Annotated in this window: 40 protein-coding genes (2 of these 40 cut by a window edge); 21 read left to right on the top strand and 19 right to left on the bottom strand. The window is 70.9% G+C overall.

Annotated elements, in window-relative coordinates; genetic code table 11:
- The 3 genes in view from WMF14_RS48945 to WMF14_RS48935 are tightly spaced (at most 34 nt apart) and all read right to left on the bottom strand, a layout consistent with a single transcriptional unit that may run on beyond the window.
- On the bottom strand, nucleotides 1-1,399 hold the 5' portion of the coding sequence (locus tag WMF14_RS48945; RefSeq protein WP_437797870.1) for an aminotransferase class III-fold pyridoxal phosphate-dependent enzyme. The gene continues 8 nt to the left of window position 1, outside the view; only the first 1,399 of its 1,407 coding nucleotides appear in the window; it begins with the start codon at nucleotides 1,397-1,399; the stop codon falls past the left edge of the window.
- 34 nt (nucleotides 1,400-1,433) lie between these two features.
- A complete protein-coding gene (locus tag WMF14_RS48940; protein WP_437797868.1) occupies nucleotides 1,434-3,758 on the bottom strand; it encodes an FdhF/YdeP family oxidoreductase in 2,325 nt (774 codons plus the stop codon).
- Nucleotides 3,755-4,624 carry a formate dehydrogenase accessory sulfurtransferase FdhD gene (locus tag WMF14_RS48935; protein WP_437797866.1) on the bottom strand — a complete coding sequence of 290 codons (870 nt, stop codon included), beginning with the start codon at nucleotides 4,622-4,624 and terminating at the stop codon, nucleotides 3,755-3,757. Before WMF14_RS48935 ends, WMF14_RS48940 begins: the two co-directional genes overlap by 4 nt.
- Before the next feature lie 169 nt (nucleotides 4,625-4,793).
- Here WMF14_RS48935 and WMF14_RS48930 point away from each other — a divergent pair, with 169 nt between their 5' ends.
- Nucleotides 4,794-4,997, top strand: coding sequence for a DUF433 domain-containing protein (locus WMF14_RS48930; protein ID WP_437797864.1), 204 nt, complete (start codon nucleotides 4,794-4,796; stop codon nucleotides 4,995-4,997).
- A 55-nt stretch (nucleotides 4,998-5,052) separates the two neighbouring features.
- Here WMF14_RS48930 and WMF14_RS48925 read toward each other — a convergent pair whose 3' ends face one another.
- The gene (locus WMF14_RS48925) at nucleotides 5,053-6,039 is read right to left on the bottom strand and encodes a hypothetical protein (protein ID WP_437797862.1); all 987 of its coding nucleotides are present in this window, start codon (nucleotides 6,037-6,039) and stop codon (nucleotides 5,053-5,055) included.
- Nucleotides 6,036-7,457, bottom strand: coding sequence for an aminotransferase class III-fold pyridoxal phosphate-dependent enzyme (locus WMF14_RS48920; RefSeq protein ID WP_272096897.1), 1,422 nt, complete (start codon nucleotides 7,455-7,457; stop codon nucleotides 6,036-6,038). The genes WMF14_RS48925 and WMF14_RS48920 overlap by 4 nt, the downstream gene beginning before the upstream one ends.
- Before the next feature lie 81 nt (nucleotides 7,458-7,538).
- On the opposite strand from WMF14_RS48920, the gene WMF14_RS48915 reads away from it, so the two are divergent.
- Nucleotides 7,539-8,981 carry an aldehyde dehydrogenase family protein gene (locus tag WMF14_RS48915; protein WP_437797860.1) on the top strand — a complete coding sequence of 481 codons (1,443 nt, stop codon included), beginning with the start codon at nucleotides 7,539-7,541 and terminating at the stop codon, nucleotides 8,979-8,981.
- A gap of 68 nt (nucleotides 8,982-9,049) precedes the next feature.
- Here WMF14_RS48915 and WMF14_RS48910 read toward each other — a convergent pair whose 3' ends face one another.
- From WMF14_RS48910 to WMF14_RS48895, 4 genes are all read right to left on the bottom strand, one after another.
- A complete protein-coding gene (locus tag WMF14_RS48910) occupies nucleotides 9,050-9,820 on the bottom strand; it encodes a DUF4142 domain-containing protein (protein ID WP_272096895.1) in 771 nt (256 codons plus the stop codon).
- A gap of 180 nt (nucleotides 9,821-10,000) precedes the next feature.
- On the bottom strand, nucleotides 10,001-11,464 hold the full coding sequence (locus WMF14_RS48905) for a ferritin-like domain-containing protein (protein WP_437797858.1): 1,464 nt from the start codon (nucleotides 11,462-11,464) through the stop codon (nucleotides 10,001-10,003).
- A 432-nt stretch (nucleotides 11,465-11,896) separates the two neighbouring features.
- Nucleotides 11,897-12,490 carry a hypothetical protein gene (locus tag WMF14_RS48900; protein ID WP_437797856.1) on the bottom strand — a complete coding sequence of 198 codons (594 nt, stop codon included), beginning with the start codon at nucleotides 12,488-12,490 and terminating at the stop codon, nucleotides 11,897-11,899.
- Nucleotides 12,491-12,550: 60 nt separating this feature from the next.
- Complete coding sequence (locus WMF14_RS48895) at nucleotides 12,551-14,035, bottom strand: serine/threonine-protein kinase (protein ID WP_437797854.1); 1,485 nt, start codon at nucleotides 14,033-14,035, stop codon at nucleotides 12,551-12,553.
- A gap of 475 nt (nucleotides 14,036-14,510) precedes the next feature.
- Between WMF14_RS48895 and hemL the strand changes: the two genes are divergently transcribed.
- Nucleotides 14,511-15,824, top strand: coding sequence for a glutamate-1-semialdehyde 2,1-aminomutase (gene hemL / locus WMF14_RS48890; protein WP_437797852.1), 1,314 nt, complete (start codon nucleotides 14,511-14,513; stop codon nucleotides 15,822-15,824).
- Nucleotides 15,825-15,941: 117 nt separating this feature from the next.
- Here the strand turns inward: hemL and WMF14_RS48885 are convergent, their stop codons facing one another.
- A complete protein-coding gene (locus WMF14_RS48885) occupies nucleotides 15,942-17,678 on the bottom strand; it encodes an FG-GAP repeat domain-containing protein (protein WP_437797851.1) in 1,737 nt (578 codons plus the stop codon).
- A gap of 276 nt (nucleotides 17,679-17,954) precedes the next feature.
- On the opposite strand from WMF14_RS48885, the gene WMF14_RS48880 reads away from it, so the two are divergent.
- From WMF14_RS48880 to WMF14_RS48870, 3 genes are all read left to right on the top strand, one after another.
- The gene (locus WMF14_RS48880) at nucleotides 17,955-18,557 is read left to right on the top strand and encodes a hypothetical protein (protein WP_272096888.1); all 603 of its coding nucleotides are present in this window, start codon (nucleotides 17,955-17,957) and stop codon (nucleotides 18,555-18,557) included.
- A gap of 14 nt (nucleotides 18,558-18,571) precedes the next feature.
- Nucleotides 18,572-20,065: an aminomethyl-transferring glycine dehydrogenase subunit GcvPB gene (gcvPB, locus tag WMF14_RS48875; RefSeq protein WP_012241772.1), complete on the top strand. Its 1,494-nt coding sequence runs from the start codon at nucleotides 18,572-18,574 to the stop codon at nucleotides 20,063-20,065.
- Nucleotides 20,066-20,212: 147 nt separating this feature from the next.
- Nucleotides 20,213-20,521, top strand: coding sequence for a hypothetical protein (locus WMF14_RS48870; RefSeq protein ID WP_012241771.1), 309 nt, complete (start codon nucleotides 20,213-20,215; stop codon nucleotides 20,519-20,521).
- A gap of 159 nt (nucleotides 20,522-20,680) precedes the next feature.
- Here the strand turns inward: WMF14_RS48870 and WMF14_RS48865 are convergent, their stop codons facing one another.
- Nucleotides 20,681-24,511, bottom strand: a complete 3,831-nt coding sequence (locus WMF14_RS48865) for a serine/threonine-protein kinase (protein WP_437797848.1) — start codon at nucleotides 24,509-24,511, stop codon at nucleotides 20,681-20,683.
- A gap of 431 nt (nucleotides 24,512-24,942) precedes the next feature.
- Between WMF14_RS48865 and WMF14_RS48860 the strand changes: the two genes are divergently transcribed.
- From WMF14_RS48860 to WMF14_RS48830, 7 genes are all read left to right on the top strand, one after another.
- Entirely contained in the window at nucleotides 24,943-26,058 is a 1,116-nt protein-coding gene (locus WMF14_RS48860; RefSeq protein WP_437797846.1) for an ABC transporter ATP-binding protein, read from the top strand.
- Nucleotides 26,051-26,944 (top strand): ABC transporter permease, encoded by an 894-nt coding sequence (locus tag WMF14_RS48855; RefSeq protein WP_437797844.1) that lies wholly within the window; start codon nucleotides 26,051-26,053, stop codon nucleotides 26,942-26,944. Before WMF14_RS48860 ends, WMF14_RS48855 begins: the two co-directional genes overlap by 8 nt.
- The gene (locus WMF14_RS48850; RefSeq protein WP_272096882.1) at nucleotides 26,941-27,771 is read left to right on the top strand and encodes an ABC transporter permease; all 831 of its coding nucleotides are present in this window, start codon (nucleotides 26,941-26,943) and stop codon (nucleotides 27,769-27,771) included. The genes WMF14_RS48855 and WMF14_RS48850 overlap by 4 nt, the downstream gene beginning before the upstream one ends.
- 686 nt (nucleotides 27,772-28,457) lie before the next feature.
- The gene (locus tag WMF14_RS48845; RefSeq protein ID WP_437797842.1) at nucleotides 28,458-31,280 is read left to right on the top strand and encodes a TonB-dependent receptor domain-containing protein; all 2,823 of its coding nucleotides are present in this window, start codon (nucleotides 28,458-28,460) and stop codon (nucleotides 31,278-31,280) included.
- An 879-nt stretch (nucleotides 31,281-32,159) separates the two neighbouring features.
- Nucleotides 32,160-33,671 (top strand): flavin monoamine oxidase family protein, encoded by a 1,512-nt coding sequence (locus WMF14_RS48840; protein ID WP_437326716.1) that lies wholly within the window; start codon nucleotides 32,160-32,162, stop codon nucleotides 33,669-33,671.
- A gap of 149 nt (nucleotides 33,672-33,820) precedes the next feature.
- Entirely contained in the window at nucleotides 33,821-33,958 is a 138-nt protein-coding gene (locus WMF14_RS48835; RefSeq protein WP_437797840.1) for a hypothetical protein, read from the top strand.
- Between the two features lie 84 nt (nucleotides 33,959-34,042).
- On the top strand, nucleotides 34,043-34,903 hold the full coding sequence (locus WMF14_RS48830) for a carbon-nitrogen hydrolase family protein (protein WP_437797838.1): 861 nt from the start codon (nucleotides 34,043-34,045) through the stop codon (nucleotides 34,901-34,903).
- A 144-nt stretch (nucleotides 34,904-35,047) separates the two neighbouring features.
- On the opposite strand, the gene speB is transcribed toward WMF14_RS48830, so the two are convergent.
- The 5 genes from speB to WMF14_RS48805 form a co-directional block, all read right to left on the bottom strand.
- Complete coding sequence (gene speB / locus WMF14_RS48825) at nucleotides 35,048-36,049, bottom strand: agmatinase (RefSeq protein WP_437797836.1); 1,002 nt, start codon at nucleotides 36,047-36,049, stop codon at nucleotides 35,048-35,050.
- 166 nt (nucleotides 36,050-36,215) lie between these two features.
- Complete coding sequence (locus WMF14_RS48820) at nucleotides 36,216-37,307, bottom strand: polyamine ABC transporter substrate-binding protein (protein WP_272096875.1); 1,092 nt, start codon at nucleotides 37,305-37,307, stop codon at nucleotides 36,216-36,218.
- Nucleotides 37,308-38,001: 694 nt separating this feature from the next.
- Entirely contained in the window at nucleotides 38,002-40,215 is a 2,214-nt protein-coding gene (locus WMF14_RS48815) for a SulP family inorganic anion transporter (RefSeq protein ID WP_272096874.1), read from the bottom strand.
- A gap of 216 nt (nucleotides 40,216-40,431) precedes the next feature.
- A complete protein-coding gene (locus tag WMF14_RS48810; protein ID WP_272096873.1) occupies nucleotides 40,432-43,518 on the bottom strand; it encodes an AAA family ATPase in 3,087 nt (1,028 codons plus the stop codon).
- A gap of 442 nt (nucleotides 43,519-43,960) precedes the next feature.
- On the bottom strand, nucleotides 43,961-45,631 hold the full coding sequence (locus WMF14_RS48805) for a serine/threonine-protein kinase (protein WP_437797833.1): 1,671 nt from the start codon (nucleotides 45,629-45,631) through the stop codon (nucleotides 43,961-43,963).
- 449 nt (nucleotides 45,632-46,080) lie between these two features.
- Here WMF14_RS48805 and WMF14_RS48800 point away from each other — a divergent pair, with 449 nt between their 5' ends.
- Together WMF14_RS48800 and WMF14_RS48795 are read left to right on the top strand one after the other, a co-directional pair.
- Nucleotides 46,081-47,319 carry a serine/threonine-protein kinase gene (locus tag WMF14_RS48800; RefSeq protein WP_437797831.1) on the top strand — a complete coding sequence of 413 codons (1,239 nt, stop codon included), beginning with the start codon at nucleotides 46,081-46,083 and terminating at the stop codon, nucleotides 47,317-47,319.
- A gap of 32 nt (nucleotides 47,320-47,351) precedes the next feature.
- Nucleotides 47,352-48,338 (top strand): NAD(P)H-quinone oxidoreductase, encoded by a 987-nt coding sequence (locus WMF14_RS48795; RefSeq protein ID WP_272097944.1) that lies wholly within the window; start codon nucleotides 47,352-47,354, stop codon nucleotides 48,336-48,338.
- Nucleotides 48,339-48,351: 13 nt separating this feature from the next.
- Here the strand turns inward: WMF14_RS48795 and WMF14_RS48790 are convergent, their stop codons facing one another.
- Nucleotides 48,352-48,903: a DUF2452 domain-containing protein gene (locus WMF14_RS48790; RefSeq protein WP_437797829.1), complete on the bottom strand. Its 552-nt coding sequence runs from the start codon at nucleotides 48,901-48,903 to the stop codon at nucleotides 48,352-48,354.
- Nucleotides 48,878-50,062 (bottom strand): hypothetical protein, encoded by a 1,185-nt coding sequence (locus WMF14_RS48785; RefSeq protein ID WP_437797827.1) that lies wholly within the window; start codon nucleotides 50,060-50,062, stop codon nucleotides 48,878-48,880. Before WMF14_RS48785 ends, WMF14_RS48790 begins: the two co-directional genes overlap by 26 nt.
- 203 nt (nucleotides 50,063-50,265) lie before the next feature.
- On the opposite strand from WMF14_RS48785, the gene murA reads away from it, so the two are divergent.
- The 5 genes from murA (at nucleotide 50,266) to sucD (ending at nucleotide 55,742) form a co-directional block, all read left to right on the top strand.
- Nucleotides 50,266-51,534 carry a UDP-N-acetylglucosamine 1-carboxyvinyltransferase gene (gene murA, locus WMF14_RS48780; RefSeq protein ID WP_272096867.1) on the top strand — a complete coding sequence of 423 codons (1,269 nt, stop codon included), beginning with the start codon at nucleotides 50,266-50,268 and terminating at the stop codon, nucleotides 51,532-51,534.
- Nucleotides 51,531-52,166 carry an ATP phosphoribosyltransferase gene (gene hisG, locus WMF14_RS48775; RefSeq protein ID WP_272096866.1) on the top strand — a complete coding sequence of 212 codons (636 nt, stop codon included), beginning with the start codon at nucleotides 51,531-51,533 and terminating at the stop codon, nucleotides 52,164-52,166. The genes murA and hisG overlap by 4 nt, the downstream gene beginning before the upstream one ends.
- A 121-nt stretch (nucleotides 52,167-52,287) precedes the next feature.
- On the top strand, nucleotides 52,288-53,238 hold the full coding sequence (locus WMF14_RS48770) for a hypothetical protein (protein ID WP_437326703.1): 951 nt from the start codon (nucleotides 52,288-52,290) through the stop codon (nucleotides 53,236-53,238).
- Nucleotides 53,239-53,568: 330 nt separating this feature from the next.
- Nucleotides 53,569-54,765 carry an ADP-forming succinate--CoA ligase subunit beta gene (gene sucC, locus WMF14_RS48765; RefSeq protein ID WP_437797824.1) on the top strand — a complete coding sequence of 399 codons (1,197 nt, stop codon included), beginning with the start codon at nucleotides 53,569-53,571 and terminating at the stop codon, nucleotides 54,763-54,765.
- Between the two features lie 95 nt (nucleotides 54,766-54,860).
- Nucleotides 54,861-55,742 carry a succinate--CoA ligase subunit alpha gene (gene sucD, locus WMF14_RS48760; RefSeq protein WP_272096863.1) on the top strand — a complete coding sequence of 294 codons (882 nt, stop codon included), beginning with the start codon at nucleotides 54,861-54,863 and terminating at the stop codon, nucleotides 55,740-55,742.
- A 355-nt stretch (nucleotides 55,743-56,097) separates the two neighbouring features.
- On the opposite strand, the gene WMF14_RS48755 is transcribed toward sucD, so the two are convergent.
- Entirely contained in the window at nucleotides 56,098-57,138 is a 1,041-nt protein-coding gene (locus WMF14_RS48755; protein ID WP_437797822.1) for an oxidoreductase, read from the bottom strand.
- 434 nt (nucleotides 57,139-57,572) lie between these two features.
- Between WMF14_RS48755 and WMF14_RS48750 the strand changes: the two genes are divergently transcribed.
- Nucleotides 57,573-57,671, top strand: partial view of a hypothetical protein gene (locus WMF14_RS48750; RefSeq protein WP_437797821.1) — the 5' portion only. It continues 912 nt past the right edge of the window; the window shows 99 of its 1,011 coding nt (coding positions 1-99); it begins with the start codon at nucleotides 57,573-57,575; its stop codon lies off the right edge, out of view.

The following is a 57,671-nucleotide window of genomic DNA, read 5'->3' as shown; positions in this document are numbered from 1 at the left end:
AGACCGACTCGAGGTGGTCGAGCGCCTCGCCGACGTGGCGCGATGCGAAGATCAGCGCCGGCCGGAAGCGGAGCGTGCGATCGCCCGAGCCGCCCACCTCGAGGCCGCGGTTGCGGAGCGCGGTGAGCGCCGCGTCGCGGCGGGCGGCATGGGGAAAGTCGACAGCGGCGAAGGTGCCGCTGCCCCGGGCGCCCGAGAGCACCCCGGGGTAGCGCCGGCAGAGGTCCTCGAGGCCGGCGACCAGGCGCTCGCCGGTCGCCCGCGTGTTCTCGAGGAGCCGGTCGCGCTCGATGACCTCGAGGATCACCTCGAGCTGCGCGCCGCGGAGCGGGTCGCCGAGCCAGGTGTTGAAGACGCGCAGCGGCTCGATCGGCGCGAGCTCCTCGCGGCAGTAGAAGCCGCCGAGCTGCATCTTCTTGGAGAACGTGACCATGTCCGGCGGCTCGGGCAGGTCCCACGCCTCGTGCGCCCAGAGCGCGCCGGTCCCGCCGCCGCAGGTCTGCACCTCGTCGATGATGAGCGCGACGCCGCGCTCCGCGGTGAGGCGGCGGAGCGCCTGGAAGAAGGCCGGGCTAGCGTGGCGGTCGCCGCCCTCGCCCTGGATCGGCTCGACGATGACCGCGGCGACCTCGTCCGGGTGCGCGTCGAGCGCCGCCTCGACCGCCTCGAGCGAGCGCGCCTCGGCGGCGCGGTTCTGCTCGGCGTGCGCGGCGAGGGGGAAATGGCTCGCGGGGAACGGCGCGACGGGCCAGTCGAACGCGGGGATGTCGAGCTTGTGGATCGGCTTGCTCCGCGTCGCCGAGAGGGCGCCCATGCTGCGGCCGTGGAAGCCGCCCTCGAAGGAGAGCACCTTGAAGGCGTTCACGCCGGGCTGCCGGTTGAGCATGGTCGCGGCGAGGTCGCCGTCGCTCGGCTGCGCGCCGCCGCGCCGGCGCCGGGCGAGCCGGATGAACGCGGCCTTGAGCGCGTTCTCGACCGCCTCCGCGCCGGTCGTGAACGTGAAGACGCGCGTGTGCCCCTTCGGCGCGACGCGCATCAGCGTCTTCTCGACGAGGTCGACCCACTCGGGCGCGGGCGCGACGCCGAGCGCGGAGCGGTAGCCCGCGCACCAGTCGAAGCGGCCGTCGCGCCACGCGGCGAGCAGATCCGGGTGGTTGTAGCCGATGGGCACGGCGGCGATGTGCCCGTACACGTCGAGCAGCACGTTGCCGTCCACGTCGACCATGTAGTTGCCCAGGCTCTTGCGCGCGTCCTGATAGAAGTGGATCGGGCGCGCGTCCTGGTAGCGATGGTGGCGGGCGCGGAGCGCCTCGGACGCAGGCCCCGGGATGGCGGTGCGCATCGAGGCGCGCTCGGGCTCGCCGGGGATGGGCGGAGGGGAGTGGGTCTGGGCGTTCATGGTCGGACTCCAATGCAACGGCAGCGGCGGAGCGTCACGCAGATCCGTCGGCCGCGGCGGCCGGCTTGACGCGCACAACGATCGATTTCGACGCGGGCGTGTGGCTCTTCTCGGCGATGCTGCCGAGCGGCACGAGCACGTTCGCCTCGGGGAAGTAGGCAGCGACGTTGCCGCGGGGGATCGTGTACAGCACGACGCGGAACGCGCGCGCGACGCGCTCCCCGTCGGAGAAGCGGCTCATGACGTCGACGAGGTCCCCCTGGGCGAGCCCGCGCTCGGCCGCGTCCTCGGCGTTCATGAACACGACGCGGCGCCCGCCCCGGACGCCGCGGTAGCGGTCGTCGAGGCCGTAGATGGTCGTGTTGTACTGGTCGTGGCTGCGGATCGTCATCATCAGGAGCTCGCCCGGCTCGAGATCGTGCCGCGGGAGCGGGTGGATCACGAAGTTCGCCTTGCCCGTCGCCGTGCGGAACTCGCGCCGCGCCGCGGCGTTCGGCAGGGCGAAGCCGCGCGGGTCCCGGACGCGCGCGTTGAAGTCGTCGAACCCGTCGATCGTGCGCTCGATGAGATCGCGGATCCTGTCGTAATCGGCGGTGAGCTCCTCCCACGGCACGCGCGAGCGCGCGCCCAGGGCCGCGCGGGCGAGGCCCGCCACGATGGCCACCTCGCTCCGCAGCAGCTCCGAGGCCGGCGGGAGGCCGCCGCGCGAGCTCGAGACGACGCCCATCGAGTTCTCGACGGTCACGAACTGCGGGCCTCCAGCCTGCACGTCGCGCTCGGTGCGGCCCAGGCAAGGCAGGATGAGCGCGCGCCTGCCCGTCACGAGGTGGGCCCGGTTCAGCTTGGTCGAGACGTGCGCGGTGAGGTCGCACCGCGCGAGGGCGCGGGCGGTCAGGGCCGTGTCCGGCGTGGCCGAGAGGAAGTTGCCGCCGAGCGCGAAGAAGACGCGGGCGCGCCCCTCGGCCATCGCCGCGATCGCGGCGACGGTGTCGAGCCCGTGGCGGCGCGGCGGGGCGAAGCCGAAGTTCTGCTCGATCCGATCGAGGAGCTCCGCGGGCGGGCGCTCCCAGATGCCCATCGTCCGGTCGCCCTGCACGTTGCTGTGCCCGCGCACCGGGCACGCGCCCGCGCCGGGCCGCCCGATGTTGCCGCGAAGGAGCAGGAAGCTCATCACCTGCTGCACGTTGGCCACGCCGTTCTGGTGCTGCGTGAGGCCCATGGCCCAGCACGCGATCGTGCGCTCGGAGCGCATCGCGATCTCGGCCGCCGCCCGGATCCGGTCGCGCGGGACCCCGCTCTGCGCGACGATGTCGTCCCAGGGCGCGCCGCGCACGGCGCCCGCGAACGCCTCGAAGCCGTGGGTGTGGCTCGCGATGAACGCGCGATCGAGCACGGCGCCCGGCCTCCGCTCCTCCTCTTCGAGCATCTCCTTGATGATCCCGGTGAAGAGCGCGACGTCGCCGTTGATGCGCACCTGGAGGAAGAGCGTCGAGAGCGGCACGCCGGAGCCGACGAGATCGAGCGGGTGCTGCGGGTGCTGGAAGCGCTCGTTGCCGGCCTCGGGGAGCGGGTTCACCGTCACGATCTCGCACCCGCGCAGCCGCGCCTCGCGCAGCGCCGAGAGCATGCGCGGGTGGTTCGTCCCCGGGTTCTGCCCGACGACGAAGATCGCGTCGGCCAGCTCGAAATCGTGGAGGGATACGGTCCCTTTGCCCACGCCGATGGCCTCGCGCAGGCCGACGCCGCTCGACTCGTGGCACATGTTCGAGCAGTCGGGCAGGTTGTTCGTCCCGAGCTCGCGCACGAACAGCTGGTAGAGGAACGCCGCCTCGTTGCTCGTGCGCCCCGACGTGTAGAAGAGGGCCTCGTCCGGCGAGCCGAGGGCGCGCAGCGACGAGGCGACGACGTCGAGCGCCTCGTCCCACGGCACCGGGCGGTAATGCGACGCGCCCTCGTCGAGCAGCATCGGGTGGACGAGCCGCCCCTGCTTGCCGAGCCAGTGGTCGGACTGCCGCGAGAGCGCCTCGACGCTGTGCTCCCGGAAGAACTCGGGCGTGACGCGGCGGAGCGTCGCCTCCTCGGCGACCGCCTTGGCGCCGTTCTCGCAGAACTCCGCGAGCGAGCGCTTCTCCTCGGGCTCGGGCCACGCGCAGCCGGGGCAGTCGAAGCCCTCGCCCTGGTTCACGCGGAGGAGCGTGCGCACGGCGCGCGCGACCCCCATCTCGCCGACCGCGTGCCGGAGCGTCGCGCCGACCGCCGGGAGCCCGCCGGCCGCCGCGCTGCGCTCGCCGATGCTGGGCGCCTCGGGCTCCAGAGGAGGCTCCGCCTGCACGTCGCGCGGCACGTCGCGGGCCGTCACGACGCGGCCTCCGCCGGGACCACGACCGGGACCTCGATGCGCTCCCGGCCCGCGTACACATTGAATCGCCCGTCGCGCGCGAAGCCCACGAGCGTCATCCCGTGCGCCGCGGCGAGCTCTGCGGCCAGGCTCGATGGCGCGCCCACCGCGACCATCACCGGGATCGAGGCCCGGAGCGCCTTCTGCACGAGCTCGAACCCGGCGCGCCCGCTGACCATGAGCACCGCGCCCGGGTCGGGCAGCCGCCCCGCGAGCAGCGCGGCGCCGATCAGCTTGTCGACGGCGTTGTGGCGCCCGACGTCCTCGCGCAGGTCGGCGAGCGCGCCGCCCGCGTCGAAGAGGGCCGCCGCGTGCAGCCCCCCGGTCCGCCCGAACACCGCCTGTGCGCCGCGGAGCCGCGCGGCGAGCCCGTGCACGACGCCCGGCGCGAGCCGGGGGACGCCCCGCACGAGCGGCGAGGGCGGCGCGAGCGCCGCGACGTCGATCGACGCCTTGCCGCAGACGCCGCAGCTCGCGCTCGCGACCGCGAGGGCGCGCTCGGTGCGCCCGAGATCGACGGCCACGTCATCGCCGAGCGTGACGCGCACGAGGTCGCCCGAGGGGCCGAGGGCCTCCTCGACGGCGACCACGTCGGCCGCGCGGGAGATGACGCCCTCGGCGAACAGCAAGCCGACCGCGAGCTCGCGGTCGTTGCCGGGCGTGCGCATCGTGATGCCGAGGCGGCGTTCGGCGCGGCGCGCATCCCCGGGGGCGCGCGCGACGACCATGATCGCGAGCGGCTCCTCGACGGCGAGCAGATCTTCGGCGTCTGAGGCGGCATCGCCGGTGATCGTGCGTATCGAGACGTTGGCTGTGCTGGACGGCATGGCGGGGTGGTTCCGGGCTCCGTCATCCTAGCCTGCTGCGCCCAGTGGAGCAGGCCGCTCGGGAGGATGGGTTCGATGGTCTGCCAGCGCAGGCCGATGAGGCAGCATCGAGAGGGCGACGGTGCTGCTATCCTCCGACCGACGGGACGAATGACAGGAGGAGAGCCGGATGGAAGATCGGATCGTCGCGCGCCCGGGCCTGCTCGGGGGTAAGCCCTGCATCAAGGGCACCCGCATCAGCGTCGAACTCATCCTCGATCTGCTGGCGAGCGAGGCGACACGGGAGCAAATTCTGGACGCCTACCCGCAGCTTCCTGCTGAAGGGCTCTCGGCGGCGCTGCGGTACGACGAGCGCAGCTTTCAGATACCTTGATGCAACCAGAGGTTCCTGGCGTCGGGCGCCATTGTTGCCCGAGCCGCCCGCCCCTTTAATCTCCCCATGCCGCGCAGAGCCGCTCGAGCTCCCGCTCGGGTACGTCGAGCGGCGCCTTGCCGCGCCACGCCGGCGGGAACAGCGGCATCACCGCGCTCCGGAGCACCGGCGCGAACCCCGCGACCTCCGCCGGCCCCCGCGGGATCCGGATCAGGGGCACGCACTCGCCCGGGAACGCCGCCAGGCGCGCGAGCGCGTTCTCGCGGATCGGCGCGAGCTCGCTCTGGCTCACCTCGCGCGCGTGGACGGCCTGGTAATGGCGCAGGAACGACTCGGCCCGGCCGCGCGGGATCTCGTCGCGCTCCTCCTCGCCGACCTGGCGCACCACCGCGAGCAGCGGCAGCGGCACCGGCGTGACGCCGAGCGCCGCGATGTCGCGGAAGTCGGGCTGCGCGTACGGGAGCACGTCTGGCGGGACGATCGCGAACCCAGCGCGCCCGTACGCGATGAGCCGCACCACCGTGTCGCGGTCGTCCGGATCGACGGCCTCCATCTCGGCGGCGAGCATCACCTCCGCGCCGCCGCCGCCGGCCCCGTGGCCCCCTGCGAGCCCCGCGTCGCCGAGCGCGCGGCGCGCGAGCGCGACGGGCGCCGCGCGCAGCAAGGCGGCGAGCCCGGTGCGGCGGAAGGCCGGCAGGACGAGCGCGTGCGACAGGAGCGCCACGCAGCGCCGCGCCGCGCGGTCCAGCGTGACGTAGCAATCGCGCACGCCGGCGAGGTGCCCCTCCGCGTCGCGCGCGAGCAGCAGGTGGTACGTCGCGGAGATCGGCGCCCCCGCGTCCGTGTGCGCCCCGGTGAGCCACGCCCAGAGCACCTCGCGGCGCTCGAGCTCGCCCTTCGGCCCGAAGACCGCGTCGAGCGCCCGGTAGCCCTCGTCGAACGCCGCGCCGTCCTGCGCCTCGTCCACGGAGAACTGCGCGAGCGCCCGCGCGACCTTCTCCGGCCCCTCCCCCGGGCAGACGTCGCGCGGATCGACGATCATCCGGCCATCTCGCGCAGCACCGCGTCGAAGACGCCGATCGCCTCGTCGACGTCCGAGACCGTCGTGATGAGGTGCGGCCGCAGCCGCACCGAGCGCGTCCCCGTGTAGCTCGCGAACACGCCGCGACGGAGCGCGCGCGCCAGGAAATCGTCGCGCGCCGCGGTCGTCGGCAGGTCGAACGCGAGCAGGAAGCCGCGGCCGCGCGGCTCGCTCGCGAGCGCGGGGTAGCGCTCGCAGAGCTCCTCGAGCCGCGAGAGGAAATGGCGGCCCGTGGCGCGCACGTTGCCGAGCAGGTCCTCGGACTCGATCGCGCGGAGCGTCGCCAGCGCGATCGCGGACCGCGCGCGGTCGCCGTTGCGCGTCTGGTACATGCGCCCGAACTGCGCGACGTCGTACGCCGACGTCGCGAAGAACCCGCCCATCTGCATCTTCTTCCCGAAGCACATGAGATCGGGCGGGCGCGGCAGATCGAGCTGCTCGTGCGCCCACAGCGTGCCGGTGATCCCCATCCCGGTCTGCACCTCGTCCAGGATGAGCGCCGCCCCCGCCTTCCCGGCGAGCTCCTGCGCGCGGCGGAAGAAGGCCGGGCTCGCGTGCCGGTCGCCCCCCTCGGACTGCACGGGCTCGACGATCACGGCGGCCACCCGGCCGTCGTGCGCGTCGAGGATCCGCTCGAGCGCGGCGAGGGCCTCCGCCTCGGCGCGGTCGTTCTCGTCGGCGAAGCGCGCCAGCGGGAAGCGGCTCGCGGGGAAGGGCGCCGTCGGCCAGGGGAACGCAGGCAGGTCGGCCTTGTGGATCACCTTCGAGTGCGTGGCGGACATCGGCCCGAGGCCCCGGCCGTGGAACGCCCCGGCGAACGACACGACCACCGCGTCGGTGCCCGCGTTGTCGAGGATGCTCTTCTGCAGATCCTCCGGCAGATCGAGCGGGTTCCTCGGCAGCCCGGCGGCCTCCCGCCGGCGCTCGCCGTGCCGGATGAACGCCGCCTTGATCGCGGACTCGACGCCCTCGCCCCCCGCGTCCACGCAGAAGACGCGCGCCATGCCGCGCGGCGCGAACCGCTGCTCGAGCGCCTCCACGAACTCGAACCAGGCCGGCGTCGTCACGAACGGCGTCGACGTCGGGTTCGCGACGGCGCGGATGAAGCCCTCGCGGTGCGCCACCTCGACCAGCGCGGGGTGGTTGTAGCCGAGCGCCCCGAGCGCGAAGTTCGCGAACAGGTCCAGGAACACGTTGCCGTCCACGTCGACGAGCGAGCACCCGCGGCTCGCCACGTCGTCCATCACGACCGCGCGGTACCTCGACTGCATGTCGAAGCCGCCGCGCGCCATCCAGGCCCGCGCCTTCGGTCCGGGCAGCTCGGTGACGACTCTTCGCGGAGGGACGGACGGGAGCGTGGGGCGATCGGAGAAATCCATAGGCAGCACGAGTATCCCGCACACCGGGGCAGGTGTCATCGCCGCTTGCCGCCCCCGGGTGCGCGGGTTTACGACGGGGGCATGGGTGACACGCGCGAGACGGTGAAGGGGCTTTGGATCGACAACGCCGAGAGGGAGGCGCTCTCCGGCGAGACGTTCGAGACCGCGAACCCCGCGACGGGCGGGGCGCTCGCGCGGCTCGCCCGCGGCCGCCGCGAGGACGTGGACGCCGCCGTGGCGTCCGCGCGCGCCGCGTTTCCGCGCTGGGCGGCGATGGATCCCAACGAGCGCGCGCGCATCCTGTGGAAGGCGGGGGAGCTGATCCTCGCGCGCTGCGAGGAGCTGGCGCGGCTCGAGGCGCTCGACACGGGCAAGCCGATCACGGCCGCGCGGACGATCGACGTGCCGCGCACGGCGGACACGTTCTTCTACTTCTCCGGGTGGGCGACGAAGCTCGGCGGCGAGACGATCCCGGTCCGGGGTCCGTTCCTGAACTACACCGTGCGCGAGCCGCTCGGCGTCATCGGCGCGATCATCCCCTGGAACTTCCCGCTCCTGCTCGCGGCGCGGAAGGTGGCGCCCGCGCTCGCGGTGGGCAATGTGGTGGTCGTCAAACCGCCGGAGGAGGCGAGCCTCACGACGCTGGAGCTGGCGCGCATCCTCGCGGAGGCGGGGGTGCCGCCGGGGGTCGTCAACGTCGTCACGGGGCACGGCGAGGAGGCCGGGGCTGCGCTCGTCGAGCACCCGGGCGTCGCGAAGATCTCGTTCACGGGCGGCACGGAGACGGGCAGGACGATCATGCGCGCGGCGGCCGGCACGCTGAAGAAGCTGTCGCTGGAGCTGGGCGGCAAGAGCCCCAACATCGTCTTCGCGGACGCGGACGTGGAGAGCGCCGCGAAGGCGGCGGTGACGGCCATCTTCTACAACCAGGGCGAGCTCTGCACGGCGGGGAGCCGGCTCCTCGTGGAGCGGGCGGTGCACGACCGCGTGCTGGAGGTGGTCACGAGCGGCGCGCGCCGGCTGGTCTCTGGCGATCCGCTCGATCCGTCGACGCAGATGGGCCCCCTCGTCTCGGAGGCGCACTTCACGAAGGTGCTCGGCTACATCGACCGTGGCACGGCCGAGGGGGCCCGCCGCGAGACCGGCGGGCGCCGCGAGGGCCCGGGGTTCTTCGTCGAGCCGACGGTGTTCTCGGCGGTCTCCCCGTCGATGAGCCTCGCCCGCGAGGAGATCTTCGGCCCCGTGCTGGCGGTCCTCCCCTTCGACGACGTGGAGGAGGCCGCGCGCGTCGCGAACGCGACCGAGTTCGGCCTCGCGGCGGGCATCTGGACGCGCGACGTCGGCAAGGCGCACGCGCTGGCCGCGCGCCTCTCGGCGGGCACGGTCTGGATCAACACGTACAACCGCTTCGACGCGGCGAGCCCGTATGGCGGAACCAAGCAGTCCGGCTTCGGACGGGAGAACGGCCGCGCGGTGCTGGACGAGCTGACGCAGCTCAAATCGGTCTGGGTCTCGCTCGGCTGAACGGGACGCATCGGCGTTGACGACGCGCCCCGCTCTCGTCTCACTCTCCCGTCCTCGCCTCCGGCCGACTACTTCGGCGGAGGCGCGGCCTCCTTCGTGCCAGCGCCCGGCGGCTGCGCGCCGCCCTGGGTCCCTGTCGCGCCCGCGCCCGCCGTACCGAGCTTCTGCGAGAGCGCCTCCGCGTCCTTCAGGTGCTTCTCGATCGTCGGCCGGAGGTCCTTCTCGACCAGCGCCTTCAGATCGGCGTTCTTCGCGTCCGGCAGCGCCTTCCTGTCGAGGAAGTCGAGCGTGTTCTGGTGATCCTTGATCATGGTGGCCACGAACTGCTGATCGAAATCGGCCCCTTGCAGCGCCTTCAGCTGCTCGAGCGCGTGTTGCGTCTCGTCGGTGAGCTGCTTGCTCTTGTCCGAGTCCGCGGCCGTGATACCGAGCTTCTTGGCCAGCTTGGCCTGCTTCGCCTTGGCCTCGGTGTGGTGCTGGGTGATGACCTTGGCATAGGCCTTCACGTCCTTGCTCTTGGCCTTCGTCTGCGCGAGCTGGGCCTCGTCGATCTCCTTCTTGTTCGAGGCGTCGAGGACGGCGAGGATCTGCTCGTCGGTCAGCGGGGCCTCGACGGGCGCGCTCGGCGTCGTGGTCGCCCCCGCCTGCGGCTCGGTGCCGGGCTGTGGAGCCGGCGGCGCCGCGGGAGGCGCCGCCTCCGGCAGCGGCGGGGCGGCGGTCGGGGCCGGCTGCGGCGGTGCTTCGTTCGTGCTCGGGCTGCTCGCCGGAGGCGGGTTGGAGCAGCCGACGCCGACAGCGAGACCGATCGTCAGGACGAGAGCGTTACGCGATGCGACCATGGGTAAAGACCTCCTCACGTGGATTCGAGTGCCGGGCCCCCGTGCAAGATCCGGTGCACGGCACGGGTGCACCCTTTTCTCCCGAATCCGCGCGACTGCTCCTCTCCCCCGCTGTGGCAAGTTGCTACAGGAGTGGGCGAATCTGCCTCATCAGTCCGCTTGCGGTCAGGCCGCTTGCGGTCAGGAGGATGCCTGTGGCGGACTCGACGGTTGCGCAGCAGCGCTGTCGCCCGACAGCCCCGGTAAGGCCGCGCGGCATGGCGCGATGACCTCGGCGATCACCTCGCGGCGCAGCGCCCCGAGCGCGCGCGCCGGGAGCAGGCCGAGCGCCTCGTGCACGGCGGGCCCGGGGGCCGGGTCGGCGGCGTAGCGGGCGGCGGCGCGGGAGAACGCCCGCTCCGCCGCGGAGCGCGCCGGCTCGCCGAAGGTCGCGAGCATCCACGAGAGCGCCTTCCACGAGAGCGCCGCGTGCCGCTCCTCGTCGGCGGCGATGCGCGCGAGCGTGGCCGCGAGCGCCGGATCCCCCGCGCGCTGCGAGAGCTCACGGCCCTCCGCGGCGCCCAGCGCCTCGCCAACGCAGCCCTCCTCGACGAGCGCCTCCACCACCTCGGCGACGCTGGCGCCGAGCGGCGCCGTGGCCGCCTCGAGCAGCGGCCCGGGGCCGATCGCCCGGCCGGCGAGGCGGGAGGCGACGCCGTAGGCGAGGCGCGCGTGCTCCATCTCGTCGAGCGCGGCGCGGTGCGCCTCGCCGACGAGGGCGGACGGCGCGCCGAGCGCGAGGAGCTGGAGGGAGAAGCGGGCGAAGCTCGCGATGGACGCGTGCTCGAGCGCGGCCATCGCGGCGTAGTGCGCCGCGGCGAGCTCACGCACCTCGGGCGAGAGCGACGCGACGTCGAGCTCGGCGGGAGCGCGCCAGTCGTCGCGCGCGGCGCCCTGCGCGGCGCGCGGCTGGCCGTCGACGACGAGCGGGCGGCCGATGGCGCAGGAGATCCCGGCGCACTCCCAGCGCACGCTCTCGGCCTCCGGGTCGGTGACGACGCAGGCGGCGCCGCGGTTCTCCTCGGATCGGCAGTCCGCGTCGCTCCGACAGGCATCATCCTTCGTGCGACAGGCGAGCGTGACCTGCTCCCAGCAGCCATTGAAGTACGCCGACAGGCCGCAGGCGCTGCCCGGGCAATCGGCGTCGACCGAGCAGAGGGCCTTTGCGCAGACCGAGTGCTGCTCTCGGAGGGCCCCAGTCCCCTTGCACACGCAGGCCTCGGACGCGCCGCACTCCGCGTCGCTCTCGCAGGCGTACTCGCAGCCGCAATACGCGCCGATCTGACCGAACGAACTCACGCACTTTCCGCGGGGTCCCTCGTTGCAATCGGCGTCCGTCCTGCACTGGAACGTCCGCTCCGTGCCGCTGCACGCGCGCTGGTCGATGGTCGCGTCGCACCGGACCCGCGTGGCGCGGTGCACGGTGCCGTCCCGCTCCGTCACCCAGCCCACGCCACGCGGCGGCCGGGGCCCGGGCGCGGCTTGTTCGTCCGGGACGCCCGCGTCGCGGGGCGCGGCCTGCGGCTCGCCGAGCGTGACGACCGCGATCTCGGGGCTCTTCGCGTTGGAGCAGCCGGCGGCGCCAGCGGCGAGGAGGAGGGTCATGCGGAGCGAGCGATGGCGTTCCATTCGCGGAAGGGTAGCAGAGGGGCGCGCGACGCCGGACCGGCCGACTCGCGGCCACGCCGTCGCGGTGCGAGCGCGCTTCAACCGAGTCGAACGGTTCGGGCCTGGGCATCGATGCTCGCCGGACCTGCCGAGAAGCGCGCCCTCGGCGGGGAACGGCCCTTTCCGGTATTCGACACCAGAGCGAGCCGCATCGGCGACTCGTGCCAGGTTTTCGGAGGGATCCTGTCCACTATTCCTCGGAACACCTGCTCGGAGCCGAGCGACTCTCCATGATCCATCTTCGGCGGAGCTGCCCTGCGCGCTCGTCCCTCACTTCGTCCGGAGCCGAGCAGCGAGATGAGCTGTTTTGCGGAGACATGATCGCGAAGCACGGCGCGAGGCCGCGCGCTGCTGCACACGGCGCGGCGGCTACCTCCTCGCCCTGCGCCCGATCCCGCGCGCGTCGCGCCCGATCGGCTCGCCCAGCTCGAACGCCGGCTCGCCGGTCCTCGTCGTCCGCGCTTGCGGCTCGCCCGCCTCGAGCGGGCCGTGCGCGCGCTCGGCGTCGGCGATGGATGGATAGCGCTCCACGTCGCCGTCGACCCGGAAGCCCCCCTCGCAATCCGGACGCACCACGCGGCCGAGGACGAGCGCCTCGTCCCAGATGCCGCGGTGCTCGACCGCGATCGCAGCGCCCACGGCCACCTCGGAGAGCCGCGCGAGGGCGCCATCGGGCCGCTTCGGCGTGGGTCGCCACCGCAGGATCACGTCCTCGTGAAGAACCACAACGGCACGATCGCCGGGCAGCTCGGAGACCCCGAGGGCAAAACGGACGCGACATCCAGGAACGCTGGATCCAGCCGCAAGCTCGCCACCGGCAATGCCCTCCAGGTCGCCGGCCGCGCCCTCGAAGTCGCCGCGCGCAGCGCCCTCCAGGCCGCCGCGCGCAGCGCCCTCCCCCTCATCGCCCACCTCATGGATCGCAGCGATCTGCCCCGAACGCAGATCCTCGAGCACCGTCATGCGAGGTCCTCCCCCCGGAGATGTCGGCCACGGTCACGGCTCCGTCAAGCCGGCCGCTCGCTACTTCGGCGCCGGCGCGCCCCTGCTGCCCGGCGGCGCCGCGGTCCCGGCCTCGCCCTTGCGCGCCAGGTTCAGCTGGATCCGCGCGGGGGACTCCGACGTGATCTCCACCGTCTGCGAGACGCCGTCGCTCGATCGCACGTCCACCGAGAGCGCCACCCCCGGCATCGGCCGCGCGATGACCTGGCTGCCCACGCCGAGCACCACGCCGTTCAGCCGCACCACCGCGGCGCTCGGCTCGATCTGCACCGCGATCGGATCCACGAGCGACCGCTGATCCCTCGGCCGGCTGAGCGCGACGAACATGAGCGACGCCACCGCGACCCCCGTGGACACCGCGGCCACGAGCCAGGGCAGCGCCACCGGGCGCAGCGCGTCGCCGCCGGCGCGCATCAGCCCGCCGAGCCCCCGCCGCGGCGCAGGCCACGCGCTCCGCCGGCCCTCGGAGGACGGCCCCGCGGACAGCGTCGCGCCCGGCTTCGGCCGCCACCCCGCGCGCTGCTGCGGGGCGACGGCGGCCGCGATGCGCTGCCGCTCCTCCTCCATGCTCTCCCCGCAGCGCTCCAGGAGGAGCTCCGCCACGTGCGCGGGCGTCACGACGCCCGACCTGCGCATGAGGAAGTCCTCCAGCACGCTCGCCATCTCGCCCGCCGTCTGGAAGCGCTTCCGCGGATCGCGAGCGAGCGCCTTCACGATGATCTCCTCCAGATCACGCGGGCAATGCGGCGCGATCAACGTGGGCCGCGGCGGCTCCGGCACCCCTGTCTGCGGCAGCACGAGGTCGTGCAGCACCTGGAACGGGAGCGCGCCCGTCACCGCCTCGAAGAGCACCACTCCGAGCGAGAAGATGTCCGAGCGGCGATCGACCGGCTGGCCCTGCGCCTGCTCCGGCGACATGTACTCGCCCTTGCCCTTGATCTCGCCCGTCTGCGTCGTGTCGCCCAGGCGCTCGAACGCCTTCACGATCCCGAAATCGGCCACCTTCACCGTGCCGTCGCGATCGATGAGGATGTTCTGCGGGCAGACGTCGCGGTGCACGATGCCGAGCGGCTCCCCGCGGTCGTCGTGGAGCTCGTGCGCCGCGTGCAGCCCGTGCGCCGCGTCGGCCACGATGCGCGAGGCGATCGCCGGGGAGAGCGGCATCGGACGCAGGCCCGGGCGGAGCAGCTGCTGCATCGTCTGCCCGTCGATCCACTCCATCACGAGGAAGAGCACGCCGTCCGTGTCGCCGAGGTCGAGGATCTCGACCACGTTGCGGTGGTGGATCTTCGAGGCGAGGTTCGCCTCGTCGAGGAACATGCGCTGGAACTGCGGATCGCGCGCGAGCGCCGGGATGAGCGTCTTCAGCGCGACGACCTTGTGAAAGCCGCGGGAGCCCTCCATGCGCGCAGCCCAGACCTGGGCCATCCCGCCCTCGCCGATGAGGCGCAGAAGCTCATATCGCCCGAGACGTTGCCCCGGACCGGGGTCCTCGGAGATCCGCATGGCTCGCCAGATGCTGGTGCTCGGGGAGCCGCGCCCGCGGTCCCCAGGAGCAGCCCGGCCGCGGGTCGCGGCCCCTCTCTCCAGACGATCACCATAGCCAAGCGCGACCGCGCCGGAAAGGCTCGTGTGGCTCGCCAGCGCCCGCGACACCTCGATCGCGACGTCCGCAACGCCGGGATCCCCCGCGCCCGGCATCGGCGATACGACGCCCCGCGTCCTCCACGCCCCGCACACCGCGACGCGCCGCGCACCGCACCCGCGACGACCCGCGCACCGCACCCGCGACGACCCGCGCACCGCACCCGCGACGACCCGCGCACCGCACCCGCGACGACCCGCGCACCGCACCCGCGACGACCCGCGCACCGCACCCGCGGCGCCCCGCGCACCGCACCCGCGACGCCCCGCGCGCCCTTCTCCCTCGCCCGCGATCCGCGTCGCTCCCCCGCCTCTCCCCTGCTATGGCCGGAGCACGATGACGAACGCGACAAGCGCTCCGCCCGCCCGCGCGGACCGGGCCCCCGCCTCCAAAGCCCTGTTCGACCGCGCCGCCGCCGTCCTGCCGGGCGGCGTGAACAGCCCCGTGCGCGCCTTCCGCGCCGTCGGCGGCGACCCCCTGTTCATCGCCCGCGCAAAGGGCGCGCGGCTGTTCGACGCCGACGGGGCCGAGTACATCGACTACGTCGGCTCCTGGGGGCCGGCCATCCTCGGCCACGCACACCCCGCCGTCATCGAGGCCGTCCGCGAGGCCGCGCTGGGCGGCCTCTCCTTCGGCGCGCCGACCGAGCTCGAGGTCCGCTTCGCCGAGAAGATCCGCGAGCTCTACCCGAGCATCGACATGCTCCGCTGCGTCTCGAGCGGCACCGAGGCCACGATGAGCGCCATCCGCGTCGCGCGCGGCTTCACGCGCCGCGACGCCATCATCAAGTTCGAGGGCTGCTACCACGGCCACGCCGATCACCTGCTCGTCAAGGCGGGCAGCGGGCTCGCCACCTTCGGCGCCCCCGACTCCGCCGGCGTCCCCGAGAGCATCGCCCGCACCACGCTGTCCCTGCCCTACAACGACCCGGCCGCCCTCGAGGCCGCCTTCGCCGCGCGCGGCGGCGACATCGCCGCGGTCATCCTCGAGCCCGTGGTCGGCAACATGGGCTGCGTCCCGCCGGAGCCCGGGTTCCTCGCCCTCGTGATCGACCTCTGCCGCAAGCACGGCGCGCTCTCGATCTTCGACGAGGTGATGACCGGCTGCCGCCTCGCCCGCGGCGGCGCGCAGGAGCGCTTCGGCCTCCGGCCGGACCTGACGACGCTCGGCAAGATCGTGGGCGGCGGCATGCCCCTCGCGGCCTACGGCGGCCGCGCCGACGTGATGCGCGTCGTCTCGCCGCTCGGCCCCGTGTACCAGGCGGGCACGCTCAGCGGCAACCCGCTCGCGGTCACGGCGGGGCTCGCGACGCTCGAGCGCCTCACGCCCGCTCTCTACGAGCGGCTCGAGAAGCTCGGCGCGTCCCTCGAGGCGGGCCTCCGGGCCGCCGCCGAGGGCGCCGGCGCGGCCGCGTGCGTCCAGCGGGTCGGCTCGATGATCACGCTGTTCTTCACGAAGGGCCCGGTCCGCTCCTGGACCGACGCCGCCACGTCGGACACGAAGCGCTTCAGCGCCTTCCACGCGGCGATGCTCGCGCGAGGCATCTACTGGCCTCCGTCGCAGTACGAGGCGGCGTTCCTGAGCGGAGCGCACTCGGAAGAGGACATCGAGCGGACGATCGCCGCCTGCCGCGAGGCGCTCGCGGCCTGAGGACCACGCCGGCCCCTGCCGGGAGGACCCCGCGAGGGCGGGCCAGGACGGCGAAGGGCCGACCGCCGCGGCGATCGGCCCTCCCCGCGCCGGCGCGCGGACGGGTGTCGGAGCGTGTCAGTCCGCCGCGCGGACCCAGCCGTTTCTGTAGTAGTTCCCGCGGGCGGTCGGCCAGAGCAGGCAGTTCGTCGCCGATCCCGGCACCGTGTACACGTACGTGTTCGGCTCCGGGTCCGCCCCGTCCCACCCGATCTCGCGGAGCGACACGACGATCTCGATCGTCCCGTCGCCGTTCACGTCGGCCAGCGTCGGCACCGGCATCGCGCCGAGCCGCGGCAGCGGGATCTTGTGGAGGAGCTTGCCGCCGGCGTCGAGGACGAAGAGGTGGCTCCTGTTCTCCTCGGTCGAGTAGGTGTTGAACACGATCTCGGGGATGCCGTCGCCCGACAGATCCCCGACCACGACGCCGCCCGTGAGCACCTGCGTGTCGTCGGTGTAGGTGACGGCCCAGAACTCGGTCTTGTCGGCGTAGACCGCGTGGATCTGCCCGTCCAGGCCCGCGAAGATCATCTCGGGCCCCGCGTGCGTCGCGTCGAGATCGGCCACGGTCACCTGCTGCGTCATGGCCACGATGTTGCCGTCGAAATCCTCGCCGCCGGACAGGTAGTCCGGCGCGTAGAACGGGCTCTCCCAGCCCTCGATGCGGCTCGCGTCGTTGCGGACCACCCACAGGCCGACGCCCTGGGACTGGTCATTCATGGCGACGTCCTCGGCCGCCCCGAGCATGATGACCTCCGGCGTGCCGTCGCCGTCGACGTCCGCGATCGCAGGGGCCGAGTTCTTGAAATAGGCCTGCAGGTCGCTGCTGTCGCCGAAGCCCTGCTGCGCGAGCTCGAGATCGTGCATGTACCGCACGCCCGGCGTCTTCGGGCGGCCCTCGAACATGGGATTCGCGTCGAAGGCCTCTCCCGTGCCGTGATAGAACCCGGCATAGGAGTTATCCATCGGCGAGACGATGTCCTGCGACCCATCGCCGTCGAGATCGCCGATGGCCAGGTTCTGGTCGTAGGCGCCCACGATCCAGCACTCGGCGTCGTCGCTGCGGCGCGCGTCGCAGCCGATCGTCTGGCTCTCGATCGGGGGGAAGCCCTGGACCGGCGACCCGCTCGCGTGGAAGGCCATCAGGATGTCGGAGTAGTCGGGGGACCTGTCGGTGCTCGCGGCGACGACGTCGAGCTGACCGTCGCCGTCGATGTCGCCCGCGGCGAGGGAGCGGATCTCGTCGTTCCAGGTGACGGGCCAGCCGCTCACCAGCCGGCCGCTCGCGTCGAGCATGTAGATCGTGGTGCGCGCCGCGAAGACCACCTCGAGCTGCCCGTCGCCGCGGAAGTCGGCGACGATCGGGCTCGCCCAGATGCGGCCGTTCTGACGCGACTCGATGTACCGCCACTTCTGCTCGCCGTCGGGGCCCCAGACGACGACGTTGCCGTTGTGCGTCACAAGGATCTCCTGCTCGCCGTCGCCGTCGAGATCGGCGACCACCGGCGACCCGAGCCACGCGCTCTCGTCGTCGTCGGAGAGCTGGAGGAGGAGCTGAGGCTCCGCGACGGCGGAGGAGCCGCTCGACCCCGGAGCGCACGACGCGGCGGCCGGCAGCGGCTTGGAGCCTCCACCGACGGGGGGGCGGTAGCCACCGGAGCCAGAGGACCCGGAGGAGCCGCTGCCGCTGGTGGGAGAGGTGCCGTCAAGGTTGCCGAGCTGCCCTTCGCAGGCCGCGAGGGCGAGGACGCTGGTGAAGAGAGCGATTCTACCGGGAATTACAAAACCTCGGTTGCAGACAAAGGACTTCATCATGCCAGGAAGCTTACCAGCGCTCCGGGCCCCACAAAGAGGTGGAAGCGGAAAATTGACGCAGTCGCGCACGCGCCGAACGGTACGTTACGCTCCTCCTTCTAGCGCGCAGGTGGCACACCTCATTGCAGGAGGGAGGCAAGTCCACGTCCGTGACGTAGCGCGCACGCTTTCACCCCCCGTTCCCCGCTCCCCGCCTCCGCTCGCGCCCCCGCGCGACGTCGGAGGCGCATGGCGGGGGTATGGGTGCGGGTAGGTGCTGTGCTAGGCTCCGCCGCCATGAACGTATCGCGACGGCTTTGGATTGCCGGCGCCGCATGTGCCCTCCTGATGGGGACGACGGCGCTCGGCTGCAGCTCGAATCCCGCGCCCAAGACGGCCAAGGTGCAAGCCGGTGACATGCCCGAAGGCGGCGACTGGACGGGGGTCTATTACAGCGAGCTCTACGGCTACCTGCACCTCGTGCAGGACAACGACGCCATCGAGGGACGCTGGATCCGTCCCGTCAAGGATCGCTGGGGCGTGCTGCACGGGACGGTGACAGGCGACCTCATCAAGTTCACGTGGACCGAGCACACCATCGGCGCGATCGGGCAGAGCGCGACCAAGGAAGGCCGGGGGTACTTCAAGTACACGCGGCCGGAGGGCGAGAACGTCGACGACCGGCTGACGGGCGAGATCGGCCGCAACAAGGACGAGGTCGGCGAGCCCTGGGAAGCGGTCAAGCAGCGCAACATGCTCCCGGACCTGAAGTCGATCGGGGGCTCCGGCGCCACGGACATGGGCGGCGGCGACTGGGACAGCGCGAACCAGGAGGAAGGCGCGCCCGAGCCGCCCGCCTCTCCGTCCGACGAAGCACCTGCCGAGCCCCCCGGCCTCTGACATAACAGCCCCCGATGACCCAACCGCAGCCTCGAGGCATCCAGTTCCGTGAACCCCCCATCTTCGAGCGTGGCACGCCGGGCAGGACCGGCGCGTCGCTCCCCCCGCTCGACGTGCCCGAGGTCGAGCCCGCCGCCCACTACGGCGCGCTCGCCCGCAAGGAGCCAGCCGGCCTGCCGGAGGTGAGCGAGCCGGAGGCCTTCCGGCACTTCATCCGGCTCTCGCAGTGGAACTTCTGCATCGACGGGCAGATGTACCCGCTCGGGTCGTGCACGATGAAGTACAACCCGAAGATCAACGAGTGGGCCGCGCGCATCCCCGGATTCGCGAAGCTGCACCCGATGACGCCCGACGAGCTCAGCCAGGGCTCGCTCGAGGTGATGTGGCGCCTGCAGGAGGCGCTCTGCGAGGTCAGCGGGATGGACGGCTGCTCGCTGCAGCCGTCGGCCGGCGCGCAGGGCGAGCTCGCCGGGCTGATGATGATGCGGGCGTTCCACGAGTCGAAGGGGCGCTCGCCGAGGAAGGTGTTCATCCCGGAGAGCGCCCACGGCACGAACCCGGCGAGCTGCGCGCTCAACGGGCTCGTGGCCGTCCGGATCGAGAAGACCGCCGACGGCATCACCCACCCCGAGCAGGTCCTCGCCGCGATCGAGCGCGAGGGGTCGGACGGCGACGTCTGCGGGCTGATGATCACGAACCCGAACACCCTCGGGGCCTACGAGACGCACCTGCCGGCGATCATCAAGCTCATCCACGACAAGGGCGGGCTCGTGTACGGGGACGGCGCGAACACGAACGCGATCATGGGGCACGCGCGCCCGGGCGACGTCGGCATGGACGTCATCCACATCAACCTGCACAAGACGTTCACGACCCCGCACGGCGGCGGCGGCCCCGGCTCCGGGCCGGTCTGCTTCAAGAAGCACCTGGAGCCGTTCCAGCCCTCGCCCGTCCTCGTGCGGCGCGGCGACGCGTTCGCGTGGGACCGCGATCGGCCCCAGAGCGTCGGGCGGCTCCGGGCCTTCACGGGCAACTTCGGCATGTTCATCCGGGCGTACACGTACATCCGCGAGATGGGCGGCGACGGCCTCACGGCGGCGAGCAGCCTCGCCGTGCTCAACGCGCGCTACCTGTGGGCCAAGCTGAAGGACCACTACCTCGCGCCGGTGCCGCAGCCGTGCATGCACGAGGTGGTGCTCTCCGACAGCCAGCTGGAGAAGGAAACCGGGGTCAAGACGCTCGACGTGGCCAAGCGGCTGCTCGACTACGGCTTCCACGCGCCCACGGTCTACTTCCCGCTGGTCGTGCCCGGCGCCCTGATGATCGAGCCGACGGAGACGGAGACCCGCGAGACGCTCGACGAGTTCGTGGCCGCGATGCTCAGCATCCTCAAGGAGGCGCAGGAGACGCCGGAGGTCGTGAAGCAAGCGCCTCACGGCACGGTGGTCGGCCGCCTCGACGAGGCCCGCGCCGCGCGCCAGCCGCGCCTGCGATGGTCGAAGGCCTGAGCTTCCCGGAGGAGGCGGCCCGCGGTCGGCCTCCTCCGGCGGGCGGCGCCAGCCGGCCGTGCGCTCCAAATTCGCGAATCTCCGCCGGACGCGACTACAATGAGCGCCGAGGGACCGCGGTGAGGCACCTCACGGGACGAGCGACGCGTGGCCGATACCGTTGAGAACGAAGGGGACATCGAGACGATCAGCCAGACCACCCCGGTCTCGGTTGGAGACACCGTGCGCCTCGTGTTCCGCGCCTACGACGAGGCGACCCCGCCGTTCAACATCAAGATCCGCTCCCCCTCCGGGAAGATCATCATCGAGCGCGTGCTGCGCGATCTGCCCACCGGCAAGCCGCAGAGCGCCTCCCCCGTCGAGTTCAGCGCGTCGTCCCCCGGCGAGTACAAGATCGAGATCAAGCAGCTCTACGGCAAGGCGAAGGGCACGGCCGTCCTGCGCGTGAAGCCCTGAGGCGCGCCCGCCGGCCCCCCTCCCCTTCCCCCTACCGTCGCCGGAGCTCACCCGCACAGGAGACGGGTCCAGCTCGGTGTTTTCGGCGCGGAAGCGTACTCTTGTACGCTGAGCACCGAAAACGCCGAGATGGGCCCGTATCCGAAGCGGGTGAGCCCGCTAGAAGCCAGGGAGGAGCATGGCGGTCATGCGGTCCGGGCTGACGATGCCCTGCTCGTGCATCCAGCCGTTCGCCGCCTCGACGGCGGCGCGGCCCTCGTCGCCCTTCACCAGCTCGCCGTGGCGGCGCCGCGCCGCCGCTGCGTAGAGGGCCATGCCGGCGGCCTCGAAGCCGCGCGCCGCTTCGGCGAGCTGCTGGACGGCCACCTCCGCCTCGCCGCGGGCCGCGGCGATCGCGGCGCGCACCGCGGCCGCGAGCGGGTCGGCCCAGGGCATGTGCTCCGCGTCGATCTTGCGGGCGGCGCGCGTCGCCTCCTCGTACAGCGGCTCCGCGTCGGCCGGCGTGGACGCGGCGGCGGCGGCCAGCGCGGCGCAGGCCCGGAGGTGGGTGATGATGATGCGCACGGCCTGGATGCGCAGGACGAGCGAGCTCTCGAGGCCCGCCCGCTGCTCCGCGAAGAGGCGGTAGGTGGCCTCGCCCTCGCCCCGGTAAAGGCCGATGTGCGCGCGGGCGACGAGATCGAAGTAGCTCTGCAGCTGGAAGCCCGCCTTGGACCAGCTCCGGATGGCGTCCTGCGCCTGGCGCAGCGCGGAGTCGGGGTCGTCGCCGACGAGCCAGTAGGCGTTGCTCTGCGAGGAGCGGAGGCTCGTGGCGAGGTAGCGGTCGCCGCGCTCGTCGGCCGCCTGCAGGTACATCGGGACCCGGCGCATGAACTCGCGCGTCTCGCCGCCGTACCAGAGCGCCCAGACCGAGAAGGTGTGCGCCCAGCTCCGCTCCCACGTGACGCCGGTGCAGCGCTCGCGAAAGATGGTGTCCGCCCGATCGAGATCGGCCACGCCCTGCTGCCAGCGGCCGAACAGCGTCGCCGTGACGCCGCCGACGAACCCGACGAGGCCGAGCGCGTGAGGCCTGCCGATGCGCGCCGCGATCGCGCTCGCGGTCGAGAGCAGATCGGCGACGCGGGACGCGGACGGGCCGCCGTCGATCGCGAGGTAGGTCGCCTCGAAGGCGAGCGCGCGCGTCACGCGGTACGGCTCGCCCGCCTTGAGCGACAGGAGGAGGTTGCGCGCCTGGAAGTCGGCGCCGCGCGTGGGGTCGACGATGGCGAGCCCCATCGCCGCCGACCAGCACACGTCGATGCGCATGAGGTCCTCGGGCGAGACCTCGTCGGCGGGGCGCTCGACGAAGTTGAGCCCGCGCAGGCGCACCTGCGCGCGCCGCAGCATCAGCGACGCGACAGCGAGCTCCGGCGTCTTCGGCACCTGCATGCCGACCGCGCCGAGCACCGAGCGCAGGCCCGCCATGCCGGCGTCGACGTAGCCGGCGCGGAGCAGGTTCTCCGCGGCCCGGCGGCCGAGATCGATCGCCTCGGACTCCGGTGCGCCGTCGCTCGCGGCCATGTAGGCCTCCGCCGCCTTGGCGCCGCGGCCCGCGCTGCTCAGGGCGTCGCCGAGCTTGGCGAGCACGACCCGCCGCTCCGCCCCGCCGGGCAGGTGGAGGTCGATCGCCATGCGGTAGAGGCGCGCGGCGTGGTCGAACGCGAACGCGGCCTCGGCATGCTCGCCGGCGCGCACGGCGTAGCCGGCGGCGCGCTCGGGGTCCCCGGCGGCGCGCCAGTGCTCGGCCAGCGCCTCGAGCTCCGCGCGCCCCGAGGCCTCCAGCGCCAGCGCGAGTCGGCCGTGCCAGCTGCGCGCCGCTTGCTCGTCGAGCCGGCTCGCCACCGTCTCCCGGATGCGGTTGTGGAACGGCTCGAGGAACTCGTCCTGACCCGAGCCGCCGGTCCGCACGAGGTTCGCCGCGCGCAGGGCCGAGAGCACCCGCGTGAGCTCCCCGAAGTCCGCCGCCATGGCGTGCGCGGCCACCGACGTCAGCACCGGCGCGCCGGCGCACACGACGAGCTCGAGCAGCTGGCGCGCCCGCGGGTCGAGCCGGCTGATCCGCGCCCAGAGGACGTCGTCGAGGCGCACCGGGCCGCCGTCGGTGTCCGGGGACATCATCCGGTGGCGCAGGAGCGCGTCGATGAACAGCGGGTGGCCTCCGGCCTCCTGCGCGATCGCCTCGATGCTGAGCGGGCGGCCGACCGGGGCGCCCCGGAGGAGGAGCGCGCAGAGCTCCTGCGCCTCCGCGAGCGACAGGCGGTGGACGATGATGTGCCCGAGCGAGTCGATCGGCACCCCGAGCTGCCGCGAGACGGGCGGCGCGGTCTCCGAGGCGGTCCGCACCGTGGCCACGAGCATCACCGCGCGCGGGCGCGAGGGGTCCACAAGCGCGCCCGACGACACCGGCCCATCGAGGCCGGCGAACGAGCCGGGCCTGCTCGCGGCGATGAAATCGGCCTCGGTCCACGGGCGCATCACCTCCGAGAGCAGCGCGACGCTGTCGGCGTCCGCCCACTGGAGATCGTCGATCGCGAGCACGAGCGGCCGCTCGGCCGCGAGCCGGCCGAGCAGCTCCCGCAGCGCGGCGAAGACGAGCGCGCGGATCTCGGGCGGGTCGATCGCCTTGCGCCGCGCGCGCGCCTCCGTGATCGCCGGGACGGTGCGGAGCACCGGGAACACGGTGCCAAGCAGGCCCGCGTTGGGCGGCAGGAGGGCCTTGACCTGCTCGGAGGGGCGGCGCACGAGGTGCCGGCTCAGCCCGTCGATGAGCTCGTCCACCGCCTTGTAGGGGACCGCCTCCCGCTCGTAGCAGCGCCCCGCGAGCACGAGCGCCTCCTTGTCGATGCGCTCCAGGAACCGGCGCAGGAGCGCGCTCTTGCCGACGCCCGACTCGCCCTCGATGAACCGCGTGACCGCGCGCCCGAGCTTCGCCTCCGCGAACGCGCCCTCGAGCGCGGCGAGCTCGCTGCGCCGGCCGACGAAGCCGATGCGCTGCGAGAGGACGGGCGGCTCCTCGATGAGCTCCTGCACCTGCAGCCGGCGCAGCACGTCGCGCGCCGTCGGCCGGGCGGCCGGGTCGATGCGGAGCATGTCCACGCAGAGCTCGTCGATGTCGGGGGGCATGTCCTCGACGAGCCGGCTCGGCGGCGGAGGCTCCGCCCGCCGCATCATGTCGAGCGCCGCCTTGGGCGCCGTCTGGAACGGGTAGACGCCGGTCAGCGCAAGGTAAAGCATGACCCCGACACTGTAGATGTCGGCCTCGGGCCCGGCCGCCTTGGCCTCGGCCTGCTCGGGCGCCATGTAATGGAGCGTTCCGACGACGGCCTGCTCGCGCGTTGTGCCGCTCGCGTCGGCGACGAAGCCGAAGTCGAGGAGGACCACCCGCTCTTCCGCGGTCACGAGCACGTTGGAAGGCTTGATATCGCGGTGAACCTTGTAAGCCGCATGCACCGCCGCGAGCCCCTGGGCGAGCTGCGCCAGGGCCGAGCGGAGGCGGGCCTCGTGAAAGGGGCGCTTGATCCGGGGCTGTGGCTCCGAGGCAGGGCCCTGCACCGCAGACCACATGGGGCTCGACGGCAGGGTGGAGCGGCGCCCGACGCCGGCGGGCTCGCCCCTCGGCCCGGCGTCGCCCTCCTCGTGGAGCCGCACGTGGACCACGAAGTCGACGCCGCGGATGAGCTCCATCGTGAAGAAGAGCTGCCCTTCTTCCTCGTGAAGCTCGCCGAGGCTGACCAGGTTCGGGTGCTGGATGTCCTGGAGCGCGCGGAACTCGTTCTTGAACCGGAGGCGCGCGTCGGCGCTCAGATTCCGGAGGATCTTGAGCGCGACCCGCCCCTTCCGCTCGCGATCGAAGGCCTCGTAGACAACCCCCATCCCGCCGCGGCCCACGACGCGAACGACCTGGAAGCGACGCGTGCCTCCAAACTCGGGTCTCGCGTTCCTCAGGCCCATGCGTGGGACCAAGAAATCACCGGCGCCGAGCGGTGGCAAGCAGTGCGTGGGGAACGCGTGGGCAGCGCGTCGGGAGCGCGTTGAGAACGCGCGGCGAACGCGTGGGGAACGCGCGCCCGACGCGCGGCGAAGCGCGCCCGGACGGGCAGGGGAAGCGCGCTCCGAACGCATTGGGCGCGCTCCAGCGACGCGCAAACCCTGCGCGGCGCTGGAGCGCACCGCGAGCAGGATCGGCAGAAAGGTGGCACGCCCAGGGGAAGGGCGGTAGCGTACGCCGCCTGCGAGCGAAAGAGCCCGGCCGGGCGCGCGCCGCTCAGCCGGTCAGCCCGGCGCGCACCCAGTTGACAACGGGAGGGCATCATGGTCTGCGTAGTACGCTCCGAGGCTTCGGAAGCGGTTCGGAAAGCGCCACGCGCAAAGGGTTTGCTGGGGTGATCCAGAGGTTGAGAGACTTCTTCTCGTCGCCGGGGCAGCGCAGCATGGCGCCCCTGACCGAGAGCGCCGCCGAGCGCAACCCGGGATGTAGCCTCGTTGTAGAGAACGTCAGCAAGAGCTTCGGTAAGACACAGATACTGAACGACGTGTCGTTCACGGCGGAGGCCGGCGAGTTCGTCACGCTCCTCGGGCCTTCCGGCTGCGGCAAGACGACGCTGCTCCGCATCATCGCGGGGCTCGATCGCGCGGATCGGGGGCAAATCCGCCTCGCGGGCAGGGCGGTTGACCACCTGCCGGCGAACCGCAGGCCGGTGAACACCGTGTTCCAGAACTACGCGCTGTTCCCGCATCTGACCGTGTTCGAGAACGTGGCCTTCGGCCTGAGGTCGCGCAGCTTCCCTGATCCCGAGGTGCGCGAGCGCGTGCGTTCGAGCCTCTCGATGCTGAAGCTCGATGACCTCGCGGAGCGGTATCCGCACCAGATCTCGGGCGGTCAGAAGCAGCGAGTCGCGCTCGCGCGCGCCGTCGTCAACGAGCCTGAGGTGCTGCTGCTCGACGAGCCGATGTCGGCGCTCGACGCGAAGCTGCGCGCCGAGGTCCAGCTCGACCTGCGCCGGCTCCAGCGCGCGCTCGGGAAGACGTTCGTGCTCGTCACGCACGATCAGGACGAGGCTATGACCGTCTCGGACCGCATCGTGCTGATGAACAAGGGCCGCATCGAGCAGCAAGGGGCGACGGCCGAGGTGTACGAGCGGCCGCAGAGCCGCTTCGCCGCCGAGTTCTTCGGCGCGGCCAACCTCATCTCTGCGCAGCGCGTCGGCGCCACGCTCGTCTTCACGACGGTGGGCGCGCTGCGGGTGCAGACCAAGCCTCAGTGGGAGTACGGCACGCTCGCGATCCACCCCGAGTGGATCGAGCTCTGCGAGAACGAGCCGGCGGAGAACGGCGTGCGCGGCGTGGTGAAGGAGAGCTTCTACCGCGGCGATCACGTGGAGCTCATCATCGAGCCCGGGCCGCTGCGCGTGCAGCTCAGCCCCCGCTCGCGGCTCAAGCCCGGCTCCTCGGTCTGGCTCGCCCTGCCCGCCGAGCGGCTCGAGGTGCTCAGTGACTGAGCCCACGGTCTGGTATGGCCAGCTGACGACGCGGCGCAGGCTCCTCGCGCGGGGGTCGCTGCTCATCGTGGGCGGCGTCTCCTGGCTGTCCGTCTTCCTCCTCTTGCCGAGCCTGGCGCTCCTCGTCGTGTCGTTCCTCAAGCGCGACGCGGACGGCGCCCTGCTCTGGGAGCTGTCGTTCGAGTCGTTCGAGCGCATCTTCGGCTCCGCGTCCGGCGAGAACGCGCGCATCCTCATCAGGAGCATCGTCCTCGCGCTGGTCGTGACGACCGCCTCCGTGATGCTCGCGTATCCGATGGCCTTCTTCATCGCTCGCGGCTCGCGGAGCCGGCGGTTCTTCTGGCTCGCGCTCATCATCGTCCCGCTCTGCACGAACCTCGTGATCCGCACGTTCAGCTGGAAGCTCCTCCTGTCGGCGCAGCTCCTGCCTGCCAAGCTCGCCGCCTGGCTCGGGTGGATCGACCCGGGCCGCGACGTCTATCCCAGCTGGACGGCGGTCACGATCGGCCTCGTCGCGGCCTCCCTCCCGTTCGCGGTGGTCCCCCTCTACACGAGCATCGATCGTCTCGACTGGTCGCTCGTCGAGGCCGCGCAGGATCTCTATGCGTCGCGGCTGCGCATCTTCCTCGCGGCGATCCTGCCGCAGACCCTCCCCGGCCTCAGCGTTGCAATCCTCCTCACGTACGTCCCAGCGATGAGCGTCTTCGTGGTGAGCGACATGCTCGGCGGCGCGAAGCACTGGCTGATTGGGAACCTCATCCAGCACCAGTTCGGCCCGGGGCGAAACATCCCTTACGGCGCGGCGCTCAGCCTGGTGCTCATCGTTCTGACGCTGGGCGGAGTGTCCCTCTACCGCCGGAATGGGCGCTCCGTGGAGATCCTGTGAAGCTCGGCCGGGGCCTCTGGCGCGCGCTGACGACGATCGCCGCCTTCTTCGGCTTCGCGCTCCTCTACCTGCCGCTCTTCGCGGTCGCCGTCTACTCGTTCAACGCCGCGGAGCGGGGCCTGCTCTGGACCGGCTTCTCGGTTCGCTGGTACCTCGATCTCTTCGCCGATCCCGAGACCAACCGGCGTGCCCTGGAGATCCGCGAGGTCGCCGTGAACACCCTGATGCTCGGCGGCGCCTCCACGCTCATCGCGACGGTCCTCGGGACGCTGCTCGCCCTGGGGATGCACTTTCCGTGGCCGACCTCCGTGAGTCGCGTGCTCGAGTCGATCGTCGACATCCCGGCGGTCGCTCCCGACATCACGTTCGCGGCGGTGCTGGTCATGGCGTTCAACGTGCTCCGCCGCGTGGTGGACCATTGGTTCGAGCCCAGCATGACGACGATGATCATCGGTCATGTCACGTTCGAGATCGCATTCGTGACGCTCATCGTCCGCAGTCGGCTCATCGCCATCGGGCCGACGCTGAGCGAGGCCGCGATGGACCTCTATGCGTCGCCCTGGATCCACTTCCGGAGGGTCACGCTCCCCCTCCTGTGGCCGGCGATCGTGGGGGGCGCCATGCTGGCGTTCACGCTGTCGCTCAACGACTTCGTGATCAGCTTCTTCACGTCCGGCCCACGCTCGGTCACGCTCCCGCTCTACGTCTACCAATCTCAGATGCGCGGCGTGCGGACCGACCTGTTCGCGATTTCAACGCTCCTCCTGATCGGCGTGGCGGTGTCCATCGTGCTCCTGGAGCGGCTGACCCGCTGGAGGCACAATTGAGCCGCCGGCCCGGGCTCGCAGACGAGGCCGCGGAGGCGGCGGAGATCCGCGCGCCGGGCGCCGGGCGGCTGAGGAGCACGCGCGCCGCGCGAGCCCGGCGGACTCCTGCGCGTCAGCGCAGCGATGCAGCGCGCTTGTTCACCTTGGCGCTGGGCCTGACCAGCGCTCCATCTCCCTCGGGCTCCCTCGGGCTCGCGCGCAGCCGGGCACCGGGGCGCCGAGCTCGAGCGCTTGCCTGACCGCGTCTCCTGCGGGGCGCCGGGCCAGGACCGCGCGCCGCCCCGGGCTCTGCTCACTCTGTCATGCGCTCCGCGCAGGGCGCCTACACAGCGGCGTCGACGCGGGCGTGAGGTCCTCGGCCGCCTGTGCGAACAGGTTGGATCGGCTGACGGCTTACGGTAAGCTGACCCGGCAATGCGGCTGTTTCGTCCCAAGCTCGCCGGGTCTTTGCGTGACGGCTGGACCTGGCGGACGGCGCTTTGCGCTCCACTTCGACCGTTGGGAATCGAGATCGAAAGATGAGCTTTCGTCGCTCCGCACTCCTACTCATACTCGTAGCACTCCTCACATTCTCCGGTCGGCCTGCCTGGGCGGATGATCTGGCCGATGAGGCCGATCTGCACTTCAGGATCGCCACGGAGCGCTATTCGGCGCGTGACTACCGAGGCGCCCTGGAGCACTTCCTGGTGTCGAACCGGCTCGTCCCGAACCGAAACGTCATCTTCAACATCGCCCGAACTTACGAGGCTCTCCAGGAGTATCCAGACGCATTTCGCTACTATGTTCAGGCGCTCGATCTCGAGCCCAACGCCGCGCGCAGGCCGGCCATCGAGGAGGCGCTCGCGCGCATCCGGCCCAACGTCGCCGTCATCAACGTGACGACGGATCCGCCGGGAGCGACGGTGTACATCAACCGCCGCGATCTCGGCGGCCGCGGCAACACGCCCCGCCTCCTCGGCTTCCAGCCCGGCAAGCACAAGATCATCGTCGACCTCGAGGGGTATGAGCCGGCGGAGGTCGAGAACGTCGAGGCGAAGATCGGCGAGCAAACGAACGTCGCGGTCAAGCTGAAGCGCATCGTCGGCACGGTGCGCGTGGTCGGTGAGACGGCGGGCACGATCGTGCGGGTCAACGACGCGAGCGGCCCTCCGGCGTGCACCGCGCCGTGCGATCTCACGCTGCCTCCCGGCCGGCACCGCCTCTACCTTGCGCAGGAGGGTTATCAGCCGTCGGAGCAGGACGTGAACGTGGCGGCCTCGAGCACGGTGACCGCGCGTTACCGGCTCAACCCGCTCACCGGCAGCCTCGTCGTCAACGCGGACGAGCGCGACGCGCTCGTCGAGGTCGACGGAAAGCCGATGGGCTTCACGCCCGCGGTCCTCAACGTGCAGAGCGGCCAGCGCCGCGTGCGCGTCTCGCTGCGCGGCTTCCGCCCCGTCGAGCAGTCAGCCAACGTGGTGGCCGGACAGCAGACCCGAATCGACATCTCCCTCCGGCAGCTCGAGGAGGTCGAGGCCGCGTCGCGTACGGCAGAGGCCGTCGAGGACGCGCCCGGCTCGGTCACGATCATCTCGGGCCAGGAGCTCCGCGCGATGGGGTATCCGACCGTCGCAGAGGCCTTGAGGGGCATGCGCGGCGTCTACACGACGTACGACGGCACCTACTCCTGGGTCGGCATCCGCGGGATCAGCATCCCCGGCGACTACAGCAACCGCGTGCTCGTCCTGCTCAACGGGCACTCGATCAACGACACGTGGGACGGCCTCGCCTTCGCCGATCAAGCGGCGCGCACCGACCTGGAGGACGTCGAGCGGATCGAGGTCGTCCGTGGCCCCGGCTCGCTGCTCTACGGTACGGGCGCGTTCGTCGGCGTCATCAACATCGTGACCAAGGGCCGCCCGACGTCGTTCGGCGCGGGCGTCGGCGTGGGCGCGGCGCAGCACGGCTTCATCCGGGGCCGCGCCCAGGTGCAGGTGCCCTTCGGGCGCGACTCCGGCATGTGGCTGTCTGTCGCCGGCGGCCACGGTCAAGGGCGAGACTACTACCTGCCGATCCCGGCCGGACTCGAGGACAAGTGGAAGGGCGGGGACGCCAACTCCCGCGACGCGGACCACTTCAATGTCGGGACGGTCCAGGGGCGGCTCTGGTACAAGTCCCTCTCGGCGCAGGTGTCCTACAACGAGCGCAAGAAGGCACTCCCGAGCGGCGCCAACTACACCATGGTCGGCGACGACAGGACGTTTTACCGCGACAGGCGCGGGTTCGCCGAGCTCACGTTCTCGCCGCGGTTCTCCGATAGCTTCTCGATGACGACCCGCGTGGGCGTCGACATGCAGCTCTACGATGACACGCTGTGGCTGGTCGACGCCGGGACGGAGACGACCCATGACGTCGAGCAGTACCAGGACACGTGGCTGCTCGCGGATCAGCGCTTCGAGGTCTCACCGCTCCGCGAGCTGAAGGTCACCGTCGGCGCCGAGGGCCAGATACACTTGCTCGGCAGGCAGCGCATCGAGGAGAACCGGTGCGGTGTTACTCCGTGCATCGACGAGCTCGTCCTGCCCGTCGGCGGCCTCGACCCCGACAACGAGGATCTGTTCGACTCGCATCCTTACCAGATCCTCGCCGGCTACGGCGTTGTCGACTTCGTCCCGTCCGACCGCATCCGCGTCTCCGCGGGCGCTCGTATCGATTACTACAACTATGGAAAGGACGGTCTCAGCTTCAACTCCGGGATCAGCCCGCGTATCGCGCTCGTCCTCAAGCCCTACGAAGGGGGCAACCTGAAGGTCACCGGCGGCCGCGCGTTCCGCGCTCCGCCCATCTACGAGCTCTTCCTGACGGTGCCCTCGAGCAACTTCAATCCAGGGTACGATCCAGAGGAGTCGGACGAAGAGCGGATCGGTCCCGAGAGCGTGCTCTCGGGAGAGGTCGAGTTCACGCACCGGCTCTCGTCCACGCTGTCCCTGCTCGGCGCGGGGTACGTGAACTACATGACCGACATGATCGCGCAGACCGGCGAGTTCACGCTGGAGGTGCCGGGGAGGTACGACAACACCAAGGATCCGATCCTCGTGATGGGCGCGGAGGCCGAGCTGCGCCGCGAGTGGCGCCAGGGCTGGATGGCCTCTGTCTCCTACTCCTATTCACGGGCGAGGTACCTCAGGGAAGGAGACGTCGACGAGGTGCTCAAGAAGGTGCCCAACTCGCCGGAGCACATGGCCGCCGTCAAGGGGACCGTGCCGCTGTTCGGAAAGGCCCTGATGCTGTCGACGCGCCTCACCGTCGAGTCGTCGCGCCTCGACAAGACCCTGACGGAGACCGACCCCGCGGTGATCTGGGACGTCGTCCTCTCCGGTCAGGCGGACGTGGCCGGCCTCCGCTACAACATGGGTGTCTACAACGTCGCGGACTGGGAGTACGAGGCCCCCATCTCGCCCCAGTTCACGGCGACCAGGATGCCGCAGGCAGGCCGCACCTTCCTCCTCTCGGCCAACCTGAACTTCTGATCATCGCGCGGCCGTCCTGGCCGCGCGCTCTCCACCTCACGCCCATCACCTCTCGGCGCTCCGCCCCCGCGCCGCCCTGCTCGATCGCCGCGCAGGGTGGCCAGCGCAGCGCCTGGCCTCGCGCCCCGCGGGCCATCGAGCGTCGTCGTCCTGGCGACCTCATCCATTCCAGGCGTGGCGCAAGCCACACCCGCTGCACCGTTCCACTCTGGCAGGAGCTCCACCGCTGCACGCGGTTCGCGCCACGCTCGAATTCAACACCTCGCGTGAACTCAGCGCCTGGGCCGGCGTCGCGCGTTATGCAGCGCTCTCGGACACTTCCTTGCTCGACGCAAATCGTGCGCCGGGGCGCAAATCACGCACGATCCTCCGCAGTCCACGATCGAGGCGCGATGGTGTGGAGCGGTGCGCTCGCCTCATGGCCGTCGTCGACAAAGCGGCGATCCGGCGGTGCGCGGCCACGTAACCAACGTAACCGACGTAACCAACGGAACCGAGACCCGTAACCGAGACCCGTAACCGAGACGAAGTGACCACATCATCGGACGCCCGCACCTCTTGTGGCAATCGGCGCGGTCATGATTTTGCTTGAAAGCAAAACATCGCTTGTCCATCATGGTCACTCGTGACTATCTGCTCCTCGACCTCGGATCACGCGGCACATGGCGCGCGCGGTCCGGAGCGACGGCGGAACAACGGGCGCGCCGCTCGGCGGATCGCGCCTCGACCAGGAGCGACCAGGAGAGCGATGGGCGCCGATTTTCGCGCCGACCCCTAGGTCACGAGAGGAGCGCGCGTCGGGTATGCCACCCGCGGCGCGCCATCTTGACGGCGTTTTTGCCAACCTGACCATCGTCAGCCAGCCCGAGCAAGAGGTCCATGCTGTCCGACCGCCCGATCGATGTCCCCGAGCAATCGTTCGCATCCGTCTACGACCGGCGTCGTCTCGCGGCGGCAGGGGAGATGCTGCCCCGGTTGTGGGATACTCTACCTGAATGGCCGAGCGTCGGCGGCGGGCGCCGCGTCATCGTGCTCGGCGGCGGGATCTCGGGGCTGTGCACCGCATGGTCGCTGCGGAAGGCCGGGTTCGACCCGATCATCCTCGAGCGGAATGACCGTGTGGGCGGCCGCTTCTACACGCTCCGGAACCACTTCGGCGACCAGCACGCCGAGCTCGGCGTCACCCGGATCGCCGACACCCACGTCCTCACGCTCGCCTATGCGCGCCACTTCGGGCTGGAGATCCTCGAGTATCCGCTCGACGCGACGCAGCTGTATTACGTCATGGGCCATCGCTTCCTGAGCACGTCCCGGGGCAAGGCGCACTATCCTGCTGACTTTCCGCTCACTCCGGAAGAGCGGGACATCGACGCTGAGTCCCTCAACCTGCAGCTCGCGGCGAAGGCGTTCTCGGTGATCGGAGACCCGCGGGACACGCAGTGGCCACCGGCGACCGTCCGCAAGGACTTCTCGGGCGAGACGTTCTACCGCAGCCTGGACCGGACCGGGGCCTCGCACGCCGCGAGGGAGATCTGCCGCGCGTACGAGGGCACGGAGATCGAGATGTTCAGCGGCCTCGCCTGGTCGGCGAACCAGCGGCTCGACGCCAAGTGGTTCCACACCTACGCGATCGCCGGCGGGAACGACCGCCTGACCACCGCGTTCGCCGACGATCTCGGCGATCGCATCCTCAAGGGGGCCCATGTGCAGCGGGTGATCTCCCGCGAGGACGGCGTGACCGTCGAGTTCCTCAGGAACGGGGACCCCGAGACGATCGAGGGCGACTTCGTGGTGTGCGCGCTCCCCCACCGCATCCTGCTCGAGGTCGCGTTCGACCCGCCGCTCTCCGGCCCCAAGCACCGCGCCGCGTCGGAGATCCCGATGTTCACCGTCACCCGCCTCAACTTCCAGTTCTCGCACCGGTTCTGGGCGGATGAGGGCATCATCGGGCTGCTCGCGGCATGCACGACCACGCCCATCGAGCGTCTGTGGGACCTGACCTCGCTCCAGCCGGGCACCTCCGGCATCCTCACGGCGTACGTGCAGGACCGCAACGCCGCGGCGCTCGACGAGCTGCCCACCGCGGCCGATCGCATCGAGTTCGGGCTCAAGACGATGGAGTCGTTCTTCCCGAAAGCCCGGGAGTACTTCCAGAAGGGGCTGTCGTTCTCGTGGCACCACCAGCCGTACACGCGAGGCGGCTGGCCCGCGTTCCGGCCTGATCAGACCGATCTGATCGCGGATCTCCAGCGCGGGGAAGGGCGCGTCGTCTTCGCCGGCGATCACACGTGCCTCTACACGGGCTGGGCGCAAGGGGCCCTCGAGTCGGCGCACTTCGCCACCGCCGAGGTGATCGCGGCGGCGCGCGGGTCGATCGAGCCGACCACCTGAGCGAGCTCGCCACGCGCCCGGGCGCGACGCCGGCGGAGCCCCGCCGGACGCGCGTCGCAGAGGGCATCGGCGTTAACCAAGCTCGTTCGGTCACGCTCAGGGCACGAAGCCCGCGCCCCGCCCCCCGCCCCCCGCCATCGGTCACCAACGTGAACGCGGACGTGAACGTGGTCGTGAACGTGGTCGTGGACGTGAACGTGGTCGTGGACGTGAACGTGGTCGTGGTCGTGGTCGTTCACGACCTACCGTTGACGACCACGACCACGACCACGACCACGACCACGTAAACGTAAACGTTCGGATGTAGGAGAACGCGGCGCGAAGCTTGGTTAATGCCTATGCGCCGCAGAGGGGGGTATAACATCGCTGGTATGGCTCGCCTCCTCCACATCATCGGAGTCCAGTCCCGGCCCGTGCCCGGCGACCCTGCTGCGACGCTCGAGAAGCTCGAGCGCGAGGTACAGACGCTGGGGGTCTCCTTCCCCGAGGCGCAGCTCTACCTGTTTCCCGAGCTGTGGCTCACGGGGGATCACCCCTTCCGCCACACTTCCCCGTCGCACGAGCTCGCCCAGCCGATCCCGGGGCCGCTCACGAGGCGGCTCGGCGCGATCGCGCGCCGGGCCGGGAGGTGGCTCTGCGCCGGGTCGATCTACGAGCGCGCGGGCGACAAGCTGCACAATACCGCGCTCGTCTTCTCGCCGAGCGGCAAGCTCGTCGCGCGGTACCGCAAGCTCTATCCCTGGATGCCCTTCGAGACCTGTGCGCCGGGCGATGAGCCCGCGCCCGTGTTCGACATCCCGCGCGTCGGCCGGCTGGGGCTCATGATCTGTTACGACGGCTGGTATCCCGAGGTCGCGCGCGGCCTGGCGCTGCGCGGCGCCGAGGTGATCCTGCACCCGACGCTCACCACGACGCCGGATCGCGAGGAGGAGCTCGTGCTCGCCCGCGCCCGCGCGATCGAGAACCAGTGTTACGTGGTGAACGTGAACGCCGCGGTGGAGATCGGCGGCGGGCGCTCCATCGCCGTCGATCCCGAAGGCCGCGTCCTCTTCCTGGGCGGCTCCGGGGAGGAGTACCTAGGGGAGGTGCTCGATCTCGACCGCGTCCAGACGGTCCGCGCGCACGGCACACGCGGGCTGAACCGCGTGCTCCGCCAGTTCACCGAAGACTCGCCAGATGCGGTGTTCGCGCCGTACCGAGCGCGGGCTCCGCGCCGCCAGACACGCCGCTGACCGCTGGTACACACGACGCAGAGCGACGGTCACCCGCACAGGAGACGGGCCCAGATCGTCGTTTTCGGCGCGGAAGCGCACTCCTGTGCGCCGAGCACCGAAAACGACGAGATGGGCCCGTATCCGAAGCGGGTGACCGCCGCTCTAACGCCGCTCTCCCTCGGCCGGCTCCCTTGCTTTCTCGGACGGCTCCCTTGCCTTCTGAGCGCCAGGCCGGCAGGCGATGAGCCCGAGCCCCTCGTGGGCGATGGTCGCACCCGCGAGCGCCGTGATCTCACCCACGTCGTACGCGGGCGCGACCTCCACGACGTCCATGCCGACGAGCGCGATGCCCTGGAGCCCACGCAGGATCTCCAGCGCGACAGCGGTCGACATCCCCCCGCAGACCGGCGTGCCGGTGCCGGGCGCGAAGCTCGGATCGAGGAAATCGATGTCGAACGTCAGGTAAACCTCGTGGTCCCCGACGATGTTACGTACGTGCTCGATCACCGCCCTCGCGCCATGGCGATGAACCCAGGGCGCGTCGAGCACCTGGAAGCCGAGCGTATCGGCGTTGTAGGTGCGGAGCCCGATCTGCGCCGAGCGGCTGGGCTCCACGAGGCCCTCCCGCGCCGCGTGGAAGAACATGGTGCCGTGATCGACCCGCCCCGATCCGACCTCGTCGCTCCACGTGTCGGAGTGAGCGTCGAAATGGATCAGCGAGAGCTTGCCGCGGCGCTTGGACACGGCGCGCAGGATCGGGTAGCTCACGAAATGATCCCCCCCGATCGAGAGGGGCGTCACCCCGGCGTCGAGGATGCGGCCGATGTGCTCCTCGATGGCGACAGGGCTCTCCTCCGGACGCCCGTAATCCCAGACGCAGTCGCCATAGTCGACAACGGCGAGCCGGTCGAGCGGGTCGAACTCGTAGCCGTAAGGGCGGTTCCACGCGAGCTGCGCCGAGGCCTCCCTCACCGCGCGCGGACCGAAGCGCGTCCCTGGACGGTTGCTGGTCGCCGTGTCGAGCGGGATGCCGGTGACCGCCACATCGACGCCGGTCAGATCGCGCGTGTACTTGCGACGCAGGAAGGAGAGCGCGCCGCTGTAGGTCGGCTCGCGCCGGACGCCATAGAGGCTATCGGCCGTGAACGCGTTGTCGACGATCATACCTCTCGCGTGAGAAGTGGTCTTGGAGCGATGATCTTCCATGGGGGTCCTTACGTTCAGATCGACGCACTCCAGCTCGGGCGTGCGCTCGACACCGGCGCGTCGCGCAGGATGGGCATCGGCGTGATCTGAGGCTGAACACCTCGTTGGCGCCATCGCCTCGCGGTCAGTTCGATTTCACGGCCGCCCAGACCTCGTCGTAGAGCTTGGCCGCCTCACCGAGATCGCGATGGGCCTCCAGGCGGGTCGCCAGGTCGCCCGTCGGGTAGATGAGCTGGTTCGTCCGATCTTCGACCGGCAGCTGGGCCTGCGAGGCGCTGTTCGGGGTCGCGTACTTCGTCATCATCGAGAGCTGCGCGCCGCCCTCGGGGGTCAGCATGTAATTGATGAACTTGTGGGCCAGCTCGGGGTGGGGCGACTTGGTGGGCACGGTCATCACGTCGACCCAGATCACGGAGCCTTCCTTCGGAATGACGAGGGCGAGGCGATCCTTGTCCTCCCAGACCACCTTCTGCGCGTCCCCGTTCCAGACGACCGCCATGTCGACGGAGCCGCCCTTCACGTCCTGCGTCGCGCCGATGCCGCCCTTGAAGCCGAGGCACTTCGGATTGCTCTTGGCCTCCTTGAGGATGCGCCCAGCCTCCCGGATCTCTTCGGGCTTCGACGTGTTGCTGGAAAAACCCTTGTACTTCAGCGCCGCGCCGACCATGTCGCGCATCTCGTCGATCAGCACGAACGTCCCCGGCGTCTTCTGGGCGTCGAAGAGCACGCCCCACGTCGGATCCATGTTCGGGATCTTCTTCTTGTTGTAGATGATCGCGACAGTGCCCCACTGGTAGGGGATAGAATACTTGTTGTTCTCGTCGAAATTCGGGCCCGAGAACCGCGACTCGAGGTTCTTGAGGTTGGGGAGCAGGGCGTGATCCAGGGGGCGGATGAGCCCGCGGCGCGCGAGCCGCCCGCTGGCGTGGGCCGCCATCACGACGACGTCGTACTGCGCGTCGGCGCCCGCATAGGCGAGCTTGCTCTCCATCTCCTCGGTGGAGTCGTAGATCGTGAGCCGCAGACGTGCGTTGTTCTGCGTCTCGAAGTCCTTGATGCTCTTGTCGTCCAGGTAGTTCGGGAAGATGAGGACGCTGAGCTCGGAGGGCTGAGCTGCAGGTTCCTTGGCGCCCGAATCCTCGCGCTTCTCAGCAGGGGCCTTGTTGTTATTGCAGGCGACAACCGATAGAATGCCCCACAGAATGGCTAGTACCATCAGGGGTCGACGTTGAGTTTGCATAAGTTGTCCTTTCTCCAGCTGCTCAAGGCGGACAGGCCTGCGGGTGTTCGCTGGCGCGATGCTGGCCTCTGAGATCTCCGGGAGCGCCAACCAGCGAAGCGCGTCTGCGGACCGAGGCCCCCATCGGCCGGTAGGACGCGCGCGGGACGCCGGGCAGCCCCGGCCGCAACCCTGGGGTTCGTGGATTGCAAGCGAGCGTCCCCTTGTCAAGGGAAATGTGATGCGTAGTAAGCAACACGACTGGCCTTCTCATTCGGAGCGAAACCACGACTGTTCGCAAGCTTAGGCGAATCGTACATTTCGTGGCTCTGAATCCGAAAGAGATCGACGAAATTGCATTCAAATGTGTGTTCGCCGCGCATCCACGCGCATCCGGGATAGCGATTACACGGGATTGTTCTCCCCCAGGTGAAACGGCGCGCGGCACGGCAATGCATGTTTCGACGCGACCGGAACACAGGACCGCAATGCTCGCAGGCTGCGCTCGGTGATCGTGCCCGTCGTGCTCGATCGGAACGACCGGATCCAGGTGCTCACGCGTGCAGCATTGAAGAGCGGGAACGCCGGCCCCCCGGCGCGCGGCGCGCACCGGGGAGAGGCGTCCTGCCATCGCACCATGCTGCAAGCGAGTCTCCACGGGAACGCGACACTCCAAGCCGACTCGACGAGCCTAGTTGAACAGCGATTTCACGGGCCCCGTCGAGTGCACGATCCTCCGGGCCAGCAGCGTGACCACGTTGTGATGGAAGGCCGCGGCCAGCTCGGGCGCCTCCGCCGTCATTCGCTGCAGCGCCTCCTCCGAGAGCCGGTAGAGCGTGGACTGCCGGCTGGCGGTGACCGTCGCCGACCGCTTCTCTCCCATGTAGAGCCCGGACTCGCCGACGACCGACCCCGGCCCCATCGTGCGGAGCCGCTTCACCTTCTTCCCGTCGATCTCGAGCCAGGCCGTGAGCTCTCCGCTCTCGATGAGGTAGAGCTCCTTCGAGACATCTCCGGCCCGGAACAGATCGAACCCATCCGGGAGCTCCACGCGCTCGAGGTAGCCGAGAAAACGCAGCATTTCATCGCGACCGCCGAATACGTCCTGGAGATCGTAGAACAGCATCGGAGGCGGCAGCATGCTGGGCGGCGCCTCCGCGATGATGTCCTTCTCACACGCCTCGAGGCCTCGATCCAGATCCGGGTAGATCTGGCAGACGTCGTCGTCGCCCCGGACGAAGACCTCACCCCGCTCGAGGTGATTGCGGATGTCCACACGCACCTCCGTGAAGAAGAGCTTGACGCCGTTCGCCTTGGCGAGCCTGCGGAGCCGGAGGAAGCTCGCGATGGCGGACGAGTCGATGCCGTTGACGTGGCGGAAGTCGAGGAGCAGATAGCGCACCTCACCGTCGTCGCTCTGGATGCGCTGCTGGGCGGTCGAGAGGAGATTGTACGCCGTCCCGAAGAAGATATACCCTTGGAGCTGGAGCACGTAGAGCTGCTTGGCGCGCTCCGTCAGGGTCATCTCCTCGCCGTCGCTGCGAGCGACGTTGCTGCGCAGGTGGAGCCCGGAGATGGCGTTGCGCACCACCTCGATGCGGCTGTAGCTGAGCGCGAAGAGGATGAACGAGACGCCGAGCCCCACGCCGATGCCGACGAGGAAGCCCCGGACGGCGACGACAAGGAGGATCACCACGATGACGAAGTACTCGATGCGCCGCAGCCGGAACCAGCCCTCGTAAAGCGTGTTGATGAGGAAGTGGAACCCGAGATAGGCGATCAGGCCCCCGAGGACGGGGCGCGGGAAGTACAGGATGGCGTCGGCGCCGACGAAGAGCACGACGCAGCTGATCGCCGCCGCGACCAGCCCCGAGACGCGGCTGTTCGAGCCGGCCTTGAAGCTCATCGACGACTCGGCCAGCGACAGGTAGCCGACCATGCCGCCAAACAGGCCCGTGACGATGTTCGCGACGCCCGTGGCCCGCAGCTCGCGGTCGAGATCGATCTCCTGCTCCGTCGCGAGCTCGACGCCGGACGCGCTGAGCAGCACGGTGATGGCGGCCATGATCGTGACGGCGGCCATGTTGCCCGCGCTGCCGAACAGGACCCCCCAGTCCACCTTCCCGAGGTCCGAGGCGGCGATCGGCGGCCAGAGCGACGCGGCCGGGAACGGGCCGAGGAGCCAGCCGCTGTCGAGCACCTGCTGCACGCTGACGCCGGCGAGCCCCACCGAGACGTAGAACACGACGATCGAGCCCCCGAGCAGCACGGGGAGGAGCAGGAGCGACGAGAACCGCCGCAGCACCAAGAGGAGCAGGACGCCGAACACGAGGCCCGGGAGGACCCGCTTCAAGAGCTCCGGATCCATCGCCACGGCCGGAAAGATGTCGAGCGCCGATGGCTGGCCGGACATCACCGAGATCGAGCCCTGGAGGAGGAGCCAGCCGGCGCCTGCGATGAAGCCGCCGGCCACGGGGTACGGGATGAAGCGGACCAGGATGCCGAGCCGTAAGAGGCCGAGCAGCAGGAAGAAGCCGCCCGCGACCACCGAGGTGATCGCGATGGCGGCCACGATCGTCGGGAACGGGCTCGCCGTCGGGTCCTTCTGCGCGATGCCCGTCGTGATCGCCGCCGCCATCGAGGCGAGAATGACGGCTGCGTCCTCCTGCGGCGCGGCGATCACCGGCTTGTAGGAGCTGAGCAGGGAGACGATCACGCCGACGATGACGGAGCTGATCAGGATGATGCCGATCCCTCTCGAGAGGTAATCGGCCAGCCCGTGGTTGAATATCAGCGCGCCAAGAGAGATATCGAACGAGACGACCAGCGTCCCCGAGACCATTCCGGCGATCACGGCGGGCATGAGCTTGGAAGGCTTCGCCTTCTCAAGGAGCTCCTCGTTCAACAGCGCAGGTGACTCCTTTGTTGCCTGTCGTGTCATGCTCTTGGGAGACCTCTTGATCGATTGTCAGCGGAATTCGCAGGGCGGCGAGGGCCGGGGCGCGCCGGCGCCGCGCGGGCCGGCGGGGCCTCTGCGCCGCGATCTAGGGAGCGCGCGACGACGTCGGACGGCGGGGCCGCTTTCGCGCGGGCGGAGGGCACGGCAGCGTCCCCCACCGGCTCAAGAGGCCCCCAGCTCACGCTCGATGGCAGCGGCCTGCTCCTGCAGGGCCTCCGCCTCGCCGAGGTGGCCGCTCAGCCGGTGCAGCTTCGCGAACTCCCCGAGGAGCCTCGCCTCCTCGCGCCGGTTCCCGATCTGCCGCTCGACCGTGATCGCGCGCGAGTAGAGCGTGCGGGCGGCGTCGTACCGGCCCTGGACGGCGTAGGCCATCCCGAGGCTCGCGAGCGTGAGCCCCTCGGCCGGCAGGTTGCCCGCCTCGCGCGCGGCGCGCAGCCCCTCTTCCCAGTACGTGCGCGCGTCGTCCGGCTGCTGCATCGCCCAGTGCGTGCGGCCCAGGCCGAGGAAGCCGAGCGCCTCGGACCCGCGATCGCCGAGCTTCTGGGCGTCGGTGAGCACGCGGATGTGCTCCTGCCGCGCCTCCTGGTACCGCCCCCTCGCCTCGAGGACGTCGCGCGCGAACTCGTACCGCACGACGACGCTCTCGGGCGTGGGCTCCGGCGAGAGCTTGAAGTAGACGCGGTAGAGGCGCGTCGCCTCCTCGTGGGCGTAGCGCGCCGCCGCCTTGCGGGCGCCCGCGAGGAAGTAGCGGCGCGCGTGGTCCACCTTGCCCGCGCGGCGCCAGTGGCGGCCGAGCGCGACGAGCTGGTCCTCGAGGTCGTCGCCGTAGAGGCTCTCGATCGCCTCGGCCGCGAGCCGGTGGAGCTCCTGGAGCCGCGCGCGGGACTGCATCTCGTAGGCCGCGTTGCGGAGGAGCGCGTTGCTGAACTGGAAGCGCCGCTCCGTCATCTGCGACCAGATGCACTGCGCCTCGCCGATGCGCACGTGCTCCTCGAGCACGGACGCGTCGGGGAGCATCAGCGCGAGCACGCGCAGGTCGAACTCGCGCCCGAGGACGGCCGCGGCGACGATCGTCTGCTTCACCTTCGCGTCGAGCCGGTCGAGGCGCGAGATGAGCAGGCTGTTCACGTTCTTCGGCGGCATGAACGTGTTCGAGATCGAGATGGAGCTCGAGCTCGATCCGTAGCGCCCGTCCTCGAGCCAGTAGGCGAGGATCTCCTGCGCGAAGAACGGGTTGCCGCCGGCCGTCTCGCAGAGGAGCGTCGCGAGCATGTCCGGCATCGGGCCGCCGAAGAACGGGACCGCGAGCGCGAGGAGCTGCTCGCGCGGCAGCGGCTTCAGCTCGATGACGTTCTCGGAGATGCCCGGGTCGAGCGGGATGCGGACGGGGGTGCCGTCGTCCTTGCGCCGCGTCGTACAGATGATCGCGATGGGCAGCCCCCGGCACGCGCGCGCGATCACGCGCACCGCCTCGAGCGAGTCCTCGTCGGCCCAGTGGGCGTCCTCGAGGTGCAGGATCACCGGCTGGAGCGACGCCTCGGCGAGGAAGACGAAGCTCAGCGCCGACAGCGTGCTCGTGTACCGGAGCTTCGGGTGCAGGCGCTCGTACGGCGAGTCCTCCCAGCGGATGCCGATGAGCGCGGCGAACACCGAGCGCGCGCGATCGAGCTCGCGCTTCAGCGCGGCCTGGCTCTCGGGCAGGCGCTCGAGGAGGTACTCGAACGCGTCGTCGAAGTTCGTGAGCTTCTCTTCCTTGCCGAGCGCGGAGGACTCCCAGAAGTACTCCTTCAGCGCGAACTCGAACGCGTTCAGCGAGCTCTGGAGCGTCTGGTCGCAGCGCGCGTCGATCCACAGGAAGGGCCGGTCGCTCTGGTGCTCCTCGCACCGGTGGCGGAAGCGCTGCACGAGGTAGCTCTTCCCGAGCCCCGGCTCGCCGTCGATGTACGTGATCCCGGCCGGCTTGCCCTCGAAGATCGGCCCGACGTAGCGCGCGAGCTGCTCGATCTCCGCCTCGCGGCCGATGAGGCCGAGGTCGTAGAACTCCTTCTGGACCGAGATGCGGCGGCGCTCCAGCGAGTAGACGAGGATGGGCAGATCGAAGCCCTTGAACCGGAAGATGTTCTCCGTCGTCCACTGGTAGCTCGTCTCGCCGGCGCGGAAGACCTGCTCGTCGGCCCAGATCGCCGACCAGGGGGCCTTCGCGACGAGGCGCGCGGCGAGGTTCGTCGCGCGGCCGATGCACGCGAACTCGTGCCGCTCGGTGCCGCCGTTGAAGCCGGCGTACCGGACGTCGCGCGTGATCCCCGCGCGGAGGCGCATCTGCCGGAGGCCGCGCTTCTTCAGCTCCAGCGCGAAGTCGAGCGCGCGATCGTTGTCGTTCTCGTGGGTGATCGGGGCGCCGAAGTGGATCAGCGCGGCGATGCCGAGATCGCCCGCGTCGATGCCCGTGAAGGTGCCGCCGTAGAGCTCGGAGAGCTCGTGCAGGAGGCGCGTGAGCTCCGCGAAGCTCGGGATCTGCTCGAACGAGAGGAAGACGCTCGTGACGTTGCGGAACTCGCCCTCCGGGGGCATGTCCGCGACGCCCCTCGCCACGAACGCGGTTCCCTCGCCGCGCGGCGGGTTCCTCGGGACCTGCGGCATCCTGGGCGCCGGCACGTCGCCGAGCTTGTAGACGCCCTCGCCGTGGTACTTCGCGCTCGCGGGCGGGATGCGATCGCAGAGCGCGCGGTCGAGGAGGATGTCGCCCTTCAGCGCTTGCCGCTCGATCGCGACGCACGCGGCGAGCGCCTGCCCGTGGAAGTGGTAGTACGCGCGCTCCGGGGAGATGCGGACGATGCCCCACTCGACCGAGCCCCACGCGAGCCCCATCCGGAACGAGAACGGGAAGCTGCCGAAGGGCGTGTCGCGCTCGGGGTGCTCCGCGAACAGGTCGCGCATCGCGAGCGCCGCGCCGAGCACGTACTCGGCGACCTTGCGGTCCGGCGTGTCCTGGAACAGCGCCGTGAACGCGTCGCCCGCGAAGTTCGTGATGAAGCCCCCGGCGTGGTGGACCGCTGCGATGAGCGGGTCGAAGTAGTACCGGAGCGTGCCGGCGAGCGTCTCCGCGCCCGCGCGGCCGTGCTGCATCAGCTTCTCCGTGAGCTCGGTGAAGCCGGGGATGTCGATCATCAGCACCGCCCCCGTGAAGCTGCCCTCGGTGTTGCCGAGAGCGTCTTGCTGGATGATGAAGTCGGGGACGAGCGGGTTCATTTCCTTGCTCCTCAGCAACGGATCCCGCTTGGAATCGGCCTGGGAAGCGCGTCTGCGGGACGCAGAGCCTGGAGTCTACTGCCGGCGGGAACGGATGAATACCGGGATCTTCGATCGATCGTTCGGGCGCTGGTTCGGGCGGCCTTGGAGGGCCCGGTTCGCCGCTGGATTTGACGTTCCTCGCGCTGCGCGGGCTGGCGAGCGTGCGCGTGTCCGTGCGCGCACTCCTGCGCATATTCCGGAGAATGCGGCACATCGTCTCCTTCACCGTTGCCGTGCGCACCGTGGGCGCCGTGCGCACCGCGCGTACCGAGCGGGGCGTGCTCGCCCACGGAAAGTCTGGAACAAGGTGCCTCCACTTCGGCGGGGACATCCGCCCAGAGCGGCCGCGCGGTGAAGACAGACGGGGAGACGACGATGTGGAGTGTGGGGCGCTGGAGGGTCATCGTTCGATCTGGATATCCAGCGGCCGAGGAGAAGGGGGCGGGGGCGGAGCGTCGGGAGCGGGCGTGGGCCTCGCGGCCGGCCGGCCAGCGTAGGGGCGAGGCGCCGGGGAGGCCGGGGGCGGCGTGGGCGCGGCAGGCGTGCTCGTCGGCGCCGCCGCGGCCTGCTTCGTGAGCGTGGCGACCAGGCGCACGGACTGATCGGAGGGGCCCTGGACGATCGAGTACGGCTCGTAGCCCTCGTGGCGCACGGTCAGCCGGCGTGGGTTGGCGCGCACGGAGCTGTTCGAGAGCGACAGCTGGAGCGGCGTGTTCCCGAGCGGCTTGCCGTCTTCCAGCACCTCGGCGCCGGACGGCATGGACTCGACCATCAGCACGAACGACCCGACGTCGGCGGGCGGCGGCGCGACCTGCGGCTTCGCCGGTTGCGCGGCGGCCAGCGCCGGCGGCGGCTCGCTCGAGCGCATCTGCGACATCGCGACCCCGATGCCCGCGACGGCGAGGACGCCCACCGCGACGAGCACGATGCCCTTGCGGCCCTGCGGCGCGGCGTCGGCCGGGCGCGAGGCGGCGCCGAGCGAGGCGTCGTCCACCTGCGAGGTCGTGCCGCCGGACGTCGACGAGGGCGACGACGAGCTGGCGGGGATCGCCGTCATCACGCGCACGGGCGGCATCGGCGTCGGCATCCTGCCGGTGCCGGTGGAGTCCATGGTCACGAGGCCCGTCGAGCCGAACGCCGGGGACAGGCCCATCGCCTGCGCGCACTCGCCGAGCCCGCGGATGAGGGCCTCCATGTTGGCCGGTCGGCCGTCCGGATCCTTCGACAGGCAGCGCAGCACGAACGCCTCGAGCGGCTCGGGCACGTCGGCCTCGGGGTTGCGCTCTTTCATCCGCGGCACGGGCTGCTGCAGGTGAGCGATCAGGATCTGGACCGAGTTCTGCGCCTCGAACGGGACCTTCCCGCAGAGCATCTGATAGAGGATCACGCCCAGCGAGTACACGTCCGTCCGCAGATCGACCTTGCCGTGCGAGATCTGCTCCGGCGACATGAAGCGCGGTGAGCCGAGGAACGAGCCCTGCTGCGTGAGCTCCTCCGAGTCGTCGGCGAGCACCTTCACGAGGCCGAAATCGAGGATCTTGACGAGCTCTCCGGTGTCCTCGCCGGGGACGAGCATGACGTTCGACGGCTTCAGATCGCGGTGCACCACGCCGTGCTTGTGCGCCTCGCGCAGCCCGCGCGCGATCTGCCGGGCGATGCCCATCGAGTCGGGCGCCGGGAGGCGGCCCGCCTTGCGCAGCCGCCGGAAGAGCGTCTCGCCCTCGAGGAACTCCATGGCCATGAAGTACCGCTCGGGCTCCATGTTCTCGACTCGGCCGTAGTCGAAGACCGTGACGATGTTCGGGTGCTGGAGCCTGGCGAGGATGCTCGCCTCGAGGAAGAAGCGCTTATGAAAGTTGGGGTCGATTTGATTCGATGAGTTCGTGGGCGTCAGGACCTTGATCGCGACCTGGCGCTCGAGCGCGATCTGCTCGCCGCGATAGATGACGCCCATGCCGCCCGTCGCGAGGAGGGAGTGGATCTTGAACTTCTGATTCAAGACCTTTCCCAGCAGCGGATCGGACTCACCGCTGGCCGAGGCACCGTCCGAAAGCTTCTCCGCCGTGCTCATGGCCTCTGTCTCTTTCCCCTTCCCATCCCGCTGGCCCCCACTGCTGGCAGTCGGGGAAAGCGTACCCCGAGCCCGTCACGCGCTGCCTAACGCTCGACTTACGTTCGACTTACGTACTGGTTCACGTGCTGGTCAACGTTCAGGTCGACGTGCCGCCAATCGTTCCGGCTTACGTTCTCGCTCACGTTCTGGCTTACGTTCTCGCTCACGTTCCGGCTTACGTTCTTGCTTACGTTCTGATGCAAATTCTGGTACCCGCCTCGCCGCGGCACCTCTCGCGCTCGTCGGGTTGGCTTTCGGACCGGCTGCGGCACGTTTGAGCTCAGCCTACCGTAAGCCGCGAGCCGATCCAACCCAGCTGCTGAAGATGACATGGGTTGGCTACCCAACCACACGCTGTGGGCGTGCCCCCCCGGCCGGGACGCTCGGTCCCTGAACGAGCTTGCTGCATGGGCGGATGTACCCGTACTCTGACCGGGTCCCCGATGCCGCCGCAGCACTTCATCCGATGCCAGGCGTGCGGGTTGCCGCACCCGTCGGACACCGAGAGGTGCCCGGTGCACGGCACGGCGCTCACGCCGAGCGTCGCCCCGCCCTCCTCGACGCGGGTACCGCCGACGAGCAGGGGCGAGTCGGGGTGGCCGGTGGACGGGCCGCTGCCGCCCGACATCGATCCCGATCAGCCGCGGCCGACGAAGGAAGCGCCGCTCGTCGGCCGCCTGCTGCACGACCGCTACCGCATCCTCGGCGTCATCGCGAAGGGCGGGATGGGGATGGTCTACGACGCGATCCACATCGGCCTGCGGCGCCGGGTCGCGATCAAGACGCTCCGCGGCCAGTACGCTCAGAGCAAGACGGCCATCGCGCGCTTCCACAACGAGGCCGCCGTCGCCGGCCGCTTCGGCCACCCGAACATCGTCGAGGTCTACGATCTGGGCGTGCTCGACGACGGCACGCCCTACCTCGTGATGGAGCGGCTCGAGGGCGAGACCATCACCGAGCGGCTCGCGCGCGAGCGCCCCATGCCCATTCCCGTCGTGCTGGACGTGGCCGTCCAGGTGCTCAGCGCGCTCGTCGTCACGCACACCGAGGGCATCCTCCACCGCGATCTCAAGCCGGACAACATCTGTCTCGTCGGCGGCGGCCGCGGCCCGCTCACCGTGAAGGTGCTCGATTTCGGCGTCGCCGAGGCGTTCAACACGGGGGCGGCGGCGCCGTCGATCCTCGTCTCGATGGCCGCCGCGGGGAGCCACGCGATCGCCGGCACGCCCGCGTTCATGGCGCCGGAGCAGGCGCAAGGCGTCCGCGATCTCGACGCGCGCGCGGACCTCTACTCGGTGGGCATGCTGCTCTACGTGATGCTCACCGGGCAGCTGCCGTTCAAGGCGCCGACGGCCGCCGCCCTGCTCGCGGAGATCCAGCGGGTGAAGCCGATCCGCCCGCGCATGCTGCGGCCCGAGGTGCCCCACTCGCTCGACGTCGCGACGATGCGCGCGCTCGCGCTCGACCGCGAGGAGCGCTTCCCGAGCGCGGCCTCGATGATGGACGCGCTCGAGCAGGTGCAGATCGAGGCGGCGATCGGCGGCAACGCGCCGGCCGAGCCGGAGGCGGAGCCGGTCGATCCGGACTCGGAGAAGGTGGAATACTTCTACCGGAAGAGCGTGCTCCCGCCGCCGATGGAAGAATGAACGGCGTGAGCGGCACATGCGGCACATTGAAGATGCGCGCCGTCGTCATCCGCGAGCCGGGCGGGCCGGAGGTCCTCGAGGTGCGGGAGGTCGATGCGCCCGACGTGCCCGACGGGCACGTGCGCGTCGCCGTCCGCTTCGCCGGGGTGAACCGCGCCGATCTGCTCCAGCGGCTGGGCCTTTACCCGGCGCCGCCAGGCGCGCCGCAGGACGTGCCGGGGCTCGAGTACTCCGGCGTGGTCGAGGCCACGGGGAAGGGCGCGCGCCGCTTCGCGCCGGGCGATCGCGTCTTCGGCCTCCTCGCGGGCGGCGCCTACGCCGAGCGGGTCGTCGCGCACGAGCGCGAGGTCGCGCCGGTGCCGGAAGGGCTCACGGACGAGGAGGCGGCCGCGGTCCCCGAGGCGTTCGTGACCGCCTACGACGCGCTCGTGACGCGCGCCCGGCTCGCGCCCGGCGAGCGCGCGCTCGTTCACGCGGTCGGCAGCGGCGTGGGCACGGCCGGCCTCCAGATCGCCCGCGCGCTCGGGTGCTTCGTCGTCGGGACGTCGCGCACGCAGGACAAGCTGGATCGCTGCCGCGAGCTCGGGCTGCACGCCGGGATCGCGGCGTCGGGCGCGAGGTTCGCGGACGAGGTGCTGAAGGCGACCGGAGGCGCGGGGGTCGACGTGGTCCTCGAGCTCGTCGGAGGCGCGTACGTCGGCGAGGATCTCAAGGCGTGCGCGTCCAAGGCCCGCATCGCGCTCGTCGGGCTGACGGCCGGCGCGTCCACGGAGCTCGACCTGCGCGAGCTCCTCCGGAAGCGCGTCGAGCTCATCGGCACCGTGCTCCGCTCGCGCCCGCTCGAGGAGAAGATCGCGGCGGCGCAGGTGCTCGAGCGGAACATCTCCCCGTGGCTCGCGAGCCGCGCCGTGCGGCCGGTCGTGGACCGGGTCTTTCCGATCGGCGATGCCGCCGCGGCACATATTTACGTCGCCAGCAACGCGTCGTTCGGGAAGGTGCTGCTCCAGCTCGGCGGGTGAGCGAGCGCCGCGGTCACGCGCCGCGGCCGGTGAGGCGAGCGAGCGCACCGGCCTCCGCGTCGTGCGCCTCGGCCTCCTCGGACGGCGTCCACGACATGTCGACCTCGAGGCGGTACGAGCCCTCGAACGCGTGCGGCGGCGAGCCGCCCCACTCCTCGGGCGAGAGCATCGAGAGGTAAGGGACGCCGTCGCCGCGCCGGTAGAGGTGGTAGACGTGGCCGGGCCGCTTTTTGAAGGTGCACGCCGCCCGGTGGAGCTCGCCGTCGCGCTGCGCCGCCTCGAGGACCCGCCGCGCCTCCTCCTGGAGCGACCGGATCTGCCGCGCGATCTGCGCGAGCTTGCCGCCGGTGACCGCGCCGAGCAGCGCGTCCGCCTGCTGGATCTCCCGCGCCACGTCGACGAGCTCGTGCGGCGGGGAGAGCCGGCTCAGGGGATACGGCGAGGTGCGGGAGGGCCCCTCGTGGCGGCCGCCGCCGTGCTTCGTGTAGCCGTCGTCGCTCATGCGGTCCACGTCGTCATGGATCGTCCACGGCCCGGCGTCACGGGTCCGGGCACCCGTCTTCATCCGCGACGCCGTCCTCGTCTTCCTTCTGCGTCGGGCAGCGGTCCTCCTCGTCGACGACGCCGTCTTCGTCGTTGTCCCCTTCGGGGCACCCGTCGTCGTCCTGGAAGCCGTCGCGGTCCTCCGGGAGCTCGCGGCACTGATCGACATCGTCCGGCACGCCGTCCTTGTCGGCGTCGTGCACGCGCGGGGTCCAAGCCACGGAGAGGACGGTGCGCAGCGGCGCGGTGCCGACGCCGCCGGCCAGCGCCGTCTCGACGCCGGCCAGGAACGAGACGTCGCCCAGCGCGTAGCGCGCGGCGAGGCCGAGCTCCAGCGCGGCGGCCTCCTGGCTCGCGAACGGCGCGATCGGCGAGAGCGGGAGGTGCCCGTGCGCCTCCAGGAAGAACGTTGCGCGCCCTTCCGGGTCGATGCCCAGGATCTGGGGTCGGAACGACAGGCCGAGGCCGAAGGGGAGCTCGTGGCCGAACACCGTGGGGCACGGATCGCCGCCCGCGGCGGAGACCGGGGTCGCCTCGCACCCGAAGCGGGCCTCGCCGGCGCGGAGCTTGACCCCCGCCGCGAGGTGCGCGCCGAACGCGATCAGGCGGTACTCGGCGAGGAGCCTGAGCTCGTTCGTGACGCCCCCCTCGCCCACGAACGACGCCTCGTCCCCCGTGGGCAGCGTGAAGCGCTCGTGCAGCGCGAGCGCGAAGCCGCCGAGATCGCCGCCGATGGGCTGCACGAGGGTGAACTTGCCGACGAGGCCGAGATCGCCGAGCGCCTGCGCCGGGAGCCACGTGTCGCCGAGCACCCGCGTGGCGTCGGACGTGGGCTCGTCGCCGCTCTGGTGGAGGACCACGGGCAGCGTGAGCCCCACGAGCAGGCGCCGCGCGACGCCCACGCCGGCCGCGAAATCGGCGCTCACCTGGTGACGGATGACGTCGAAGCGGACCTTCCCCGAGGCGGGATCGCGGAGCACGAGGGGACGGTAGGCGTACGAGGCCCAGAGGCTCGCGCTCCACTCGCCCGTGTCCGGGGTCGCGGCGGGCTCGAGGTAGACGCCGGCCCCGGGGTCGATCGAGGCGCGGAACCCGCGGAGATCGGCCGACGGCTGCGCGGCTGCGAGCGGGGCCACAGACGCGGCGAGCAGCGAGGACAGGGCGATGGCGCTCGGTCGCATGGCCGGTGGAGACTAGACCAGCGCACGGGAAGCGCACGGGAAAGTGGGCCCGTCGTCCGCCCGCCCCGCGCTCCGCGCCGGCCGCGCTCCGCGCTCGCGGCGGCGCGGCGGTCGACGCGGAGCACCGGGCGAAACACGGGGCGCGGCGCGCGGGCGACCCCCGAAACATCGCGTTCCGCCGCGGGTTGTGCGATAGCGGGGGCATGGACTCCATCCGGATCCGGGGCGGTAAGCCGCTCTCCGGCAAGATCCGCATCAGCGGCGCGAAGAACGCCGCGCTGCCGATCCTCTGCGCGACGCTGCTCTCCGATGGGGAGAGCCTGCTCCGCAACGTGCCCGCGCTGCGCGACATCGACACGACCTCGGCGCTGCTCCGGTTCCTCGGGCGCAACGTCGAGACCGCGCCGCCGCTCGTGAAGGTCGGCGCCGGCGACAACGTGCGGCCCGAGGCCCCCTACGAGCTCGTCAAGCAGATGCGCGCGAGCGTCATGGTCCTCGGCCCGCTGCTCGCGCGCTTCGGCCGCGCCAAGGTGTCGCTCCCCGGCGGCTGCCAGATCGGGACGCGCCCGGTGGATCAGCACCTCAAGGGCCTCGAGGCGCTCGGCGCGACGATCCGGCTGTCCCGCGGCTACATCGTCGCGGAGTGCAAGCGGCTCCGCGGCGCCGAGGTCGTGTTCGATCTGCCGACGGTGACCGGCACCGAGAACCTGATGATGGCCGCGGCGCTCGCGAAGGGGCGGACCACGCTGGTGAACTGCGCGCGCGAGCCCGAGGTCGAGGAGCTCGGCCGGGTGCTCAACAAGATGGGCGCGCGCGTGAGCGGCGCCGGCACGGACGTCATCCACATCGAGGGCGCGGACGAGCTGGAGCCGTTCGACCACGCGATCATCTCCGATCGGATCGAGGCCGGCACGTACATGGTCGCGGCGGCCGCGGCCGGCGGCGACGTGCTGATCGAGAACGCGCCGCTCGAGGACCTCGAGGCGGTCGCGGCGAAGCTCCGCCAGGCGGGCGTCGAGGTGGGCCGCGAGGGCGATTGCGTGCGCGTCCGCCGCGAGGGGCGGCCGCTGCGCGCCGTCGACGTGACGACGGCGCCGCACCCGGGCTTCCCGACCGACATGCAGGCGCAGTTCATGGTCCTGATGTGCCTCGCGCAGGGCACGTCGCGCATCGTCGAGACCATCTTCGAGAACCGCTTCATGCACGTCCCCGAGCTCTCGCGGATGGGGGCGCACATCGACGTGGACGGCCACACGGCGCACGTGCACGGCGGCGCGCCGCTGTCGGGCGCGACCGTGATGGCCACCGATCTGCGCGCGAGCGCGTCGCTCGTCATCGCCGGGCTCGTGGCGACCGAGGGCGAGACCGAGGTGCTGCGCGTCTACCACCTGGATCGCGGCTACGAGTTCATGGAGCGCAAGCTCGCGCAGCTCGGCGCCGACACGGCGCGCGTCGAGGGGCGGGCCGGATGACGAGGCCCCTCACCATCGCCGTCCCCAAGGGGCGGATCCTGAAGGACCTCATCCCGCTCGTGCGGCGCGCGGGCCTCGACAGCGCGCCCCTCGAGGCGAGCGATCGCCGCCTGGTCCGGCCGACGGCGGACGGCGCGATCCGGTACGTGTTCCTGAAGCCGGACGACGTCCCGACCTACGTCGAGTACGGCGCCGCCGATCTCGGGGTCTCCGGCCGTGACACGCTCCTCGAGCGCCGCCACGATCTCTACACGCCGCTCGATCTCGGCATCGGCCGCTGCCGCCTCGTCGTGGCCGGGCCCGAGCAGACGGAGGTGCCCGATCTGCCGCGCGTCGCCACGAAGTACCCGCGGATCGCCGGGGATCACTTCGCGAGCAAGGGCGTGGTGGCGGAGATCATCCCCGTCCACGGCTCGGTGGAGCTCGCGCCGCTCGTCGGGCTCTCTCACCTCATCGTCGATATCGTCGAGACGGGCTCGACGCTGCGCGAGAACCGCCTCGAGGTGCTCGAGACGGTCACGGAGGTGAGCACCCTGCTCGTCGCGAACCGCGCGTCCTACAAGCTGCGGAGCGACGCCATCCGCCCGCTGGTCGAGCGCCTGCGGGCCGCGACGGCCGGCGCGGGGCGGTGATCGCCGCGGGGGCGCTCGTCGCCGCTCGCTGATCGAGGACAGCCGCCGTCCGGAGACCCAGAGAGAGGAGGCCCAGCTGCTACCGCACCTCGCCGCGCTCCCGGCCGACATCGACACCTGGGTGGGAGGAGGGACCAGCGTCGTCGCGGGCGTGCACCGCGACGCGCCCGCGGCCCTTCGCTTCGACGCGCTCGCGCAGGCCGAGGTCGGGCTGCGGCTCGCGAGCGGCTCGCTGTACTTCCGGCTCGATCTCGACGTGCAGGCGACCACGGCGCCGCTCGGCCTGCCGGCGTTCGGGCTGCCGGCGTTCGTCTACCCGACGTGGTCCTTGGCGACGCCGGGGATCAAGATCGGCCCGCCCGAGTGGGCGATGCTCCAGATTGGCCGCGAGGATCACCACCTCCGGCTGGGCATCGTCACGCACCCGATTGGCATCGAGGACTGGGACGGCTGGATCAACACCTTCCCGACGACCTCGACCATGATCAGCACCGTCCCGGGCCGGATGCTCGGCGTCGAGCCCGGGCTCGTCCTCGGCGAGGGATACGAGATCAACCTCTTCGGCGGCTTCGATCTCGACGTCGACGCGCCGACGTTCGGCGCCGGTCTCACCACGATGCAGCCGCTCTGGTCGACCTGGTCGGGTATCGCGCTGTATCCGTCGATCGATTTCTACTCGGCGGTCGTCGCCCTGGAGCTCTACCCGGCCGAGGCGCTGACCGTGTCGCTCGACGGCAGCGTCGGGCTGGTCGGCGCGGCGGACGAGGCGGGAGCGATCGAGCTGAAGCCCTGGGTGGGAGGCGAGATCATCGCCAATGTCCTCCCGAAGATGGCAATCCATCCGAGCTTTCGAATCCAGGCTCTCCACGAGCCCGGGAGCGCCCTCTCTGCCTTTCTGTTCGCGCCTCAGCCGAGCGTCTCCGCGAGCGCCGGGCTCACCTACACGCCGTTCGATGAGCTCAAGATCAGCCTCGAAGGCAAGGTCTCCCAGGTCGAGGACGACGTCCTGTCCGGCCTGTTCGCCCTCGTGGCGCTCCGCCGGCCTGAGCCGCCGCCCTACGCCGCCAAGTGAAGCGAGCGAAGCGGCGCTGTGGCGCCGTGATCCGCCCGCGCCAGGGCGCAGCGCCGCCGCCTGAGAGCGCCGCGGCCTGAGAGCGACGGAGGCCGGCGACGTCAGGCACCACCAAGGCAGACGACGTCGAGCGCCGCGCCGCCGCACTTTTCCATGGATGGGTGAGTCGGCGCGAAACACTCGAAACGTGACGTGCCGGAACGTAACGAAACGTAACGCATGACTTCACACGCGCCCGCGCGCGGGCGCGTCCACTCCACCGACGTCCGTCGCCCCTGTTTTTCGAGTCTCGCGCTGGCGCGGCCTTGTGATAGGGTGGCGGCCCCTCTCATGAAAATCCACGAGTATCAAGGCAAGCAGCTCTTCGCTCGCTACGGAGTGCCGGTACCGAAAGGGGAGCCCGCTTTCCAGGCGAGCGAGGTGGCGCCGATCGCCGATCGGCTGATCGCCCAGACAGGTAACCCGGTCGTCGTCGTGAAGGCGCAGATCCACGCGGGCGGCCGCGGCAAGGGCGGCGGCGTCAAGGTCGCGAAGGGCGGCAGCGCGGAGGCGACGGCCCTCGCCGAGAAGATCCTCGGCATGCAGCTCGTCACCAAGCAAACGGGCCCCGAGGGGCAGAAGGTCCGGCGGCTCTACATCGAGCAGGGCCTCGACATCGCGCGCGAGCTCTACTTCGCGATGCTCGTCGATCGCGAGCGCCGCCGCGTCGCGGTGATCGCCTCGACCGAGGGCGGCATGGACATCGAGGAGGTGGCCCACAGCACGCCGGAGAAGATCTACAAGCTCTTCATCGATCCGGTGCTCGGCCTCGCCCCGTACCAGGGGCGGCAGCTCGCGCTCGCGCTCGGGCTCACCGCGAAGGAGACGCAGCGCCAGTTCCTGAAGCTCGTGGCCTCGCTCTACGCCTGCTTCACCGCGGAGGACTGCTCTCTGCTCGAGATCAACCCGCTCGTCGTGACCGGCGCCGGCGACGTCTTCGCGCTCGACGCGAAGGTGAGCTTCGACGACAACGCCGAGTTCCGGCACCCCGAGTGGAACGCGATGCGTGACGTCGACGAGGAGGACCCGGTCGAGCTCCAGGCGAAGCGGGCCGGGCTGTCCTACGTGTCGCTCGACGGCGACATCGGCTGCCTCGTGAACGGCGCCGGGCTCGCGATGGCGACGATGGATATCATCCTCCATTACGGCGGAAAGCCGGCGAACTTCCTGGACGTGGGCGGCGGCGCCTCGCAGGAGCAGGTGAAGACCGCGTTCCAGATCATCCTCCGGAGCGAGCGGGTCCGCGGCATCTTCGTGAACATCTTCGGCGGCATCATGCGCTGCGACGTCGTCGCGGCCGGTGTCATCGCCGCGGCGAAGGAGCTCGGGCTCAAGGTGCCTCTCGTGGTGCGCCTCGAGGGGACGAACGTCGAGGCCGGCCGCAAGCTGCTCGACGAGAGCGGGCTGACCATCCAGTCGGCGAGCTCCATGGGCGACGGCGCGCAGAAGATCGTCGCCGCCACGCGCGGCGGCAAGGCCGGCGCCTAGGGCGCCCGCGGGCATCGGGCCTCGAACCCAGTTGAGCAGCGAGCCAGCGGCGGTGGCCGAGCTCCTGTCCACGTTGAAGGTAGAGTAATCAAGCGATGAGCATCCTCGTCAACAAGGACACGCGGGTCGTCTTCCAGGGCATCACGGGCGCCTACGGGTCGCAGCACGCCCGCGCCTGCATCGAGTACGGGACGAAGGTCGTCGCCGGCGTGACGCCGGGCCGGGGCGGCCAGCGATTCGAAGACAAGGTGCCGATCTTCGACACGGTCGAGCAGGCCGTGCGCAACGAGGGCGCCGAGGTCTCGTGCATCTTCGTGCCGCCGGTCGGCGCGGCGGACGCGATCACCGAGGCCGTCGATGCGGGCTGCAAGCTCGTCATCTGCATCACGGACGGCGTGCCGGTGCTCGACATGATCCGCGTCCGTCGCTTCCTCGAGGGGAAGCCGGCGCGGCTCATCGGGCCGAACTGTCCCGGCGTGATCACCCCGGGAGAGTGCAAGATCGGGATCATGCCGGGCCATATCCACAAGAAGGGCCACATCGGCGTCCTCTCCCGCTCGGGCACGCTGACCTACGAGGCGGTCGGCCAGCTGAGCGCCCTCGGCATCGGCCAGTCGAGCTGCGTGGGCATCGGCGGCGATCCGGTCGGCGGCATGGACTTCATCGACGTGCTCGAGCTCTTCAACCAGGATCCCGACACCCACGGTGTGGTGCTGATCGGCGAGATCGGCGGGACGGCCGAGCAGCGCGCGGCGGCGTGGATCAAGAAGAACATGAAGAAGCCGGTGGCGGCGTTCATCGCCGGCCGCGCGGCGCCTCCGGGCAAGCGCATGGGCCACGCTGGCGCGATCATCGCGGGCGGCGAGGGCACGGCGGCCGAGAAGATCGCGGCGCTCGAGGCGGCGGGGGCCAAGGTGGCCGCGACGCCGGCCGAGATGGGCGTCGCGATGCAGGCGGCGCTGGCGGCGGCGCGCTGATCTGATTGCCCGGCCCGGGGCGAGGGTGCTCGTCGGGTGGGGTGGGGGCCCCGCCGAACTCGCCCGAGACATCTCTCCTCCAGCTTCGCCGGAGGAGAGATGTCTCGGGCTCAGACATCGGCCCATCCCCCACCCCACCCGACGAGCACCCTCGCCCCGGGCCTACCGATATCCTTTTTTAGCCCACCTCGGATATCGGCAATCCCCAGGGACTATCGCTGTCGTTGTTGACGCACGTCGGGTATCGACTCATCCCCCGACAAGCAGATTAGGTACAGGGTGACGGAGGTCGCGTGAGCGATGCGCTCCTCAACCGCTTCTCGACGCAAGCAGCGGTTTTCCTACGCCGCTTCGATCACGCGTCGAGCGATATCGTCCGCCGCTCGGCCGCGCTCTTCATCGCAGCCTCGATGACGCGGATCACGTCGCGCGCCTCCTCGGCGCGCACCGGCGGCGGGGCGCCGTCGAGGATCGCCGCCGCGATGGCCTCGTAATAGGCCTCGTAGGCGCCGGGCAGGCTCTCGATCGTGCGGCGCTCGCCGCTTGCCGTGACGAGCGTGCCGAACCAGCGCGGGTCCTCCCGCCCCCACTCCGGCACGCCCGGGCGCGTGCCTGCCTTGAGGGCGTCCTCCTGGCCGTCGATGCCGTACTTGAGAAAGCTCCCGCCGTCGCCGTGGACCGCGAAGCGCGGCCCCGGCTCGGGCACCAGCGTCGAGGAGCGCACGATCACCCGGCGCCTGCCGTAGTCGAGCGTCAGGTGGAAATAGTCCACCGTGCGCGCCCCGGACCGCTGCGCCTGGAGGTCGGCCGTGACCGCGCGCGGCAGGCCGAAGAGCACGAGCGCCTGGTCGATCAGGTGCGCGCCGAGGTCGTACAGGATCCCCGAGCCAGGCGCCTCCTGCTCTCGCCAGCCCTGCTTGATGGCGGGGCGGAACCGGTCGAAGTGCGCCTCGTACGAGGCCACCTCGCCGAGCAGGCCCTGCTCGATGCAGCTGCGCACGGTGCGGAAGTCCGCGTCCCAGCGGCGGTTCTGGAAGACCGAGAGGAGCCGGCCACGGCGCGCAGCCAGCGCAATGAGCTCGTCCGCCTCGGCGCTCGTGATCGTGAACGGCTTGTCGACGACCACGTGCTTGCCCGCCTCCAGCGCGGCGCGCGCGAGCGGGAAGTGGGTCTCGTTGGGCGAAGCGATGACCACGAGGTCGATCCCCGGCTCGGCGATCAACACCTCGGGCGTCGGATGCACGGCGACGCCCGAGTGGTCGGCCATGACCTGGCCCTCCCGGCGGGTCGCGATGGCGGCGAGGCGCAGCCGAGGGATGGACCGTATCAGCGGGGCGTGAAAAACGGCGCCAGCAAGACCATAGCCGACGAGGCCGACAAAGATGCGTTGGGACATGGCAGGACGGGCTCGTCCGGGACGCTAGCCCGAAGAAGCGCTCGGGGGAAGCCCGGCCGCGAAAACGCCGAGGAGCCTCCAGAGGCGCGTGACGGCGGCTGGCGAGCCACCACAGGCATCCGCAACCACGATCGCGCCTGGCGGGCCACCACAGGCATCCTCCACGCTCGGCACGTCGCGCTCGGCATGTTCGCTGTCGCGCTCGGTGATATGCCCAGAGCATCCACGTCGCTCGTCATCCCACGAGGCGCTCCGAACAAGGCATCTTCGAAGCGTACGAGCTCACGACGGAGGCCCGCGCGAGCGACGAGCACGGGAGAAGTGGTCATCGTGCATCCGATGTCGTCGCCCGTGCTACCCATCGCCGTGGAACGAGTCAGTTCGCACAGACGCGGCGCGGCGGTTGCGATAAACTCCTGCGCTTGGAGACTTTGATGCAAGCCAAGAGCATCCTTTCCGTGGTGGCCCTGACCACCTTGATCGCCGGCAGCCCCTTCGCGGCAGGGTGCAAGACCACCGCCGAGGCCAGCGTG

It is taken from the genome of Sorangium sp. So ce693 (assembly GCF_051521375.1).
Taxonomy (GTDB): domain Bacteria; phylum Myxococcota_A; class Polyangia; order Polyangiales; family Polyangiaceae; genus Sorangium; species Sorangium atrum.
This window is presented reverse-complemented; position numbering and strand designations above follow the sequence as displayed.

Bases quoted from the DNA above. Each gene is read 5' to 3' on its own strand.
- WMF14_RS48830 (WP_437797838.1), top strand. From the start codon at position 34,043: ATGGCTCGCCTCCTCCACATCATCGGAGTCCAGTCCCGGCCCGTGCCC.
- hemL (WP_437797852.1), top strand. From the start codon at position 14,511: ATGACGAACGCGACAAGCGCTCCGCCCGCCCGCGCGGACCGGGCCCCC.
- WMF14_RS48790 (WP_437797829.1), bottom strand. From the start codon at position 48,903: ATGAAGACGGGTGCCCGGACCCGTGACGCCGGGCCGTGGACGATCCAT.
- WMF14_RS48910 (WP_272096895.1), bottom strand. From the start codon at position 9,820: ATGGTCGCATCGCGTAACGCTCTCGTCCTGACGATCGGTCTCGCTGTC.
- WMF14_RS48895 (WP_437797854.1), bottom strand. From the start codon at position 14,035: ATGCGGATCTCCGAGGACCCCGGTCCGGGGCAACGTCTCGGGCGATAT.
- sucD (WP_272096863.1), top strand. From the start codon at position 54,861: ATGAGCATCCTCGTCAACAAGGACACGCGGGTCGTCTTCCAGGGCATC.
- WMF14_RS48840 (WP_437326716.1), top strand. From the start codon at position 32,160: ATGCTGTCCGACCGCCCGATCGATGTCCCCGAGCAATCGTTCGCATCC.
- WMF14_RS48785 (WP_437797827.1), bottom strand. From the start codon at position 50,062: ATGCGACCGAGCGCCATCGCCCTGTCCTCGCTGCTCGCCGCGTCTGTG.
- murA (WP_272096867.1), top strand. From the start codon at position 50,266: ATGGACTCCATCCGGATCCGGGGCGGTAAGCCGCTCTCCGGCAAGATC.
- WMF14_RS48930 (WP_437797864.1), top strand. From the start codon at position 4,794: ATGGAAGATCGGATCGTCGCGCGCCCGGGCCTGCTCGGGGGTAAGCCC.
- speB (WP_437797836.1), bottom strand. From the start codon at position 36,049: ATGATCGTCGACAACGCGTTCACGGCCGATAGCCTCTATGGCGTCCGG.
- WMF14_RS48905 (WP_437797858.1), bottom strand. From the start codon at position 11,464: ATGACCCTCCTCCTCGCCGCTGGCGCCGCCGGCTGCTCCAACGCGAAG.
- sucC (WP_437797824.1), top strand. From the start codon at position 53,569: ATGAAAATCCACGAGTATCAAGGCAAGCAGCTCTTCGCTCGCTACGGA.
- WMF14_RS48880 (WP_272096888.1), top strand. From the start codon at position 17,955: ATGAACGTATCGCGACGGCTTTGGATTGCCGGCGCCGCATGTGCCCTC.
- WMF14_RS48900 (WP_437797856.1), bottom strand. From the start codon at position 12,490: ATGACGGTGCTCGAGGATCTGCGTTCGGGGCAGATCGCTGCGATCCAT.
- WMF14_RS48865 (WP_437797848.1), bottom strand. From the start codon at position 24,511: ATGGGCCTGAGGAACGCGAGACCCGAGTTTGGAGGCACGCGTCGCTTC.
- WMF14_RS48915 (WP_437797860.1), top strand. From the start codon at position 7,539: ATGGGTGACACGCGCGAGACGGTGAAGGGGCTTTGGATCGACAACGCC.
- WMF14_RS48920 (WP_272096897.1), bottom strand. From the start codon at position 7,457: ATGGATTTCTCCGATCGCCCCACGCTCCCGTCCGTCCCTCCGCGAAGA.
- gcvPB (WP_012241772.1), top strand. From the start codon at position 18,572: ATGACCCAACCGCAGCCTCGAGGCATCCAGTTCCGTGAACCCCCCATC.
- WMF14_RS48805 (WP_437797833.1), bottom strand. From the start codon at position 45,631: ATGAGCACGGCGGAGAAGCTTTCGGACGGTGCCTCGGCCAGCGGTGAG.
- WMF14_RS48795 (WP_272097944.1), top strand. From the start codon at position 47,352: ATGCGCGCCGTCGTCATCCGCGAGCCGGGCGGGCCGGAGGTCCTCGAG.
- WMF14_RS48925 (WP_437797862.1), bottom strand. From the start codon at position 6,039: ATGATCGTCGATCCGCGCGACGTCTGCCCGGGGGAGGGGCCGGAGAAG.
- WMF14_RS48810 (WP_272096873.1), bottom strand. From the start codon at position 43,518: ATGAACCCGCTCGTCCCCGACTTCATCATCCAGCAAGACGCTCTCGGC.
- WMF14_RS48800 (WP_437797831.1), top strand. From the start codon at position 46,081: ATGGGCGGATGTACCCGTACTCTGACCGGGTCCCCGATGCCGCCGCAG.
- WMF14_RS48820 (WP_272096875.1), bottom strand. From the start codon at position 37,307: ATGGTACTAGCCATTCTGTGGGGCATTCTATCGGTTGTCGCCTGCAAT.
- WMF14_RS48885 (WP_437797851.1), bottom strand. From the start codon at position 17,678: ATGATGAAGTCCTTTGTCTGCAACCGAGGTTTTGTAATTCCCGGTAGA.
- WMF14_RS48935 (WP_437797866.1), bottom strand. From the start codon at position 4,624: ATGCCGTCCAGCACAGCCAACGTCTCGATACGCACGATCACCGGCGAT.
- WMF14_RS48755 (WP_437797822.1), bottom strand. From the start codon at position 57,138: ATGTCCCAACGCATCTTTGTCGGCCTCGTCGGCTATGGTCTTGCTGGC.
- hisG (WP_272096866.1), top strand. From the start codon at position 51,531: ATGACGAGGCCCCTCACCATCGCCGTCCCCAAGGGGCGGATCCTGAAG.